The organism is Chelativorans sp. Marseille-P2723 (genome assembly GCF_902809845.1).
In the GTDB taxonomy this organism is placed as follows: Bacteria; Pseudomonadota; Alphaproteobacteria; order Rhizobiales; family Rhizobiaceae; genus Chelativorans.
Genome location: NZ_CADDWI010000007.1, coordinates 228,902 through 284,129 on the forward strand (window position 1 = coordinate 228,902; position 55,228 = coordinate 284,129).

The window sequence follows — 55,228 nt, forward strand, 5'->3', positions numbered from 1 at the left end:
TTCGTACATTGGGATGTTACCCGCTGACGGGCGCTATCGAGTCCAATGCATCCACTCTGGAAGAAATCGTAGCGGAAATGCTGATCTCGCGCACCTCGGAGCGGCAAGGCCGGCTCATCGACCGTGATGAGGCCGGTTCGATGGAGAAAAAGAAGCGCGAGGGATATTTCTAATGTTCAACGTGGATGATTCGGCGCTGGCTGAAACGGAGGCTCCGGGAATCCGCTCCTATCTGGCCGGGCAGGAGAACAAGACGCTCCTGCGGTTCCTGACATGCGGGTCGGTCGATGACGGCAAGTCGACCCTGATCGGCCGGCTCCTTTTCGACACTAAGCTGATTTTTGAGGATCAGCTCGCCGCCCTTGAGCAGGATTCCCGGCGACACGGCACCAATGGCGAGGATATCGACCTTGCATTGCTGGTGGACGGTCTGGAGGCAGAGCGCGAGCAGGGCATCACGATCGACGTCGCTTATCGATTCTTCGCCACCGCGAAGCGGAAATTCATCGTCGCCGATACGCCCGGCCATGAGCAATATACCCGTAACATGGCTACGGGAGCCTCTACGGCTGACCTTGCCGTCGTCCTGGTCGATGCCCGGCAGGGTATCCTGCCGCAGACCCGGCGTCATTCAATCATCGCCTCGTTGCTGGGCATCCGCCATATCGTGCTGGCGGTGAACAAGATCGATCTTGTGGACTTCGATGCGGATGTGTTCGAGCGCATAGCCGCCGAATACAGGTCCTTTGTCGCAGATCTCGGATTTCGCACGGTTGTGCCCATCCCCATGTCCGCGCGCCATGGGGACAATGTCACACGCGGTTCGGATAACACGCCATGGTACTCGGGACCGAGTCTTCTTGAACATCTGGAAGTGGTCGATAACGAAGCTGCGCCCGGGCCGCGGCCATTCCGTTTTCCCGTGCAATATGTGAACCGGCCGAACCATGAGTTCCGAGGCTTCGCCGGAACGGTCGCTTCCGGCGCCATCGGCATTGGGGATGAGGTGGTCGTTGCAAAGTCCGGCAGGCGCACGCGCGTGAAGCGCATCGTCACCTATGACGGCGATCTTGAAAGGGCATGCGAGGGGCAGGCGGTAACGCTCGTGCTCCAGGACGAAGTGGAAGTCTCACGCGGAAATATGCTGGTGGCAGCCGATGCCCGTCCCGCGGTGGCAGACCAGTTTGCGGCCAATGTCGTGTGGTTCGGCGAACAGGCCCTGCTGCCGGGCCGCATGTATCTCCTGCGCACCGAAACCGACGAGGTGAGCGCGACGGTCAGCCACCTGAAACACCGGGTCAATATCGGCAATTTTGCCCGCGAAGCCGCCAAGTCGCTTGAACTAAACGAGGTCGGCGTCTGCAATTTCTCCCTCCAGGCACCCATCGCCTTCGATCCGTTCGAGGAGAACCGCACCACCGGCTCCTTCATCCTGATCGACCGGCTGACCAACGCCACCGTCGGCGCTGGCATGATCCTGCATCCCCTGCGGCGAGCGGCCAACATTCACTGGCAGGCGCTGGATGTGTCCAAGGCATCGCGCGCCGCAATGAAGCACCAAAAGCCCGCGGTTCTCTGGTTCACAGGCCTTTCGGGGTCTGGAAAATCGACCATCGCCAATCTTCTTGAGAAGAAGCTACATGCGGCTGGCCGGCATACCTATATTCTCGATGGTGACAATGTGCGCCACGGCCTTAATCGTGATCTTGGCTTCACCGAGGAGGATCGGGTGGAGAATATCCGCCGCGTGGCCGAGGTCGCCCGCCTCATGGCCGATGCGGGTCTTATCGTGTTCGTTTCCTTCATCTCGCCATTCAGGGCAGAGCGGCGCATGGCGCGCGACCTAATGGAGGACGGCGAGTTTGTGGAAGTATTTGTCGATACGCCTTTTGAGGAATGTGCCAAACGCGATCCAAAGGGACTGTATGCGCGTGCCCTTAGGGGCGAGATCAAGAACTTCACCGGCGTGGATTCGCCGTACGAGCCGCCTGAGAAGGCCGATATTCATCTACGCACGCTTGGCCGCGCGCCTGAGGATATAGCCGACGAAGTTGAAGAATGGCTGAGGGAGCGAGGGTATTGCTGACGGCAAAGACGAAATCGAAGCTGGAGAACGAGGTTGCGCTCCTGTCATTGTTCGAGGAGCTTGCGCTCGCTGCCGGCCGCGAAATCATGCGGCACTATGAGGCCGGATTCACCGTGGAGGAAAAGGCCGATTCCTCGCCGGTTACGGCGGCCGACCGGGAGGCGGAGCGCGTGATCCTGAGCGGACTGCGTGGGGCCCTTGGCGCTATCCCTTGCGTCTCGGAGGAGGAAGCTTCGGGTGGTGTCCTGCCCGTCTGCGGTGACGAGTTCCTGCTCGTCGATCCGCTCGATGGCACGCGCGAGTTCATAAGCCGCCGTCCTGACTTCACCGTCAACATCGCCTTGATAAGAAATGGCGTTCCGGCAGCCGGTGTCGTTTATGCGCCGGCGCGGGGTCTTCTTTATTCCGGCGGCGCGGGCGCGGCCTTCGAGATGGAAACGAGCGACGGCGCGAGCGTGAAGAACCGCCGGCAGATCGCGGCGCGGCCCGTGTGCACGCCGCCGGTAATCGTCGCAAGCCGTTCCCACTCCACGCCGCAGACCGAAGCTTTCATCGCCCGCTATCCGGGTGCCGAGGCCGTATCCATCGGCTCATCTCTCAAATTCTGCATGATCGCGCGGGGCGATGCCGATTTATACCCGCGCTTTGGCCGTACCATGCAGTGGGACACGGCCGCGGGCGACGCCGTCTTGCGTGCAGCCGGCGGTCGCGCACTAACGTTGGAAGGAACGCCCCTTGTCTACGGTCCTGCAGGAGGGGAGGGACTGGAGGCTTTCACAAGCCCGTTCTTCGTTGCCGAGGGAAGGGCAGCCTGAACTTCATAACGCCTGCGTTGTAGGTCAGCTCAGGATTCGCGGAAACGCTGGAATAATCCTTTGTTCTTCGCAATTCCGGGGCGGTTTATGTTTTTCCTGGAATTGGTGTAACCGCATCAATGCGCAGCGTCGCGCCTGGGGCGCGGGAAAATTCTCATCCCTCAAGTTCCTCACGCCATGGCGGATTTGCGCCTGCGCGGGAAACCGTGGCGGCGGCCACGCGCGCTGCAAAGGACAAGGCAGCGGCCGCTTCGCTTTTCCGCAATCCAACCAGCCGCTCCTTTGAAAGGAGGCCCGCCTGGCGAAGGGCGGCAAGCAGGCCGGCATTGAAGGCGTCGCCCGCGCCTACAGTGTCGATAACCTTTACTCTGCGAGCCTCGACCCTGACGCTGCCACCTCTCCACCACGCCGTAGCGCCCTCGGCGCCATAGGTGACGACCACCAGCAGACTTCCCGCATCCAACATCTGCTGTGCGGCGTCGGCCGGGGTGGCATCGGTGAGCCAGTCAAGATCCTCTTGAGAAACCTTTACGATGTCCGACATCGCAGACATGCGGCCGATCCGGCACCTGTGTGCTTCCACATCACGGACAAGAGCCGGCCTGATATTGGGATCGAGCATGATGATGCGCGAGGAATGTTCACGCGCCATCAGTGTCTCATAGGTGCTTCCGCAGGGCTCGGCGGCAAGGCTGATCCCGCCGAAGAGCATGGCCTCGACGTCGGTTCCGATCTGCGGAGCATCAGCCTCGGTAAGCATGCGGCCTGGCGAACCTTCGTCGTAGAAGAGATAGCTGGTCTGGCCTTTCTCCAGCGTAACGAAGGCAAGGGTTGTGGGGCGAGATGAAATCACAACGTGGGAGAGATCGACATTGCTCCTTGAAAGCGTTTTTTGCAGCATCAGGCCGAAGGGATCGTTGGAGATGCCGGAGAAGAGGGAAACGGGCACACCAAGCCGTCCGAGCGCAACGGCGCTGTTGAATACGGAGCCGCCGGGATGAGGCACGAAAGCCGTGTCGCCCGAGGCTGTTTTGCCAGGCAGCATGTCGATCAGCGCCTCCCCGCAACACAGGATCATTGCCGTTGTTCTTTCTCGCCTAACGAATCTTCAATCAGCCTCCTGCTGCCTCGCCAGTTCAGTTGGGAGCGGAACAGCCGCCGCCATTCAAGCACCTGATCAAGCTTGCAAGGTCCTCTCCGGTCGGATTGGGCAGAAGCGTGCTGTTGCAATATTCGGTCTGCAATAGATATCGGCTTTCTTCCTTTCTGAGAAATACGACTGCCGGAAAGGCGACGGGGAGCATCCCGCACACTCCATTGAAACAGCTCCGTTCAACGGTAACAGGCAGCGTGAGCGGGAGGTCGAAGCCGGACCTGCGCGCGGCATAGCCGTCGAAGGTAGCGCGGAAGCGGCCCAGTGGCTCATGCTTCAGCGTCCGCCAGTTGAATTTTCGCAAGGAACCGGCCGGCGTCACTTTTCCCACCGCCATGACATACTCGGTAATGCGCTCCCGATGGAGGTTGAAGACGTTTTCGGGCGTCGGCGGCATGCATGACAGGGCGAAGGCATTGCTGCTCAACAGCGGCCAAAGGATGAGGGCAACGCCGAATAGCCTTATGCTGCTTCGCATGCGACCGGACGCTGGTGCGCCTGCAGTCATGAGCCGGGCAATACACATGTCACGTTTGCTGGGTCGAGCTCCACGAGCCGGTTGGATGCGATGTCGAAGCGCACCGCCCACACGGTTTCTTCGGTTTCGATCCATCCGCCCATATCTCTAAAGGTGACCAGGCCAACGACGGAAGAATCGCTCTGAGCGCCTATCTGGCATTCCTCGAATGCCCACAACTGTTCGCGTGATTGCTCCGGCGCTTCGTGTTCGTCGACGATTTCCCAGACAGGCTTGCCATCGTCGAGCCCGGCCAGTGGTTTCGCAAGCACTGCCACCACCGATCCATCCTCCCGGTTCAATGTCGCGATGGAGTAGGCGCAGATGTTGCCGTTCAACGGGATGCACGACGCGAGATCGCTGGTCATGCCGCGGGGGTAGGGCGGCACCGTCGCCCCCACCAGTTTGGAAGCGCCCGCCGGTATTGTCCAGATGCATGCAATTGCCAGGACCAAAAGCTTCATGGCAGGAGGGAAGCATAAACGGCGTGTGATGCCAAGCAGCAGCCACCGGATGAAGTTGCACCGATGGCTTCGGCGAAGCTCAGGCGGAGCAGCGACTATTTCCGGCCCTAGCTGTAATGCGAAGAATGCCGGCACGATGGGCGGCACTTAGGGGATGGCATCTGTAGACGAGGGGCCGCCTTCATCAACAAGGGTGCGCAGGCGATCGGTAACTGAACTGCTGAACTTCAGGCGGACGCCGGCACCATTGGCACCTTCTTCCGGAATGAAGACCGCGCCAAGATCCTCAAGATTTTCCTTCAGCGTCTTCAGTGTGGCATCGTCTGGTATGTCGAGACCACGCTCGAAATTCTGGATCGCCTGCTTCGGCACATCGGTTCTCTTGGCGAGCTTGCCTCGGCTCACTTGCACCAGGGCGCGTGCTGCCTTGCAAAGTGGTCCAGTCAGCATCAAGGTCTCCGTCGAATGTTCAGGCCGTGCATTGGCAGAGCGGAAGCTCCGCCTGAATTCGCCTGCAGGCTAGCGCAGCGAGCTATTGCCGACAAGCACGGTCTTGTGCGCCGGAAAGCGGGAGGCGACGCCGGCTGAGCCTTACTCGACCTGGATCGTCTTGAGATATGCTGCAATGCCTTGGTTCAAGGACGGCATGAATTTCCGGCATGTCTTCATGTTCGCCCAAAAGCTTACGGTAAATGCTTCCGCAAGGTGTTCGGCGGGATAGTTCACCCCGGCGGAAGAAATCGGGTGCCGGCTCTCCCAGGATGTTGAGATAGCGTGACACAGTTTTTCTCCCACGATCTGTCTGCCAAGTTCCGACCTCGTCATCGTCGTGGGCTTGGGGCAGAAGGTCGCCCCCTAAACTTGTTCTATCGCACTTCTGGAGGGAAAACCGGCTCCACTTCCGAGAATTGCTTAACTCCTGATGGCCCGTCCGATACCGATCAGGATGCAGGCACCGATAAGCCCGGCGACGAGGTAGCCGACCCATCCGGCAAAAGACACACCGAAAAAGCCGAACAGGAAACTGGCTATGGCAGCACCGATGATTCCCAGGATGATGTTGGCAAAAATGCCGGTATCGCTCTTCATGATCATGGAAGCGATCCAGCCTGCCAAACCGCCGATGATGATGGCGGCAATCCAACCAACGCCCTGACCTTCCATATGATCAGCCTCCTCTCCTCAAACGGTAGAAGAAAACCACACAAGGCGGTTGCGGGCAAGGCCGGGAAACCATCGCGACAATGATCCGATTGAGCCGGCTAGATGCGGGGCGTAGAAAGGCGTGCCACGCCGATGAGGAGGAAGATCAACGTCTCGACCGTGCTGGCCGGCGGCAGGTTCGGAAGCGCTGAGGTCGACGACAACATTGCTCGTCAGCTTCATGCACTATGATCTGGGATGGATCGACCTGAGCAGAGAACCTTGCAGATCAGCGACAGCCCGTCGGGCACGAGGTTGTCACCCATGTCATAGGTACGTTCCGCTACCTGTGTCTTCCGGGTGGGGCGCGGGGAGTTTCAGGTGGAAATCTAAATTCTGACCAGCGTATTCTACAAGTACCTGATTCTTCTGGTCGGAGTGGCAGGATTTGAACCTGCGACCCCCTCGTCCCGAACGAGGTGCGCTACCAGGCTGCGCTACACTCCGTGACCAGACGGCGGGCTTATAGCGGGATGACCGCGTTCCCGCAAGCCGAAACCGTTTCAATATGGGCTGTCCACGTTTCCGGTTTCCACATAGACCGATTTGATCTGGGTATAATGGTCCAAGGCGGCCAAAGCGTTCTCCCGCCCGATTCCGGAACTCTTCACTCCGCCGAAGGGCAGTTCCACCGGGGTGAGATTGTAGGTGTTGATCCAGCACGTGCCTGCCTGAACTTCCCCGACAACTCGATGCGCTCGGGCAAGATCGCGCGTGAAGACGCCCGCGGAAAGCCCGAATTCCGTGTCATTCGCCCGAGCAATCACCTCCTCCTCCGTTTCAAAGGTGAAGACGCACATAACGGGGCCGAATATCTCCTCGCGCGCAATCCGCATATGGTCCTCCACCTCGGTGAAGATGGTAGGCTCGACGAAGTAGCCTTCCTCAAAGCCTTGCAAGCGGGGGGCATCGCCGCCCAGATGCAGATGCGCACCTTCCTCGCGCCCCGCCGCGATATAGGACATTACGCGCTCGCGCTGGGCAGCGGAGACCAGGGGGCCGAGATGCGTTTCGGGGTCGAGCGGGTCTCCCAGCCTGATTGCGCGGGTCCGTTCCGTCAGGCGACCGAGGAAGCGGTCGTAAATGCCCTTTTGCAGGAAGACGCGCGTGCCGTTGGAGCAAATCTGCCCGCTCGAATAGAAATTGCCGAGCATCGCGCCGCCAACGGCGTTCTCCACATCCGCGTCGTCGAAGACGATGAGCGGCGACTTGCCTCCAAGCTCCATCGTGCCGTGCTTCATGTGGCTGCCGGCAAGCCCCATCACGCGCTTTCCCGTGGCAACGGAGCCGGTCAGCGAAACCTTTGCGATACCGGGATGGGAGATGAGGGCGGTCCCGGTCTCCCCGTCACCCTGAATGACGTTGAACAGCCCGTCCGGGAGGCCGGCTTCGGTGAGAATTTCAGCCAGCGTCAATGCAGAAAGCGGCGTGTTTTCCGATGGCTTGAAGATCATAGCATTGCCGGCGGCCAGCGCCGGCGCAGCCTTCCATGCCGCTATCTGGATCGGATAGTTCCAGGCGCCAATTCCGACGCAGACCCCTAGCGGCTCTCGGCGCGTGTAGCCGAAGGGACCGCCGAGTTCGATATGCTCGCCGTTATAAGCCGCGATGGCACAGCCGAAGAACTCCAGCGCGTCTGCTGCGGAAGCGGCGTCGGCAATCAGCGTCTCCTGGATCGACTTGCCCGTATCGAGGGTTTCAAGCCGCGAAAGCTCCTCGTTCCGCTCACGCAGAATCTCTGCCGCCCGCCTCAGAACGCGTCCGCGTTCCATGGGCTTCACCCGCGCCCAACCTTCCTGTGCGCCACGGGCCGATTCGACGGCAAGTTCCACGATATTCGGTGTAGCCAGATGAAGCCGCGCAATCACCTCGGCCGTTGCCGGATAGATCACCTCAAGCGGCTTTCCCTGGGCATCCTCGACAGAATCACCATTGATGTAGTGCGAGGCTTCTGGCTGAACTCGCATCATGGCCTCCGGATTAGAGTGGTATTCCCGTTCATTCGGCACATATGCGTCACCGGTCCGAAACCTTCCAGCGTGGATTGATCCAGGGTTTCTGGTTTGAGGGCGGCAGGAGCGGCTTGTCCAGAATATGATCCGCGGCCTTCTCTCCCACCATTATGGCGGGTGCATTCAGATTCCCGTTGGTTATGCGCGGAAAGACCGAGGAATCAGCGACTCTCAACCCTTCGACGCCGATGACCTTCAGTTCCGGGTCAACCACGCTCATAGGATTTTCGCGGCTGCCCATCCGGCAGGTGCCGCAAGGATGATAGGCGCTTTCCACATTCTCGCGGACGAAGTCATCCAGCGCGTTGTCCGAAATGACATGCGCGCCCGGCGATATCTCCCCGTCGCAATAGGGCGCGAATGCTTCCTGGGAAAAGATCTCCCGTGTCAGTCTTATGCAATGCCGGAAGTCAGCCCAATCATCATCATGCGACATGTAGTTGAAACGGATCCTCGGCGCCTCGCGGGGGTCGGGGGAGGCAAGAGCGACAACCCCGCGCGATTTCGAGCGCATCGGCCCGACATGGGCCTGAAAGCCGTGCACGGTGGCGGCTGCCTTCCCGTCATAGCGGATGGCTGCAGGAAGGAAATGGTACTGGATGTCCGGATAATCCACGCCGGGACGCGAACGCACGAAGGCGGCCGCTTCGAAATGGTTCGAGGCGCCGAGGCCGGTCCGGAAAAGAAGCCACTGCGCGCCGATCAATGCCTTGGAGATAAGGTTCAGGCTCGAATGTAGCGTGATAGGCTCGCGGCAAGCTTGCTGGATATAAAGTTCCAGATGGTCCTGCAGGTTCTGGCCAACGCCCTTCCGGTCGGCGACAACGGCAATGCCCATCCGCTGCAATTCCTCTGCGGGGCCTATGCCCGATAGCATCAGAATCTTTGGGGAATTGATCGGTGATGCGCAAATGATCACCTCACGTCGCGCCTTAACAACCTGAATCTTTCTGCGAGCTTCGATCTCCACTCCGGTTGCGCGTTGATTCTCGATGATAACGCGCCGAGCGAAGCCTCTGACGAGACGAACATTTTTCCGCTTGAGAGCAGGCTTCAGATAGGCGTTTGCCGCAGACCAGCGACGTCCGGTGAATATGGTCTGCTCCATCGGCCCGAAACCTTCCTGTTTGGAGCCGTTATAGTCCTCAGTAACCTCGAAGCCTGCCTGCCTGCCAGCCTCGATGAAGGCATGATAGAGCGGATTGGTGCGCGGCCCGCGCTGCACATTGAGCGGCCCATCCGTCCCGCGCCAGTCATCTTCGCCGCCTTGGGCATTCTCCATGCGTTTGAAGTAGGGCAGTACATCCGCGAAGGCCCAGCCGGTCGCGCCCATCTCGGCCCAATGGTCGAAGTCGTGCGCATGGCCGCGCACATAGACCATCCCGTTGATGGAGGACGAGCCGCCGATCACCTTGCCGCGCGGCGTCGCGAGGCTGCGGCCGCCCAGATGCGGCTCGGGCTCGGTGCGGAAGCCCCAGTCGTAGAGGGACATGTTCATGGGAAAGGACAATGCGGCGGGCATTTGAATAAAGGGGCCGAAATCGCTGCCGCCATATTCGATGACGATGACCGAATGTCTGCCATCCTCCGACAGGCGATAGGCAAGCGCGGAGCCGGCGGAACCCGACCCGATAATGACGTAATCTGCCTCAAGCATCACAGCGCCTCCCAAGACGGAGCGTGAGGTAATTCTCGACCAGCGACGTGGCGGACGCGGCGTCGGGCGGGCCATCCTTCAGCGCTCGGCGGATGTAGAGTCCGTCGATCAGGGCGGCGATTCCCTCGGCCGTCCTCTCCGCCTCTTTCGCCGGCAACAGGGGCCGCAGCGCGAAAACAAGGTTGGAATGGAGCCTGCGCGCATAGATGCTGAGCAGGCGGCGCAGGGAAGCGGTGCGCTGGGCCTCTACATAGAAGGCAAGCCAGGCGGCTATTATCTCCGGCCGGAACTGCTTTGGTGAAAAGTTGACGGCGATAATTGCCCTCACCCGCTCAAGACCGCTTTTCTCCTGAATCGCCTCACGCATATCGTCCCCGAGTTCTGTGAGGATGTGGCGCATGGTGGAGAAAAAGAGATCTTCCTTGGCGCCGAAATAGTGGTGGGCAAGGGCGGGCGAGACGCCGGCGCGCCTTGCAATCTCCGACATCGTTACATCGAGAGAGCCATGCGCGCCGATCGCGTCTATTGCCGCGTCGATGAGGGCGCGGCGGCGAAGGGGTTCCATTCCGATCCTGGGCATGAGGCGAATGTATAGTTGATTGACTGATCAATCAAGAACCGGGCGATTACAAGCTTTTTCAACCTAATGGCCGAAGAGCTTCACCTCTTAGAGGCGTAAGCGCTTTCGATGCTGAGGCCGGGACGGCCCGAAAGACAAACGTTTGCGAAGGAATTGATGAAGTCGCTCGTTAAACTGCCGCTTCTGGCTCTGATGACTACGGCCTCCCCGAGCGAAGAAGGCGCTCACTTGAGCGGGAGCGGAGATGCATCCACACAGGATCAGCTTCAAGCAATAGCAGATGCTTAGCGAACATGACGGAGGCCCGCCACGGTCCGAATTCGGCTACTTACTTCAAACGCCGGGACATAAGGGAAACCGATCCCTCAATGACAAGAGGCATCGGCTCTTGAATGCGCTAGCGCATGCGCGGAACACTTACAGCGAGGGAACGCGTATCCTCCGGCTTGATACCGGGGACGATGAAGCCTGTGAGATTTCTACGGTAGCCAGAGCGTTTCGAGTTGATGAGAGCTGACTTCAATCGTGCGCTGTGCTTCCGGCGATTGGCCGTCGATGCGACCGCCGACCTGGCTTAACTAAGAAGACAAGGAAACAACAATGCCTGAACGGCACTATCCGCCCATCCGCGTTATGCTATCATATTCCACCGTAGCGAAAGGATTATTGATGGCGCTCATCAGATGCCGCATCGGAGCTGAAGGACGGTGAACCGCTTCGCCATCGTTACCGGCGGCGTTTCCGGGATCGGACTTGCGGTCGTCGAGCGGCTCATTGACGACGGCTGGAGCATCGCGGTCGTCGATGCTGACCGCCCGGGCCTTGCGGAAGTTGAAGAGCGTTTCAGTGGCGAAGACGTGCTTTTTCTCGAAGCCGATGTGACGGATGAGGACGAGATTGCGGAAGCGTTCGACCGGGCGGTGGACACCTACGGCCCCATTTTTGCCCTGGTTAACTGCGCAGGCATTCGGCGGGAGCGGCATTTCGAGGAAACGAGCGCCGAGCTTTTCCGGCAAATTCTTGATATCAATCTCGTAGGTTCCTTCATTGCCGCGGAAGCGGCGCTCGAGCGGATGGGGGAGGGGCTTTCGATCATCAATCTGGCTTCGGTAACCGGTCTGCGTGCCAGTTCCGGCTGCACGGCGTACGGCGCCTCAAAAGCCGGTGTGAAGATGATGACGGAGGTAATGGCCCTGGAACTGGCCGCGCGCGGTGTGCGGGTCAACTGCGTGGCCCCGGGGCTTTTGGAAGCATCCGCGGCGACATTCGACGAGAATCCCAGCCGCCGCCGCACATGGCTTTTGAACACGCCCCAGCGCCGAGCGGTGGAGCCACAGGAGGTTGCCGCGGCGGTGGCTTATCTTCTTTCCAAGGAGGCCGAGGCAATCACCGGCCATACGCTGGTTCTGGATGGCGGCTTTTCGATTACCGGCGTGCCGCGCAACGATTGAGCGGAAGATAATGAGAAACGGCGTTTAAAGGGGCGCGTAGGCGGCTTTCTTGAGATAGTTCCAGCATCCGGTTTTCTTGAAGAGGTTGCAGATGTTTCCGGTGGCTCTCCAGAGGCCGTTGAAAGTTCTGGCTGCAGCGGCGCGCGGGTGTGTCTTGGGCTTGGAAAGGCGATTCTTTGGGTTGAGGTCGGGGTTTAGGGGCGGCAGGAACAGGAAACTAGGCACCGCGCTCCTTCATTCTTTTGTGGACGGCGAGGCTGTCGAGGATGCCGGCATCGCCCTCCGACAGGGACGGCGCGTTGGCGAGAAGCCTTGTGCGCAGCCGACGCCATCTTGGCGTTGACGGAGTTCTCGTCGACAAAGAGCAGGCGATTGGGGCCGAAGCCGAATTCTCGGCTGGCGCAGCGTGATCCTCACGCGCCGTCCAGCACGAACCGCCGCGCGTGCGCTTTCCGGCGCGGGCGGCGGGATAGAAACCGGGACAACTCGGCCGGATCGGCTTGCATATAAGCTTCCCCGCCATCAGCTTGACCGCAAAAACAAACCGGGCCCAAAGCGAATCCTTCCATTCAGGATTTTCAAGCCGATGCTCTACGAAACAAGACAAGTGCTTGAAACGCGCCTTCACCTGTCACCGCTGCAATCGAATGCGAACTGGTGGCTGGGCTGCGGCCGCCACCGGTGGCAGTCATGCAACTCACCCCTTGCCTCTAGCAAGTGTCACGCGCCTTAAGCTGCTGAATCTTGGAAGAACGGCGCGGTGCCAATCTCAAACCGTATCATTCATGCTCTCCAAGCCCCTCATCAAGGCGAGAAGCTGGCAGGGGGGTACAGGCAATGGCGCCATCAGGGGGCATGATCTGCCTTTCCGCCTCAAGCGTGGAGACCGCCGGTTCCTTGTCCTGCTTGTAGAGCGTGGTGCCGACGATGGTGCAAGCGCCCCTGCTAAGCGCGTCCAGCCGGTGGGTGCGGGCATCGGCAATCCGTGCTTGAACGTGCCCGGCGGCAAGGCTGCGCAGGATGCCCCCTTCCTCCTCGATCCTGGAGAACTCGTCCCATGCCTTTTCGCAAAGCGATGCTGTGAGCGCTTCGATGCCACCAGAGCCCGATGACGTGTCTGCGACAGAGTCGAGCCTGCTTTCACGGGCGAGGATGAGCTGCTCGTTTCGAGCGATTCTTCGAGCGAAAGAATTCGGAAGGCCGTGCGCGATGGTGTGCGGAAGTACGGAAAGCGAATCGGCTCCACCAGCGGCTGCCGCGAACGCTGCAATGGTCGTGCGGAGGATGTTTGCCTCAGGATCGCGCACCGTCATCATGCGATAGGATGTCTCGGCATGTATATTCGCAGGGGCGGGTGCGATGCCGCATGCCTCTTGCACCCGCGCCCAGAGCTTTCGAAGGGCCCTGATCTTTGCCATCGACAGGAACTGGTTCTGGTCCACGGCAAGCGCGAACCCGATATGCGGAGCAGCATAGATAAGAGGCTGGCGGGCCTCCTCGAACATCTTCAGATGGGCCACTGCGGAGGCCAGCATTATGCCGAGCTCCTGCGCTTCAGTCGCGCCAGCATTGTGAAAGACGCGCCCATCCGCCTCAAGAAGTATGCCGGGAAGCGACATGGCGAAGAAACCAGCCAGGGACGGAGGCATTGACGCTTCCAGAGCTTCTATCGACATGCGCAACCGCCCCGTTCCGGCGAACAGTGAGGCCGGGTCGATGCCGAAGGAGAGGGTCATTTCGGCCGGGTCGGCCCGTTTTTCCTGCAATATTTCGGCCAGCCAGTCTATTGAGGCACGGCTTTGCGGATGCACGTCGATTCGCAGGTGCACGTTCTTTAACGGAATGTTGTTAAGAACGGTCTCCAGCCCTTCGCGGCTAGCCGGGAGGCCGTAGCCGAATGCATTGGGCGCTCCTGCAAAAACGAAGGATAGCCCGGTGGCGCCGTTCTCCAGATCGTCTCTCGCCTGCTCGTTGGCGCGCCCGGGATCGGGGTCGTCGAGACGCTGGACGATCTTCCACGGCGTCTTCGTCTTCCCGCGAGAGATGGGCGATGGCCCTTCGGCCGGTTCATAAAGAGGCGCTATCGACGCGCCGTCATCCCTATGCCGGATCAATGATTCATAACCGGTTTCACTGCCAAGGGTCCTGGCTACAAGTTCGAGCCACTGCCTTCGGCCGATCGTCGCGAAATCCGCCTTTGTCAGGACCGAACGATCCATTTTTCCTCCTCGAACATCAGAGAGTGCGCAAGCAAGTCTAGGATGACAGTGCCCCCGCTGCAACGTGTCCCAGCAGAACAACGCCGTTTCGGGGAAAACGATCCCGCGGCGACAGAATGCGTTGTGACTTGCCAGCAGGCCAACTATACCTGCAAAAGCACCGTCCAGCGCGGAGAGGAGAGGCGATGAAGGCGGGAAACACCATCTTTCTTGGAGCCAGTCGGCATGTCGATGACAGCTACCAGAAAGCGGAGCATCTGCTGCTGGAATTCGCCAACCGGCACGGATTGATCACGGGGGCGACGGGCACTGGTAAAACCGTGACCTTGCAGGTGCTTGCAGAGGGTTTTTCCAACGCCGGCGTCCCGGTCTTCTGCGCTGACATCAAGGGCGATCTCTCCGGCATCGCCACGAAGGGGGAAGAAAAGGATTTCCTCGCCGAACGTGCAAAGACCATCAAGCTGGAACCCTATGAGTTCGATGAAGCGCCCGTCATATTCTGGGACCTGTTCGGTGAGAAGGGTCATCCCATCCGGGCCACGATCTCCGAGATGGGCCCGCTGCTTCTTTCGCGGCTGATGAACCTTTCGGAGGCGCAGGAGGGCGTGATCAACATCGCCTTCCGGATCGCTGACGAAGAGGGCCTTCTGCTGCTCGACCTAAAAGATCTGCAGGCGCTGCTTGCAAATCTTTCTGAGCGGGCGGATGAGATCAGCGCGCGCTACGGAAATGTGACGAGACAGTCTGTAGGCGCCATCCAGCGTGCACTCCTGGTGCTGGAACAGCAGGGCGCGGACCATTTCTTCGGCGAACCGGCGCTGCGCATTGCCGACCTGATGCGCACGACGCGCGATGGGCGCGGTTATGTCAACGTGCTGGCTGCGGACAAGCTGATGATGAATCCGCGCCTGTACGCCACGTTCCTGCTTTGGCTCCTTTCGGAACTGTTTGAGGAATTGCCCGAGATCGGCGATCCCGACAAGCCCAGGCTGGTCTTCTTCTTCGATGAAGCGCACCTGCTTTTTGACGAGGCTCCGAAGGTGCTCGTGGAACGGGTCGAGCAGGTAGTCCGGCTTATACGTTCCAAGGGTGTTGGCGTCTATTTCGTGACCCAGAACCCGCTTGACATTCCAGAGACGGTGCTAGCGCAGCTGGGCAACCGCGTTCAGCACGCGCTGCGCGCCTATACACCGCGCGAGCAGAGGGCGGTGAAGAGTGCGGCAGATACCTTTCGGCCAAATCCCGGTTTCGACTCTTTCGAAGCGATTACCAAGCTTGGGGTGGGCGAAGCGCTCGTCTCAACGCTGGAAGCAAAGGCGGTTCCATCGGTGGTCCAGCGCACGCTGATTCGACCGCCTTCCTCGCGCATCGGGCCGGCGACCGATCCGGAGCGACAGGCATTGATCAATCGGAGTCCGCTGGCAGGCCAGTACGATCAGGCAATCGACAGAGACTCCGCCTTCGAGATCCTGCAGAGGCGGGGAACCGAAGCTGCGCAGGCGGCAGAAAACCAGAAACAACAACAGCAAGCGCGGCAACAGAGCGAGGGCACGGCCGGATGGACCTTGCCGGATTTAGGCGAGGGCAATTCCAGCCCGCGGCGCGGTAGGACAGTCAGCCGCAGCACCTATCAGCGGCAGTCTGTCACGGAAGCAGCGATCAAATCCGTCGTCCGCGCCGTGGGAACGACCCTCGGACGCGAAATCATCCGCGGCATCCTGGGCAGCTTGCGGAGGCGATAAGCTCTGCAAGGCCGGAGCTTCCTATTGCTGGTTCTTCGAGTTGGTCGCCCTGCCGATCCAGCGAAGCCTCATACTGAGCGCAAGCCGTCAGTCACCAGGATGGGCGAGCCAACCGGGACGCGACCGTAGAGGTCTATAACGTCCTGATTGAGCATGCGCACGCAGCCAGAGGAAACCGACCTGCCGATGGTCCACCATTCCGGCGAGCCATGGATGCGGTAGAGCGTGTCCTTTCCATCCTGATAGATGTAAAGCGCGCGCGCTCCCAGCGGATTCATGATGCCGGGCTCCATGCCACCGCGCCATTCGCCCGTGGCCTTGTCGAATTTGGTGCGGTACTGCTCCAGCTCCGGTTGCCGCTCGATCATCTCTTCGGGGGGATGCCATTTGGGCCATTCGGCCTTGCGGGCGATCTCGGCCCGCCCAGACCATTCAAAACCAGCCCGCCCGAGGCCCACGCCATAGCGCATGGCGCGCCTGCCGGGCAGAACCAGATAGAGAAAGTGCGTCGAGGTATGAACGACGATCGTTCCCGGCCGTTCGCCCGTTGGGTCATCGACTTCCTGGCGGAGAAACTCGGGGCTGATCTTCTCGAACGGGACGGCCGGAATTGCGTGCCCATGATCTTCCATGGCGGCATAGATGAGCCGCCGGTCATTGGAGCTGGAAAGTGGGCCGCCAAAGGGCCGGGGCGGCATTGTCAGTGACAAGGGCTGCACGTTCGGCTCCCTCTGCGAGGAGGGCACGTTCACACAGCCGGTCAGAGAAGCCGCGCCGCTAAGGACGGCCGTTAGGAAGGCACGGCGGGAAAGGGGGGAGGGGGATTTGTCAGCGGGAAGCATTGGTCTCTTCGTTCTTGTGGGCGAATAACGAGGTAAACACGCCTCTGAAACTCGGTGCACGGATGAAAGGTCCCTGCGATGCATTCTGACCTCATCGTCAGCAATGCAAGCTAATCAAACCTAGTTGGCAGCCGATTGTTCTCGGCCTATGGTATTTCTGCAACGTCAAGGCGGCTGGCCCGGCTCAACGGCTCACTGCTCTAGATACGTCACGCCATGGTTGCCAATTTGTAAACCAACAGGCGTCCACGCCCATATGGTTTTGGTTTGCAGTAAAGCGACCGGCAGATATTCCACGTGCCGTTGGGCGGACGCGGAGAGGTTGACGGCGCTGGCCGAGGCGCTATGCCTTGGAGAGGACGGGCAGAAAGGAGTGCCTCAGGCCATGAACGCATTACCGCAAGCCCAATCCACCACCTGGACCTATGTCGACGGTGACTGGAGCGAAGGCAATGTCCCCATTGCCGGATCACGCACCCATGCCATGTGGCTGGGCTCGTCGGTTTTCGACGGTGCGCGGTGGTTTGAAGGTATCGCGCCGGATCTTGACCGCCATTGCGAGCGAGTGAATGCGTCGGCGCGAGCGCTCGGCCTTGAGGCGCTGATGCCGGCGGAGGAAATCGTCGGGCTGACCCTGGACGGGCTCAGAAAATTCGACGGGAAGACAGCCGTCTACATCCGGCCGATGTACTGGGCGGAACATGGCGGATATATGAGCGTGCCGGCCGATCCTTCCTCCACCCGATTCTGCCTGTGTCTTTATGAAGCGCCCATGATCCCATCGTCGGGGTTCTCCGTCGGCCTTTCCCGCTTCCGCCGCCCGACATTCGAGACCATGCCAACCAATGCCAAGACCGGCTGCCTTTATCCGAACAACGGCAGGGCAATCATGGAGGCCAAGGCGCGCGGTTTCGACAATGCCCTGGTCCTCGACATGCTGGGTAATGTCGCGGAAACGGGCACGTCCAACATCTTTATGGTCAAGGACGGACAGGTGCTGACGCCTCTGCCCAATGGAACATTCCTTGCTGGAATCACGCGCTCCCGGGTCATGGCTCTTCTTGCAGAGGCGGGCTATCGGGTGATCGAAAGGAGCCTGCAGGTCGAGGACTTCATGGATGCCGATGAAATCTTTTCCACCGGGAACCATTCGAAAGTGGTACCGATAACGCGAATCGAGGATCGCGAACTTCAGGCTGGACCGGTAGCCAAGAAGGCGCGGGCGCTTTATTGGGAATGGGCGCATTCCATGCCCATGCCCATTGGGTAAGGAACGAACGGTAGAGGGGCGCATTGTCTCGAAAGCAGCGCTCCATCTGCCGAACGTGGAAGTTCAACCACTGTTACGAGGGAGACCTAATATGGCCTTTGAACTGCCGGACCTGCCTTACGATTACGAGGCATTGCAGCCATACATGTCGCGGGAGACGCTGGAGTACCACCACGACAAGCACCACAAGGCCTATGTGGACACCGGGAACAAGCTGGCGGCCGAGGCCGGGATGGACAGTCTGTCCGTCGAGGAGGTTGTCAAGCAATCCTACGGAAAGAACCAGGCTCTCTTCAATAACGCCGGGCAGCACTACAACCACATCCATTTCTGGAACTGGATGAAGAAGGGCGGCGGTGGAAAGAACCTGCCCGGCGCCCTCCAGACCGCTATTGACAGCGATCTGGGAGGTTATGACAAGTTTCGCGCCGACTTCATCAACGCGGGCGTGACACAGTTCGGCTCCGGCTGGGCTTGGCTTGCCTTCAAGGACGGCAAGCTGGAGATCATGAAGACGCCCAATGGCGAGAACCCGCTCGTCCATGGCGGAATCCCGATTCTCGGCGTCGATGTGTGGGAACATTCCTATTACATCGATTACCGAAACGCCCGGCCGAAGTATCTGGAAGCTTTTGTCGACAACCTGATCAACTGGGACTATGTCCTGGAGTGCTATGAGAAGGCGCGCGGTTGACGGCGTCGCTTAAGTGACGGAACTTCGTTTCGATCCAGAAGACCCGGCTCCGGCCGGGTTTTTTATTGCCCGTTTCATAGCTGATAGGAACCGGGCTGATAGGAACCGGGCTGATAGGAACCGGGCTGATAGGAACCGGCCGGCCACGAAATAGTATTTCTACGCCTCGCTTCTTCACGCAACCGTGATTGGAGAGCTTCAGATTGTTAGAGGGGCTGCGATAAACGGAAGGTTATGGTGGGAAGGGGATGATTTCGGGAGGACGTCATATGAAAAGGCTTTTGATAACACTTTCCGTCGTCCTGCTGTCGTGTGCTGCTGCCTCGGCACAGGAGGACCCGGTAGCCGTGCGCAAGGCGTTGATGCAGGCAAATGCCGCTTCGGCAGGAGCGGCGTCCGCGATGATGCGGGGAGAGATGGACTACAATCCCGCCGTCGCATTGGCTGCGCTCGCCACATTCCGCGCGGTTTCCTTGTCCGTCGGCAGTTTTTTCCCGGAAGGTTCCGACTCCGGAGAGACAAGGGCATCTCCACGAATCTGGGAGGACATGGCGGGCTTCCAGCAGGAAATTGCTGATTTCCAGGCCGATGCGGCAGCGGCAAGAGAGGCCGCAGGCCGCGAGGGTCCAGCCGATCTCGCCGCCTTCCAATCGATGGTGGAGCCGGTTCTGGCTCATTGCAACAGTTGCCACGAGACCTACCGGACCGAGAATTAGAAGCGTCGGACCAGAATCGGAATCCGCTTCCCCGAATGGCGATCCTTGTGCCGGAAGCGGGTCGTCCGGGAGTCCGCTTAAACTGCGCAAGCGACCTGAAGAGCGCGCTTCGGCTCAGGTGGAAATGGAGCATTCTGCCCCTTGAAAGGCAGTCCGGCCAAAATAGACTTGGTAAATTTATGAATTGACTGGAGCCGCTTGCCGACTCCGGTCAAATTGTGTGCGGACTTCTGGAGAACTGCATGAGAAAAATCGTAATCTGCATTTCCACTCTGTTGTTTTCAGCTTCGGTCTTTTCCGTTTCGGCGGCAGCGGAGATTGAAGATCCGGTTGCCGTACGCAAGGCGCTGATGCAGGCTGTGGCCGCTTCAGCAGGCACATCGAGCGCCATGCTCAGGGGCAATCGTGAATACGACATGGCGGTGGCAAAAGCCGCCATCGCGACGTTCCACGCTAGCGCCAAGGCCCTCAGCAGCTTTTTTCCCGAAAACTCTCATACAGGCGGAACCACGGCGGCTCCCACCATCTGGAAGGACCCAGAAGCTTTCGGATCGGCTGTCGCCAAGTTCCGGGCCGCTGCCGCTACCGCCGTTGACCTTGCCGGGCACGACGGGCCGGCTGACCTGGAAGCTTTCCGACAAGCGGTGACGCCGGTGCTCGGCAACTGCAGCAGTTGCCATCAAAGCTTCCGTGTGCAGAACTGACGATCCATGTTGCGCAAGCTCCTGTTTCTTACCGCCGCGTTGGTCGCGGCGGCAGGCCTCGTGTTCTGGCTGCTCACCATGCCCAGACCACTGGACGAAAGTGTCCTGGCGGGCACGGAGCCGGGAGATCCTGTCCGCGGCGAGCGAATGTATTTTGCCGGCGGCTGCGCCTCCTGCCATGCGAGCCCTGAAGCCGAGGGCGTTGAGGGCGAGCTTGGAGGCGGGCTTGTGTTGACAACCGACTTCGGTGCCTTCGTGGCGCCGAACATTTCCCCTCATCCACAAGACGGGATAGGAGACTGGAGCGAGATGGATTTCGCGAATGCGATGCTCCGGGGGATTTCGCCGGAAGGCAATCATTACTATCCAGCCTATCCTTATACTTCCTATGCGCGGATGGAGGTGCAGGACGTGCGCGACATCTTCGCCTACCTGAAGTCTCTTCCTCCGGTCGAAGGGCGCGCGGACAGTCACAAGATCGCCTTCCCCTTTACTTTGCGGCGCGGAATAGGCCTTTGGAAACGCCTATATCTCAGTGCGGAACCGGTGGTGACGTTCCCGGAAGGAACGCCGGAAAACGTGCTGCGCGGGCGCTACCTTGTCGAGGGTCCCGGACATTGCGGCGAATGCCATACACCGCGCAACTTCATCGGCGGTCTTAAGCTAGGCCAATGGCTGGAAGGCGGCCCCGCAGCAGAGGGCGAAGGGCGAGTGCCCGGCATAACGCCGGATGAAGACGGTATCGGCTTCTGGTCGGAAGGCGACATCGCCTATTTTCTGGAGAGCGGCTTTACGCCGGATTTCGATTCGGTCGGGGGCGCCATGGTTGCCGTGCAAAAAAACATGGCTCGATTGCCGGCCGAGGACCGCGAGTCTATCGCCGCATATCTGAAGGCGATCGGGCAATAGCGGAATTCCAGGAAAGCAGATCCGGTTTTGGGCGTTCTGAGGAAAGCAGAATCCACCCCAGGATCAGGAAAACGGGAGCAGGCGAATGGCTGCTCCCGCATCGCTATTCCTGTTTTCCAGCTGCCTTAATCATGAAGGCATAGCTGAGGGCCGTTTCCTCCAGCCGCGAAAAGCGGCCGGATGCTCCCGCATGGCCCGCGTCTAGGTTTACCTTGAGCATGATAGGGCTTTCGCTCGTGTTGAAGTCACGCAGCCGCGCCACCCATTTGGCCGGCTCCCAATAGGTAACGCGCGGATCCGTGAGGCCTGCGAGCGCAAGGATGGCCGGATAAGCCTGCTCGCGCACATTGTCATAGGGCGAGTAGCTGGCGATAGTTTCGAAATCCTCCTTGCTGGTGATGGGGTTGCCCCATTCCGGCCATTCCGGCGGAGTGAGCGGCAACGTCTCATCCAGCATGGTGTTGAGAACATCCACGAAGGGAACCGCGGCGACGATGGCGCAAAAGTCCTGAGGGGCCATATTGGCGACGGCGCCCATCAACAGGCCGCCGGCCGATCCGCCTTCGGCGACCAGACGGTCGGGACTGGTGTAGCCTTCCGCCACCAGATGGCGCGCACAGGCAATGAAATCCATGAAGGTGTTGACCTTCTTCTCCCGCTTTCCGTCCTCATACCAGAGCTGCCCCTTGTCCTTGCCACCGCGGATGTGAGCGATGGCGTAGACGAAGCCACGGTCCACCAATGACAGCGGATTGGTGCGGAAAGAGGCCGGGATCGTGATGCCGTAAGCCCCGTAGCCATAAAGCAGACACGGGGCCGAGCCATCGAGCTTCATTCCCCGGCGGTGGACAAGGGAAATGGGCACAAGCTCGCCATCGGGCGCAGGAGCCATCAGACGGCGCGTGACGTAGTCTTCGGGATTATGGCCTGAAGGCACTTCCTGTGTCTTCAAAAGAACGCGTTCGCGCGTACGCATGTTGTAATCGAATTCGCGCGCCGGCGTCGTCATGGACGAATAGGTGAAACGGAAGACTTCCGTATCGTATTCATAGGCGCCGCCGAGGCCGAGGGAATAGGCCTCTTCCTCGAAGGCGATTATATGCTCCTGGCCGCTGTCGCGCTCGCGCACCACGATGCGCGGCAGGCCGTCCTTCCGTTCAAGGCGAACGAGGAAATCCCGGAAGGCCACGATGTCGAGAATAAGCCGACCCGGCTCGTGCGGCACGAGCTCGCGCCAGTGGTCGCGTGATGGTGCGGATACAGGCGCGGTCATGATCTTGTAGTCCTTAGCGCCGTCCGCGTTGGTGAGGATGAAGAACTCTTCTCCTGCCGGCTCCAGATCGTATTTGAGGCCGGCCTGCCTTGCGGCAACCAACCGTGGCTCGGCAAGCGGATCATTGGCAGGAAGGATCCGGTATTCGCTGGTTTCGTGGTCGTGGATGCTGATGAAGATCCAGTCGTCGAGGCGGCTGCCGAAAACATTCATAAAGAAGCCGGGATCGGCCTCTTCGTAGATAAGCCTGTCCTTTTCCTGTTCCTCACCCAGAACGTGAAAGAAGATCCTCGACGGCCGGTGATTTTCGTCCAAAAGGGCGTAGTAGAAGCCGCTGCGGTCGGCGTTGAAGGTTGCCGAGGCGCTGGCGCTTTGGACACGGTCCTGAAGATCGCGGCCGCTGGTCAGGTCACGCACGCGAAGCGTGTAGAGCTCCGACCCCTTGTCGTCAAAGCTCCACAGAAGAAGACCATGATCGCTGGAGTGCTGCGCAGTTCCTATGTGAAAGTAGCTTTTTCCCTCAGCTTCCCGGTCGCCATCGAGAAGCACCTCTTCCCCGCCGCCTTCCCGTGGCGTGCGGAAGAAGCGCGGATGCTCGCCGCCTTCGCGATAGGCGACGCCATAGGCGAAGGCGCCGTCCTTCATCGGCACGGAGCTATCGTCCTCCTTGATGCGGCCCTTCATCTCCGCAAAGAGCTGCTTCTGCAGTTGCTTGGTGTCTGCCATCAACTGTTCGTGATAAGCATTTTCCGCTTCCAGATGGCTGCGGATGTCCTCGGCAAGGAGGGAAGGGTCCCGCAGGACCTCCTGCCAATTCTCGGCGCGAAGCCAACCATATTCATCCACACGGGTAATGCCGTGATGCGTGCTGTACTGCGGCCTCTTCAGCGCCTCGGGCGCGGAAAGGGAAGGAAAGGGGGCGTTACCCATGAATACGTCGTCTCCTCAATGATGCTGATCAAAAGGGGAACGCCATGCCGCATCACAATGCGGCAGACGCTGCAAGCCGTATCAATACGAACTCGCCTTGGAAGTTTCAGCGCTCCTCGAACTTCAGCGCATGCCCGTTCATGCAGTAACGCAGTCCGGTGGGTTCCGGTCCGTCATTGAACAGGTGACCGAGATGCGAATCGCAATCGGCACAGCGCACCTCCGTGCGTGTCATGAGAAAGGAACGATCTTCGTGCAGTGTGATCGCTTCCTGGTCAACAGGGGCGTAGAAGCTCGGCCAGCCCGTGCCCGAGTCGTATTTCGTATCTGAAAGAAAGAGCGGCCGGCCGCAGGCCACACAACGATAAAGCCCTTCACGCTTACTGTCCCAGTGTGGGCCGGTAAATGCTCGTTCCGTACCGGCCTCCCTGGTGACATGGTATTGCTCCGGGGTGAGCTGGCTACGCCATTCCTCTTCGGATTTCCGTATCTTTGGCTCTTTGTGATTCGTCATAATTGTTCTCCGTATGCTGCATCACTTATTTAGGAATTTCTCCACGGGATTTGCAGCCTTCCTTCCGGTTCTACTTGCTCGCGCGGATATGAGCGTTTATGTCACGGCTTCATTCAAGGGGCCTTGGGACACAAACCTCAAACCTGGGGCGTTAATCTGACAGGTAATGCTGATGGCTGCTGACGGGCAATGGCTGACCTTTCTTGTGCTCATCCTGCCATTTCTCGCAGCCGTCGCTGCACCGGTCGCCACCCGGTCGCTGGGCCACAACGCGGCTTGGCCGCTTGCCGCTTTTCCCGCATTCGCCTTCTATCACTTCGCCGGATTTCTTCCGGCTGTTTCCGGGGGCGTCGCCGTCAGCGGCGGCTATTCCTGGATTCCATCGCTCGACGCTGACTTCTCCTGGTACATAGACGGCCTGTCACTCACCTTCGCTTTGCTGATCTCCGGCATCGGCACCCTGATCGTGCTTTATACGGGCGGCTATCTGAAGGGCCATCCGCAGCTTGGCCGCTTCTTCTCCTTCATATTTCTATTTATGGGAGCGATGCAGGGACTCGTGGTTGCGGATTCATTCCTAACGCTCTTTGTGTTTTGGGAACTGACCTCAATCGCCTCCTTCCTGCTGATCGGCTTCGATCACAAACGAGAGGCAGCCCGCCGTGCGGCCCTACAGGCACTAATTGTTACGGCCGCCGGGGGGCTTTCACTGCTGGCAGGCCTTATCGTCATCAGGCAGGCGACCGGACTGAACTCCCTGTCGGAGCTTCTAAGCGCGGGAGCAGTCCTGCGCGAATCGCCGCTCTATCTTGCCGCGCTTCTGCTCGTGCTCGGTGGAGCCTTCACCAAATCGGCGCAGTTTCCGTTCCACTCCTGGCTTCCCAACGCGATGGAGGCGCCAACACCGGTCTCCGCCTATCTTCATTCCGCCACTATGGTGAAGGCTGGTGTCTATCTTCTCATGCGGCTCAACCCGGTAATGGGAGATACGGGGCCGTGGGAAACGCTGCTGCCAATAGTCGGTGCTGCAACCCTGCTAACAGGAGCGCTTCTGGCGGTACGGCAAACTGATCTTAAGCTGATGCTGGCTTATAGCACCGTGGCTTCGCTTGGCCTTCTGGTGATGCTGACCGGTTTCGGATCGGAGATTGCGGTTGAGGCAGCGGTGCTCTACCTCGTCGCCCATTCCATGTTCAAGGGCGCGCTTTTCATGGTCACCGGCATCATTGATCAAGAAACGGGCGCCCGCGACGTTACAAGGCTCAGCGGCATCGGCCGAGCCATGCCGATCACCTTTGCAGCAGCCCTTCTGGCAGCCCTGTCGATGGGCGGCCTTCCGCCGCTTTTTGGCTTTCTCGCGAAGGAAGAGATCTATGCCGCTCTGACGATAGGGGGAGTCTGGCCGTTCGTCCTGCTGCTCGTCGCTATCGCTGGCAATGCACTGATGTTCGCGATTGGCTTTGCCGTAGGCTTGAGGCCGTTCATAGGTGCGGCTGCCGATACACCCAGGACGCCACATGAAGGGCATGTGCTTCTCTGGCTCGGGCCGGTGGTGCTTGCCGCCAGCGGATTGCTGACGGCGCTGTTCTCGGGCGTAAGCCATGCCCTTCTGTCGAGCCCCATGGCCACTGCCGTTGCGGGGGAGCCGCTTGACATTTCCATCTCGGTCATCCCCCATCCGGGACTGCCGCTTCTCCTTTCCATCGTCACCATCGCACTGGGCGTGGTCTTCTATCTTGGGTTGGACAGGGGGCGTGCGATGATGAAGGCGATGCTGGAGGCCATAGGCTGGGGGCCGGATCGCGGCTTCGACCAGCTTGTGCGCGGCACAATCCGCCTTTCGGCTGCCGTGACCGGGTTCGTGCAGAACGGCCGCCTTGAGGTTTATATGTCCGTGACCTTCATCGTCCTTGCGGCAGCCCTGCTCGTGCCGATGATCGGCTTCGCGGAACTGCCGCAGATGCCATCCTTCGAGGGAATGCGCATTTATGAGGCAGGCGTTCTTGCGGTCGCGCTGGTTGGCCTGGGGGCGGTGCTTTATGCACGCAGCCGGCTGGCCGCCATCGCTTCGCTCGGCATTCAAGGATTCGCCGTTGCGGTCCTGTTCATGCTTTTTGGCGCGGCCGATCTTTCCTTCACCCAGTTCATGGTGGAGACGTTGACGGTGGTCATACTCGCGCTGGTGATGACGCGGCTGAAACTTTCGCCTGCCGACCGCCGGCCATCACGCCGGAGGGTGTTTGATGTTTCCGTCGCCAGCCTGTGCGGTCTCGGACTAGCCCTTATCCTGCTGCGGGTTGTGCAGATGCCCTTCGATCCTGCCCTCAGCACCTTTTTTGCGGAGAACGCGCGGGTGATCGCGCATGGGCGCAACATCGTGAACGTCATCATCGTGGATTTCCGCGGCTTGGATACGCTCGGGGAGATCGCAGTCGTGATGATCGCCGGACTTGCCATCCTGGCGCTGATCCGGGTGCGCGCTGGCAAAATGGCAACGCGCAAGGCTGAGGAGGCGCTGACATGCAGACGCTGATCTTCCGCACGGTCGCACCTTATCTGACAAGCCTGATGGTGCTTTTCTCGGTTTTCGTGCTTCTACGTGGGCACAATGAACCGGGTGGCGGATTTATCGGCGGGCTGATCGCGGCCTCTGCCTTTGCGATATACGCGATTGCATGTGGCGTGGAGCCGGTGCGGCGGGCGCTTTATTTCCACCCGCTGGCCATTTCGGGCTCCGGCCTCATGATTTCCGCACTTTCCGGCCTCATCTCCCTGTTTTTCGGGGTGCCGTTCCTGACCGGCCAGTGGACGGTGATTCATGTCCTGGGAGTGCCGGTCGACATTTCAACAGTGCTTTTCTTCGATATCGGCGTGTATCTCGTCGTGGTCGGATCGATCACATCGATTGCGCTTGGACTCGAAGAAAGGGAGCATGATTGATGGAAGCGAACCTTGCGATAACGGTTGGCATATTCTACGCCGTCTCGATCTACCTGATGCTTTCAAAACACATCATCCGCATCCTGCTTGGCGTCGCGATTTTCTCAAACGGGGTGAACCTGACACTTTTCACCGCCGGCAGGATCACGAGGGAGGTGCCGCCGATCATTCCGGTTGGCCTCGATATGCCCGATGTGCTGACGGCCAACCCGCTGCCGCAGGCGCTCATCCTCACAGCTATCGTCATTTCCTTCTCGCTCTTTGCTTTCTTGCTCGTCCTTGCATTCCGCTCCTACCAGGAACTGGGCACCGACAACACGGAAGGAATGCGCATTGCCGAGCCGGAAGGGGAAGAACTCCCCCCGCTGGGATATTGAGGGCGAAGATGGCGGTTGGAACAGCAGAGACGGTCGATCTTTCCGGAGCAATGGTACTGGCGCCCGCCCCGCTGGCGGACTGGGTGGTCGTGGCGCCGGTAGCCATTCCGATCATCTTCGGCGCATTCCTGCTCATGATCCGACATGAAACGCGGCTTCATGCGACGATTGCCATTGTGGGACTTTTGACGACGCTTGCATTCAATGCGGCGCTTCTGGCGCGTGTGCTCGATCAGGGGCCAGTCGTGATGACGATGGGCGGCTGGCTGCCTCCATTCGGCATTTCCTTCGCAGCGGACGCGCTTGGGGCATCGTTTTCGTTCGCTGCAACGCTGGTCGCCGTGGTTGGCGCCGTCTATGCGATTACCGATATAGGATCAGTGGGCAGGCGCTACGGCTTCTACCCCTTCATGATGCTGATGATGGCGGGCGTAGGCGGCTCGTTCCTGACCGGCGACATCTTCAACCTTTATGTCTGGTTCGAGGTCTTCCTCATATCTTCCTTCGGGATGCTGGTTCTGGGGTCGGAACGTCCGCAACTCGACGGGACGATGAAATACGCCATCCTCAACCTGATCGGCACCACCTTTTTCCTCATTGCCACGGCGTTGCTCTATGGCGCATTCGGCACGCTCAACATGGCCGATATCGTGCGCAAGGCGGATGGTCTTCGAGGCACGGCGCCGCTCATGACGCTGGCAGTTTTCTACCTGCTCGCCTTCGGGATGAAGGCTGCGGCTTTTCCGGTCCATTTCTGGCTGCCGGCCTCCTACCACACCCCCCGCATCGTCACCGCGGCACTTTTCGGCGGTGTCCTGACGAAAGTTGGCGTCTACGCGCTGCTGCGCACGGAGGTGATGCTTTTCTCGCCGGAACGCGAAGTTCTTTCGGGGCTGATTGGCTGGGTCGCGGCAGCGACGATGATCGTCGGGATAATGGGTGCGCTTGCGCAAACGGATATCAGGCGCGTGCTTGGCTTTGTCGTCATCTCCGGTGTCGGTGTGATGCTCGCCGGGCTGGCTCTCGGCACCATGGAGGGAGTCGCCGGGACCGTCTTCTATGCCTTCCATTCGATGGTCGTGATGTCTGCGCTCTACCTTTTGGCAGGCGTCATGAACGGAATTGGGGGGACCTATACGCTGAGGACGCTTTCGGGCCTTTATGCAAGCCATCCGCTGGTCGCCGTCTTCGCGTTTCTGCTGATGCTATCTGTCGCGGGGTTGCCCCCCGCCTCCGGGCTATGGCCCAAGATCATGCTGGTTGAAGCGTCGATTGAGGCGGGTTCGCCCTGGCTTGCCTTCGCCATTCTTGCAACCGGCCTGCTCACCACTCTGGCGCTCGGCAGGGTCTTTCTCCTCGCCATCTGGCGACCAGCGATAGAAAAAGCGGTGCCTTCACCAACCTCTCCGACAATCGGGTATGTGGCTCTTGGCGCTCTTGCAGTGCCGACATTGCTTATGGGACTTTACCCCGAACCCTTCATCTCTGTTGCGGAACACGCAGCGGCGGGACTTCTTGATGCCTCCGTCTATATCGGGTCGGTGTTCCCGGAAGGGGTAGTGCCATGATGCTGATCAATATACTGCTGGCGCTTACTTGGGCTCTCGTCACCGCTTCGTTCACCGTTCCCAACCTCCTGCTGGGATTTCTACTCGGTGCCGGCGCACTTTATCTCATCCGGGGGCAGGTAGGCTCGCCCGGCTATTTCAGCCGCGGCAAGAAGATCGTCGCCCTTACCCTCCTGTTCCTTTACGAACTCGTGATGTCGGCGGTTCGCGTGGCTATCGTTGTGCTGTCGCCGCGCATGCAGATCAAGCCGGGAATCTTTGCCTATCCGCTCAAGGTCGAACGGGATTTCGAGATCACGCTTCTGGCCAACATGATCACGCTTACGCCGGGCACGCTCTCGGTGGATGTCTCGGAGGATAGGAAGATGCTCTATGTGCATGCCCTCGACTGCTCTGACCCGGATCAACTGCGGCAGGACATTGCAGAAGGTTTCGAGCGCCGCATCATGGAGGCCTTCGAATGACCGTTGCACAAGGTTTTCTCGCATTTTCCGGAAACGCGGCGCTTGCAATACTGAGCCTGTCCTTCCTTCTTTCGGTGGTGCGCGTCGTGCTTGGGCCCACTTTGCCGGATCGTGTGGTCGGCCTCGATATGCTTGTGATGATAGCAATCGGCTTTATTGCAGTTATCGGCATCCGCACCGGCTACACGCTTTATCTAGACATTGCGATCGCACTCGGCCTTGTGGGCTTTCTTGCCACCGTCGCATTTGCCCGCTTCATCATGAGCCGGCGTTACAAGGACGAATTCGTCTCCAGGGACCCGCTGGGGATCTACAAAGGAAAGCGTGATGATTGAGTTCCTGCAGGACGTCATCATAGGAGCGTTGATGCTCGTCGGCTCCCTGTTCGCCCTCGTTGCAGCCATGGGCGTTCTGCGCCTTCCTGATCTTTATACCCGGATGCATGCTGCATCGAAGGCAGGAACTCTTGGCTCAGGCGTGCTGCTGCTTGCGCTTGCACTGTTCGCTGAGGACCAGGCGATTATCATGCGGGCCATTGCCGCGATCGTATTCCTGCTTCTCACCGCGCCGATTTCGGCACATCTTCTTGCGAAGTCTGCCTACGGTGCCGGTTATAGGCTCTGGCCCGGTTCAGTTCATGACGAAATGGCGGATGAGACAATGCAAAAGAAGGCATAGCGCCGCGGAGATCCGGCCCGATGCGATCTGACGGTTCAAGGCTTCATCGAAGCAAGAGAATTTGATTCGCCGGGCTTCTAAAGCAGCCGCCTTCCATTCTTCTTAAGCAGCAGACATCTGACATGGCGTAGTTACTTCATCGAATGTGGAAGTAAATATAATGAATATATTAATTGCCGTTCTTAAAAAAAATTGTGTTGACTGAATGTATCGCGCGGTGAATATCCCCGCCCAATATGACAGTGACACGTAAGAAGACTATATGACGGTGTTGCGTGCTGAAGCTTCACCTAAATAAGGGGCAAGAATCAACCGCCGATATCGGGGCAAGGTAATGGAAATGGATGAACAACTAGGAAAAAACACCGAAACGCTTATCGAGCTGACGGCGGATGTTGTTGCTGCCTATGTAAGCAACAACCCGGTGCCGGCCACCGAGCTTCCAAATTTGATTGCTGATGTGCATGCAGCACTCGGCCGGGTGACACAGAGCGGCGAGCAAGTGCCTGTTGAAAAGCAGAAGCCAGCGGTCAACCCGAAGCGCTCGGTTCACGACGACTACATCATCTGTCTTGAAGACGGTAAGAAGTTCAAGTCGCTGAAGCGTCACCTCATGACTCACTATGGGCTGACGCCGGAACAGTATCGCGAGAAATGGGGTCTTGATCCCAGCTATCCGATGGTGGCGCCGAGCTACGCTGCTGCCCGCTCAGCGCTTGCCAAGAAGATGGGGCTCGGCCGAAAGCGCAAGACGGCTGGCACCAAGTGACGACCGTCACGCCCGGACAGTTCCTAAAAAGCGGCGCGCGAGTGCCGCTTTTTGCTATCCACGGCCGAATGCGCTCTGCTCCATTGATCAGTGCTTGATCGTCAGACCGCCTGCTCGCTTCGTTCTCGTGAGGACGAGCGGTTGCCTCTATTGACTGTCTGAGCGCCTCAAGCGGTCATAAGCCTGTTTGAGAGCGATGTGGCGGTTGATGTCGTAGCTCCAATGCCGGCGTATGCCCTTAAGCCGTTCACGTTCGATCAGGCGCGCGAGCCTCATGCAAATGGCGGCTCGTTCCGTGCCTGTGGTCTTTAAGGCAGTTGCAAGGTCGATACCGGATACAAGAAAGAAGGCGGCTTGCTGCCTTGCTTCGATGATCTCCCTGCCCTTTTTCGAGCGGAACGCCTCCGCTTCGGATCTGAACAACCCCATGTCGATCTCCAACTGTTTGGGTCGAGATTGACGCCGCGGTGCCGGGTGGGGACAGATTCGGGCCGGAAAAATGTTCATTGTAGCCAAAGAACTAACGATTTTAGATAGTTAGAACTCTTTCCCTGAATTTTTTGTTCGCGTTATGTTCACGTCCAGGAGATGGCAGGCTATAGAGAATATATTCCTCTAATCGGAAGGGATGTGTTCCGTGCAGTCGACCGCCGTAGCCAAGATTCAGAGTGAGGAAGGGGAGGAGATCATCCCTGCTTCCACGAGCGTGCGAAAGCTCAGTCCCGTAAATGATGAAAGGATCGCGGATATATGTGAATGCGTGATGGATATTGTGGCCGCCCTTTTTAACGTCAGTGGAAAGGAGTTGCGGCGGCCTGATCGCTCCTCCACGAGCGTTGCCCGGGTACGGCAGATCGGCATGTATGTGGCGCATGTGACGCTGGGGCTCAACATGACAGAGATAGGGCGCGGTTTCGGGCGAGACAGAACCACCGTTCAGCACGCCTGCCATCTAATCGAGGATCTGCGGGACGACGAGGATTTTGATCGTATCGTTCACATGACCGAGCAGGTCACTGCGGCTGCGTTTCGCCATAGGGGGATTGCACGTTGAAAAGGCAAGAAGCGGGCGCAATGCGTATGAAAAAGGAGAGTTTGCGTGTGTTACGCTTCCTTTCCAGAGGGACCGCGGAGGGGCAGACAGGTGGGAAGGAAGGCATGGTGCTGCTCGACGGGGCAGATCGGGGTACGATATCTGTGACCGCCGCAACCCTTTCCATGCTTTTGCGACAGCGCATTGTTCTTTGTCGCGGGAAACGGTTTCTCTTGTCAGAGGAAGGTTTTGCCCTGGCAAAGCGCAGCAGTGGAGGCGAGCATGCTTTCAGGTGCCAGCATCAGGAGCTTTCCCAGATAAGCATAAGTACGGAAGCTAGAGAGCAGACGGCCTGGGCGAATCTTGGCGAATCGCCCCTGGCGCTGCTTGCTCGAAGGCGCACGAAGAAAGGTGTACCGTTCCTTTCTGAAAGCGAGTTCCAAGCAGGTGAAAGGCTTCGGTCGGATTACACGCGCGCGCAGATTATTCCTCGGCTGGGCGTCAACTGGAGCAGCGCGATCTCGAACTCCCGCCGCAGGAGCGGTGAAAACGGAATTGCGGAACTCACGGATGCTGCACTGGCAGCGCGTGATCGGGTAGACCAAGCCTTGAAAGCGGTGGGACCGGAACTGGCCGGAATTCTTGTCGATGTATGCTGCTTTTTGAAAGGGTTGGAGCGGGTCGAACTGGAGCGCGGCTGGCCGGTTCGTTCGGCAAAGGTGGTGCTCAAAACGGCTTTGTCAGCCTTGAGCCGCCATTATGAGCCTCAGGCCTTGAGCCGCAGCCAGACCATCCTGCATTGGGGCGCGGAAGACTATCGGCCGAGGATGTAGCCGAGAAAAAACGGCACCAACCGATACCCCGTGGCGGTACAGGAAAGCAGTGCCTCATGACGCTACAGCGTCCCAAAGCGCCCGTCCCTGCGGCAGGCAAGGGCAAGCAGTTGGCCAGTTTTTCAGGGCAAGCTCTTGTTTTTGTAGTTCTGGCCGGAATGCAGCTAGGCAGCGCTGGCCGAACCGCTTGCCTCGTCCTTGATCCGCTGCACCATGGCACGCAGGCCGTTTGCACGTTGCGGCGTCAGATGCTCATCCAGGCCGAGCGAGTGCATCGTTTCCTCTGCGTCGATTGCGAGGATTGTGCTCGCCCGCTTGCCGCTGAACAAGGCCAGTATGATGGCGACGAGACCGCGCACGATATGGGCATCTGAATCGCCGCGGAAAACGAGTATCGGGTCAGCGCCTTCACCAAACTCGGTTAAGAGCCAAACCTGGCTGACGCAGCCGCGTACCTTGTGCCGCTCATTGCGCGCAGATTCGGGATACTCCGGAAGACTGTTTCCCAGCTCGATAATGTAACGATAACGATCCTCCCAATCGTCCAGGAAGGCGAAATCGTCGCGTATGGTCTCAATGTCGATCATGCCTCGCATATAGTCATTTGACCGCGGGACGTCACGGAAAATCACCCTCGGGGAACGCTCTCACGGACCGTTTTATCAAAACGGCGGATTTTGATCCATCTGGCGGCGTGCTTCAAACGCGCTGCCTTCCGATTGATCCATGACAGCGCGCATGCTGGCGAGCACCTGCGAGGCAATTGCGGTGAAGGTGGTCTTCGCAGCCTCGCACAGGTTGGCTTCTCCTTCGCAGACCTGCGCGAACGTATCCCGGTTCAGAGACAAGCCGGAATCTTGGCCCTGCGGCGTCGTCTCCACTTGGGGTGCGGTGAAGAATGCGAGGAGGGTTATGGCGAGTGTAAGCCCAATGGTGCTGCGAATTAGGAAGTCCATTATTCCTTCTCTGCCACGTCTGCCCCATGGATAAGGCTCCAGAAAGGTGCAGATTTCGCTAAGCTGAAACCCAAAGCGCCGAAAAGGTGATTATACGGCCGTTCGGTTGGATCGAAGACGTCTTGGCAGCTAGCTTTCGGCTGGCAGGTTGCCGGAACTGCCTTCTCTTCGACAGCCCTTGAAACCTGGAAAGAGGCTGCAGGCGACGTTCTGTTAACCATGGCAGCATTCCTCTTGAGCACAACATGCCGGTTAACACCTTTTGACTGTGCTGCGCGTGTCTCAGCAGCGCGCGCTTATCCATTCCTTAAAGGGTGGATGCGAATTTCGGGTCCAGACCAGAGCCCGCCACGCGGATACGGCAGAGCGCGTCGAGTGAGTAGAATAAAGCCCATATTGTTAGAATGCTCCGAGCGTATCAGCGCCACCTGCAAGCGTCTGATCCATCCATCCGTGCGTGACAATGGAGAGCGCGAGCGTCAGCTTCGGCTGATGGGCGTGCTTTTGGCCGGTTCGGTGTTCGCTGCGCTGGCGGTACTGCAACCAGGAATTCAGAATTTCGGCGGAGCAGGCACTGTCGTCGTCGTCGCCATGGCATTCGGGGTGGGGCTTCTGTCGCCGATCACATTGATGGGGACGGGGAAACGGGCTATCGCAGAAGCCATGTCACTGATCCTGGGGGCGGGAGCAGCCGCGCTGCTCATTGCTGCCGCTGGAGGACCAGCCTCGCCCATGGCGATCATGGCCGCAGCCCTCGCCCTGGAAGCAGGCTGGGTGGCGCGGACGCGCCGTGCCGCCGGCTGGAGTCTTTGTGCAATGGCGGCGGCGCTCCTTTCTGCTGCGATGCTGAAGGACATGGTCATTCCCAATGCCAAGGTCTCGGCATGGCACTGGCTGGTGCCGGCAGCCTATGCCGCCACGCTGGCTGCCCGCCTTTGGTCGGCACTGGGTGGGAGCGAACAAGACTCTGAAGAGCCTGCCACGGCGGTGGAGGATCTGATCGAGGCAGTGATCCTTCGTCTCTTGCCGACGGGCGAGGTCGTCAAAGTCTCCGCGAAGGCGGAGGCGCTGCTTGGTGTTGCACCGGAAATGCTGCTTGGCAACGGGCTGTTCGAACGCGTACAGGTGGCGGATCGGGTGGAATGGCTGTCCGCTCTGACGGATTTGCGAGAAGGTGCGAAGGCAAGGACCCTGCGTGTGCGGCTGCGCGTTCCCCTTGAATCCGGCCTTGGTGCGGGGTCCAACTACGCGCCCTTTATCTGCGAGCTTTTTTCGCCCGCGCACCCGGAAGGCTTCGTGGCGGTGCTGCGCGCGGATTTCGCTGCAGCCGACATTGAGGCCGCACTTGCGCAGGCGAGCGCCGCGGCCGCCGCTGCCGAGGAAGCTGTGCTTGCGCGAGACAAACTTCTTGCATCTGTAAGCCATGAACTGCGTACGCCGCTGAATGCCATTGTAGGTTTCTCTGAGGTGCTGGACAGCGAGATGTTCGGCTCTCTGGCGAACCAAAGGCAACGTGAATATGTCCGCCTCATATATGAGGCGGGCGGGCACCTGCTGTCGGTTGTGAATGCAGTGCTCGATGCCTCTAAGCTGCAATCCAATTACAAGCCGCAGACGGAAACGTTCCGTTTTGACGAAGCGGTTCGATTGTGCATAGCGATGACTGCCCAGCAAGCACAGGCAAAATCGTTGAGGCTTGAGGCAGACATTTCCGAAGAGATCGGCGATATAAGCTGCGACCGCCGGATCTTGCAGCAGGTCTTGATCAATCTCCTTTCGAACGCGGTGAAGTTCTCGCCTTCGGGAGAAGTGAAGGTAACGGCGCGGCGCGATGGAGACCGGCTTGACTTCACGGTGAGCGACACGGGAATAGGTATCTCCGCTGACGACCTGAAGGGGCTGGGCAAGCCGTTCCGGCAGGTGCAGGGGGATCATTCCCATGAGGGAATGGGATTGGGCCTGGCATTAGTGAAGGGGCTTGTGCGTCTTCACGGCGGGGGAGTGAGCATCGAAAGCACGCCGGGGGAAGGCACGCGGGTTCATGTGTCCCTGCCGGTGGGAGGACTTGAGCGGCAAGAAGAGGATGAAGGGAGGGCCGCGGCAATAACTGGAGCGAACTGGAATGGCGGGTGGAACCATGAAACGGAACGCAAGACGGCATGATCGCAGCAAGAGCCGCTGGAGGTTGTTGCACGCTGCGGCTTCCGTTATTGGCGATGCCATTGGGCGCAATCCCGTAGCTGTCGGTGGGACGACCGCTTTTTTGGTGTCGCTGGCCTTCGTCTCGGCGAACGCCTTATTCTATCAGCCGCAAACACATCCGAGCGCATTCGTCGTCACGCGCGGTTCCTTGACAAAAACGCAAGCCACTCCATCGGCGGCTTTACCTGACGACCACCCCCTGCCAAGCGCTGCACCCGAAAGGCAAAGCCATTGGACGGTAACGGATGAGCAGGCAATTCCTCTCCCGACAAACGAAGCCACGGGATCGGTTCCACCTGCCGCTCAGCTAGTACGCATTGACGAAGGCACGATCCGCGCCGTTCAGAAGACGCTTGCGGATCTGGGGCTATATCCTGGACCTATCGACGGAATGACTGGTCCGCAGACAGATGCCGCAATCCAGAGTTACCGGCGAATTGTCGGCCTTGAAGCAGGGAACAGGATCGATGGGGCGCTGTTGCGGCAACTCGGCCTGAACGAATTTCTCTCTCCTGCGGCGGATTCAACTGCGGAAAGAAGAAAAGACCGGGCAAACCGCTCCGATAGCGGAATGCAGATGGCTTCCAATCGCGGCGATGTAAGGATCCAGCGCGTTCAGGCAGGATTGAAGGCTTTTGGAAATGACGGCATCGATGTCGATGGCGTGATGGGCGAAAAGACGCGCAAAGCCATCCAGGAGTTCCAGTCTCTTTTCGGCCTGCCTGTCACTGGCCAGCCTGATGAGGCGCTATACTCCAAGATGCAGGAAATCGGGTTGATCAGATAGCGTTCGGCCGCAACGCCTATTAAATCGCGGAGCATCTTCGCTATGCGCGTTACAAGCGACCTGTGGGTCTCGGCGCTGATCAAGAGAATCTTCAGCGATGGCGGTTTTGCCGCCATCCGCCGCAGAGGCGCTCACTCTGCCGGCGCGATCTTCGTCATCCGCAGGACACGCCTTGGCGAGTTTGAACTCTACGGTCCGGCTCCACAGACCAGCTATGACGAAGAACGACCTTCGGAACGCCGGTTCGATCTTGTTCTTGCAACGATGGATGAGGCTGAGATCGAAAAACGTCTCACGGCTGAGTCAAGGTTTGACCCTGACCTGTGGGTGGTGGAAATCGAAACGTCGGGCGAAATTTCCGCCTATCTTTCCACCACAGACGGAAGCGCTGCGTGATTCAATGCAGGAAATTTTGCATTTTCCTCGCGCCATTCTGCTACCTTCCTCAAGGCCGTTGCCAGGTCAATCGACTCATAGCGGTCGAGGAAGTTCTTGATTGCGGAGCGGTGCGTCACCTGAGCTGGAAACTTCAAGGCGGTCAGCAGAAATGCCTCTTCAGGGGTCAGTTCCATCGCCCTAAGACCCACAAGCAATTGGGAATAGGTCGTACCGGATGCAAGATTGCGGGCACATTCGGGCGGAAGGCGAAGGGCGCTTGCAAGCGCCGCTGTAAAGCGTGAGCCTTCGCTTGCAAGCGCAGACTCCCGCAAGGCAATGAATTTGTCGCGGGTGGTGAGGCGGGCGGAGACCGTTGCCTCATTCACATCCGCGTCGCTTTTCTCATGCTCCTCCTGCATGAGCTTCCGCAAGCGGCGCCTGATCTCATCAAGCGAGCCATCTTCCTGTTGAACCGGCGCTTCGGCTCCCAAGGCCTCCTGCGCCGTCTCTGCTCGCGCTACGAGCGCCCGAATAAGCGTCGCAATAACCGGATTCAGCCCGTTGCGGCGTGCGATAATGCGGGCATGGCCAAGGCCATGCTTCGAAATAAGTGCAATCAGGTCCACATCGCTGAGGGCGCGCGAGCGAAGAAGAAGGGGAGCAGAAATCTCCACCGGCTCGTCGCAAAGGCGCCGCAGCAGGCGGGGCGGCGCAGGAGCCGCATCGCAAAGAACGGCAGCAGCAAAACGGCGCGCCTCGGAGGGAACGGCGTCGAAGAGGCCAATCGCGAGATCGTCTAGCTGTGCAGTCTCATAGCTGGTTGGGCGGTCCAGCGTGCAATAGGCAGACAGTGCCGCGCGAAAGACATGCTCGCAATTGCGCAGCCCCTGCCCAAACGAAATGTGCCTGAAGTCGGTGTCTGACACCTTGGCAATACCCGACGCTGAATCCCAAGGAGCCGGGCGAGGAGCCGGCCCGACGCTGCCTCAACTTAGAGGGAATGCGTTAGCGAGCTGTTAACCGCAAAATTAAGCATGGCGTTCACCATGATGGCGCAGTGCAACGACTGGATTAATCATGATCCTTCATGCGCAGCGATAAATTCCGGAGCAGCGACGCGCACTCGACGATGGAAATCAAGACTAGCCGGTGGCAGGGGCAAGAGGTTGCTTGGTACAGTTGAGACTGTCAAGAAAGGCATCTGCCTCACCTGACCATGTTTCATCAGGTACGAATACCCGCACGACCGCTATTGCCTGTTGGACCGCCGCCTCCACAAAGATCGATCGCTCCAATTGACTTGCAGGCTGCTGGCGCAATTGACGCATCTGTTCCGGGTTAACCACGACGAAATCCAGCACCCTGTTGTTTGCGGCGCGATCGCTGATGCTGAAGACGTTGAGACCGTTGCTGTCGAAAACGGACATGGACCAGAAGGGGACGGAACCTTCGCTGCGGATCCGCAAGCCCGAATCGGCCAGATCAAAACGGCAGGCTGCCTCCAGGATGAAAGGACCCGCGAGCGCCGACATGTTTCCGCCGAAGATCGAGCTGTCCAGGCGAGTGGTGACATATGGGGGGGTGATGGCGGAAAGGCGTGACCAGATATCTCGTTCCGAGAAGCCGGGCAACAGCAGGAGGATTACGATATGAACGATGCCTGCACTGACGATCCCGAGAGCCAATGCATAAAGGAGCCTAAGCATCGCAGCTAACTCGCGTAATGTCGGGCAGGGTGAGATGCCCGATAGGAAGATCAGCGGATACCGGTGTGTCGAACAGTGTAAGATGCAGCCTCATCTGGCCTTCGCCGTTGGTGGCCAGCCAGTTGCCGGGCGAGGGATGGGGCGAAACAGTGATGGTGTAAGCATTGCCGGGGCCTCGTATGGCCATGAGCGAATGGAGAGCCGGCTGCCGACGCGCGAAAGGTGGCAAGAGCATGCCCGAAGGATTTGCGGCATAAAGCGTCCAGAAGCGCGCTAACGGTACCTGGCCTTCAATCCGATAGGTGCACTTGCGGTTGAGCGGTGCGCCGGCAGAATCACGGGAGGCGCTGAAGGCAATGCCCTCTGCCCGGCCGAGTGGAACGCCACCTTCGCGGACAAAGCGCGCGCGCGTATAAGGGTCGGCATCAGGCGTTCCGGCCCTGGGTGTCGCCGACCAAGGGCCTTCGCCGAAGGTTCCCACTCCTGTCGTGCTCTCCATGAGAAGCAATACGCTGCCAGCGCCGCCACCGATTGCCAGGGAAAGAATGAGCAGGGTGAGCGAAATGGTCTTCAGCATGGTCCCGAGCGATTGCAGGTCGATATACTCGGTAGTCCACCCGGCATCAGCGGCGCAAGCACTCGTTCACTCCTGCTGGGGTTATTCAAAGCTTCAAAGTGCCGACAGGGCGGCAGCCTCACCCGGCTTGCGAAGGGACGGCGCGGCGCGGAAGCGCTCTGCCATGGCCTCCAACATGCGCCGGGTGGCAACAGGCATGGCCTGGACCCCGCGCCTGCCGCCCAGGGCTGGGCCAGCGGCGCTGTTCCCGCTCGATGCGGCCACCAGTTTGTTCCCGTCCGGTAATGGGTTCTCAATTCCGGGAATAGGCCGTAATTCGATGTTCTGATGGGCGTAGGTCATGAACCTTTGCCACACCATTGCCGGAAGGGAGCCGCCTGTCATACGGCGGCTTGGATGATAATCGTCGTTGCCGAGCCAGACGGCGGCCACATAGTTGCCGGTAAAGCCAACATACCAGGCGTCCCGATAGGCCTGGGTAGTGCCTGTCTTGCCGGCGGAGCGAATGCCCTGAAGTGCCGCGCGCCTGCCGGTGCCGCTCTCCGGCACTAGTACCAGCATGGAGTTCATTGCCGCGGCGGCTTTTTGTGACAGCACTCGCTTGGGTGGAGGCGCATCGCGGGAGTGGTCGTAGATGATGGTGCCGGAGTGGGTCTGCAAGTGAACGATACCGTGCCGCGTTCCGGCATAACCGCCATTGGCGAATACGCTATACCCCGTCGCCTGGTCCATTACTGTCATGCCCGAGGTACCCAGAACCATAGTCTTGTGGCCATTCAGCTCCGATTCCACGCCCATTTCGGCAACGAGTTCCTGGATGGCTTCGATGCCGATGTGATCGCGAGCCAGCCGAACGGGAATCGTGTTGTAGGACCTCGCAAGTGCTGTCGCAAGCGATACGGTGCCTGCATAGCTGCGCCCGTAATTCTTGGGCGACCAGCCACCCCAGTTGATCGGTGCGTCCGGAATACGCGACTGTGGCGTGAAGCCCGCTTCTACGGCGGCGGCGAAGACATAGGGCTTGAAGGAGGAGCCTGGCTGGCGCTGTGCGCGCGTGGCACGGTTGAACTGGCTCTGGCCATAGTCGCGACCGCCGACGATCGCGCGAACGGCTCCATTGGTTTCCAGCACCACGACGGCGCCTTCCTCCACATTATAGTCCTTGCCGTACTGCCTGAGGTGAAACTCCATCGACTCTTCCACCGCATCTTGAAGGTCCGGATCGAAGGTCGTGCGTGCAATCAGCGAATGTGAGGCGCCTTCTGGCACGATCTTCTTCACTTCCTCGAAGGCCCAGTCGAGGAAGTAATCGGGGCTTTCACGCTGGTCCCTGTCGACAACAGCGGCGGGATTGAGCCGGGCAGACAGTACCTGCCCTTCGGTCATGAAGCCAGACTGGACAAGGTTGGAGAGCACCTCGTTCGCACGTGCACGCGCCGCAGGCAGGTTGATGTGGGGCGCGTAGCGGGCCGGTGCCTTGAAGAGGCCGGCGATCATGGCGGCTTCGGCGAGAGTGAGATCCTTGACCTGCTTGTTGAAGTAGAAATCGGCGGCTGCCGCGATTCCGAATGTGCCGCCTCCCAGATAGGCGCGGTCGAGATAGAACTGCAGGATCTCACGCTTGGAAAGGTTCGCCTCCAGCCACAATGCGAGGAAGGCCTCTTTGATCTTGCGCTCCACTGTCCGCTCGTTCGACAGGAAGACGTTCTTTGCGAGTTGCTGCGTGATGGTCGAACCGCCCTGTACGATGGTGTTGGCGCGCATGTTCTCGGTAAGCGCCCGGAAGAGGCCGACAATGTCGATGCCGAAATGGTCGAAGAAGCGCCGGTCTTCCGTGGCCAGCACCGCCTCGATCACATGGTCAGGCATTTCCTCGACCGGGACGGAATCGCGCTGCCGGATGCCCCGTTGTCCGATCTCGTTGCCGTAGCGATCCAGAAAGGTGACAGCGTAATCATCCTGGGCGCGCCAGTCTCCCGCAGTTTCCACAAATGCAGGGGTGGCAAGTGCCAGCATGACCACAGAGCCGGCGGCCATCATCGTGGTAGCTTCGCCTGCCATCTCCACGATCGCTCTTTGCAGGCCGAAAACACGGAAGCGGCGAAAAAAGACGGTGAGGTTTTCCCAGAACTCGGAAGCCTTGAAGCCGGCTTCGTAGAGCGTGGAGTCAATCCAAGCGTCGATGTCGAGGAATCTTGTCGCCCTCGGGATTTTTTGTTTTCTCGGGCGGCGCTTTTGGATCATGTCAGAGCGTCCGGCATCCTCGTTTGGAGTTCCTGCTTTTCATCTGTCGCCTAAACGCAGCACGGCAAGATTCGCTCACATTATGTGAAGGAATTTAACATGTTTCTTCGCGCCCCGCTCGAACATTGTCACGCGATCCACTGCGAGGCAGAAGGTAGCAGCCAAAGCTTTTCCAATCCCTATCGAAAGCCGCTGCGCGAGTGATTGATGGGCAATGGATATCCGCCGGAAAAGTTGCAAACGCCGATCATTAGCCGATTTCATATAAGCTCGACGTGCGGAAAGAGGAAGGCGGCGGTCAGCCGGGGCATTGCAGGATGCTGGGCAAGAACCGCACGTTGATCTCAAAAGATAGGAATTTATTCCTTGACACCGTAACGGTGGTCAGGTAGGGTTGCGCCATCGTCGAAGAAGTGGGTCAACAGAAGGGTTTTTCCGAGCCCGATCTCCATTCCCGACCAGAAAGGCATAGTACCTGATTGGCGGATAGCGTGCATTGCGGGAGCCATTTTTGGTTCTGCGGGTGCTGGAGCAGATTGCCGGCCGGTCTTTTCTTCGATTTGAGAATTCGCAAGCGCTGTGCCTCCTGGCCGGCGCTTTTTTGTTCGCTGAACTTGGGAGAACGCGATGTCCCTCAGTTCTGCCGCGGCAAAGTTGCAGGCGGCGAGGGCGCTCCTGGAGGGCGCGCCGGTAAGCATCGATCTTCTTGCGCAGCTTATGGGGCGCAGCGAAAAGTACCTGAAGGAACGAGCATTGCGGGAGGGCTGGCGGGACGCGGGTAGTAGCGCTGCCGAGCCAGAGGCACTCGAAAAGCGCCTTGTGGTGCTGTCCGATCAACTCGTGGGAGATCTCGAAGCCGCTGGCGCTGAAGGACGCAGCACCGGCAGTTACGACAAGAGCCGTATCGATGCACTGTCCGTGATGCTGCGGATGGTGGAGAAACTCAGTGAAATGATTCGCGTGCCCGAGCGCGCGGCAGAGAAACAGAAAAGAAGCGATGCAGAACTGGCCGCCGCGCTCGCACTTATCGATGCCCGTATCGTGGAGATTGCCTGTGAACTCGCTGCCTCCCTGGGCAGTGAAGACCTTCAGACGACAGGAACTCGTCTACCGGCTGCTCGATGAATGGTGGATGCACGGCCGCCTGCCGCAATATCCGGTGGGCGCAAGGCTGAAGGATACATGGCTGGTACTGGGCGGACGCGGTTCCGGAAAGACGCGGCTTGGAGCCGAGTGGGTGAACGCGCTGGTGCGGGGCCTTTCGCCCTTTGCTGGGCGCAAATATGGCCGCATTGCTCTAGTGGGTGAAACGCTAGGGGACGTGCGTGAGGTGATGATCGAGGGGCCATCAGGAATCCTGTCGGTCTCGCGCACGAACCGCCCTCGTTATGAACCAAGCCGCCGTCGGCTCGTGTGGGACGACGGAGCTGTGGCGATGGTCTTTTCCTCGGAGGACCCCGACAGTTTGCGCGGGCCGCAATTCGAGGCGGCTTGGTGCGACGAGGTCGCGAAGTGGAAGAATGCAGAGGCAGTATTCGACATGTTGCAGTTCGGTCTGCGGCTGGGGGAGCGGCCGGTACAGCTTTTGACCACCACCCCCAAGCCCGTGCCCCTGATCCGCAAGCTTGTGGTGGCGGATGGGATTACGGTGACGCGGATGCGGACGGAAGAAAATGGAGCCCATCTGGCCCCCGCTTTCCTGCGAACTGTCGAACGCAATTATGCAGGGACAAGGCTGGGGCGGCAGGAACTCGACGGGGAACTGATCGATGATCGGGATGACGCGTTGTGGACGCGGGCCAGTCTGGAAGCAACCGTAGGGCAGGTGCTGCCGGATGAATTGAGACGGATTGTCGTTGCGGTCGACCCTCCTGCAACGAGCCGCCGGACCTCCGACGCATGCGGCATCGTCGTTGCGGGGTTGGCGGAGGATGGGACGGGCTGGGTCCTTCATGACGGCACCCTTAGTGGGGCGAAGCCGGAAAGATGGGCCGCATCGGTGACGGCGCTCTTCCGCCGCTTCGAAGCGGATACCATTGTGGCTGAAGTGAACCAGGGTGGAGAAATGGTGGCCAGCGTGATTGCAACCGTCGATCCGACAGCACCAGTAAAGCCGGTGCGGGCCAGCCGGGGCAAGTGGGTGCGTGCCGAACCGGTGGCCGCGCTTTACGCGCAGGGAAGGGTGCGCCATGCCGCCCGCTTTCCAGAACTGGAGGACGAGATGTGCGACTTCGGCACCGACGGTCTTTCGGGCGGGAGATCACCCGACCGCGTTGACGCGCTGGTCTGGGCCCTCACGGAGCTTATGCTCGGCTCCGCAGGTGAACCGCGCATCCGCGATTTCTCCTAGTTAGCTCGCAACCTGCGCGTGCTGCGCGCAGATCATGAAGGTAGCGCGTTCATCGTGCGCCCAGCGGACGCACCGCGCTTTATTCGCAGGAATGACAAATGGCTTGGACTTGGCCTTGGGCTCGAACCCCGGGACGGCAGAACGCGCCCCGCGAAGAGAAACACGCCGGCGGATACGGGTTCATTGCTCTGCACGGGCAGGGCGACGCGTTCTGGACGCGGCGCGACTACGCGGCCCTGGCGCGCGAAGGCTTCATGCGCAACCCTGTGGCACATCGGGCAGTGCGCATGATTGCGGAGGCGGCCGGGGCAATACCGTGGCTGGCCTATGAGGGCGACGCAGAGCTCGACACTCACCCGCTTCTCGATCTGCTTGCCCGTCCGAACGAACGGCAGGCCGGACCGACTTTCATGGAAACGCTTTACGGCCATCTGCTTCTGTCTGGCAATGCCTATGTCGAATTGATCGAAACCGGTACGGGCGCGCGGGAGATGCATCTTCTGCGGCCGGACCGCGTAAGGGTGGTGGCGGATGCAAGCGGGTGGCCTCTGGCGCTTGAGCATCAGGCAGGAAACGCGAAGCGCAGCATATCTCTCGACGAGGAAGGCAGCGGGCTTCATCTCACGCTGTATCACCCGCTTGACGATCATTACGGCTTTGCACCTCTCGTCGCCGCGTTGCAGGCGCTCGACATCCATAATGCGGCTGCGCGCTGGAACAAGGCCCTGCTCGATAATTCCGCCCGGCCTTCGGGGGCGCTGGTCTATGCGCCCAAGGAAGGAGGAAACCTTACCGACGAGCAGTTTGAACGGCTGAAACGCGAACTTGAGGAAGGCTATGCCGGCGCAAGGCGAGCCGGAAGACCGCTTCTTCTGGAGGGCGGGCTCGACTGGAAGGCAATGAGCCTTTCGCCCCGAGACATGGATTTCATGGAAGCAAAGAACGGGGCAGCACGCGATATCGCCCTGACGCTCGGCGTGCCGCCAATGCTGCTTGGCATCCCCGGTGACAACACCTATGCCAATTATCAGGAGGCCAACAGAGCATTCTACCGCTTGACGGTTCTTCCGCTGGTGGGGCGCATCACCCAGGAACTCGACAGGTTTCTCGCTCGCCGTTTTGGCGGGCAAGTGCGCTTGTCTTTCGATCTCGACCAGGTGGAAGGGCTTGCCGCTGAGCGCGACGCGCTCTGGAAACGCGTCAATGAGGCCACCTTTCTCAGCGATGACGAGAAGCGCGAGGCCGTCGGCTACGGCGTTGCGGAGGCAACTGCTGACTTCACGCGGTAAGGGCCGCATGCCCCCGCACAAGAGGAAACATCCATGTTCGGATTTAGCGAGGCTACCTGGCTATGGCTCGCAAAGGCGGCTGGCGCGGTGGTCGGCTCGGCGATCTCGCTTGCCTATCTCCTGCCCTCCGGGCGCCGCGATGCTGCTATCCGCTTTGCCGTCGGGGTCGCCTGCGGCGTCGTCTTTGGCGGAACGGCGGGGCGGAAGATTGCAATTGAACTCGGCATCGCCGGACATCTGGCACCGGGAGAACTGGTGCTGATGGGGTCGGCGGCTGCGAGCCTGTGCGCCTGGAGCGCCATCGGCTTCATCATGCGGTTCCTTGGCGCCGGCGGAACGAACGAACCGCGCCATGAAACAAAGGACTGAACGTACAATGAAGACAAGGATCGCCCTCCGCGGTGAGGAGCGAAAATATGCCGGGCTCGATATTGAACAGGTCGAGAGCAACGGCACCTTTTCCGGTTATGCAAGCCTCTTCGGCCGCGTAGATCTGGGACGCGACATTGTGGAGCCGGGCGCCTTCGCCGCCTCGATCAGGAAGCGTGGGGCGGCTGGCATCCGTATGCTCTTTCAGCATGATCCCAACCAGCCAATCGGGACCTGGCGCGAGATCCGTGAGGATTCGCATGGCCTTTTCGTGCGGGGCAAGCTGGCTACGGGCGCAGCCAAGGCACGTGAGGTGCTGGAATTGATGCGAGACGGTGCGCTCGACGGGCTCTCCATCGGCTTTCGAGCGGTCCGCGCGGTGCATGAACCGCGAACTGGGATAAGGCGGATCAGGGAGGCTGATCTGTGGGAGATTTCGGTCGTGACATTTCCGATGCTGCCGGAAGCACGTGTGGAAAAGGTGAAAAGCGCATCGGCTGGCCGCGAATTGCCGACGCACCGAGAATTTGAGCGTTGGCTCACGCGGGATGCGGGGCTGACGCGCAGCGAAGCCAAGACCGTAATCGCACGCGGCTTCGCACACTTGCTGCGCGAGCGGGACGCCGCGCCGGCAGCGCCGGAGAGTCTGGCGGCGATGCTCCGCCGGGCGACAACCCTTCTTGAACAATAGGAACACTGAATGACTGAGACGATGAATATGGGCGTCCTGGAATCGAAATCCGTTGCCGGAGACAGCGATTTTACAAGCGCCTTTTACGAGTTCATGAACACGTTCGAGGCGTTTAAGCAGGAAAACGACCGGCGGATGAGGGATATCGAACGACGTTCGGCCGATCCGCTGACACTCGAAAAAGTCGACCGGCTTTCCGACGCGCTCGACGAGCAGAAGCGTCTCATCGACCGGCTGGTACTGAAAAAGGCCCGGCCAGCGCTGGGGCGGGATGGAGGCGCACCGCTCGTGAGCCTTGAGCACAAGCAAGCCTTCGAAAATTATATCCGCACGGGCGACGACCGCCTACTGCGCGGGCTGGAAGAGAAGGCAATGTCCTTCGGCTCAGGAAAGGATGGCGGTTACGTCGTGCCGGAGGAGTTGGAAGCGGAGATCGGCAAGAGGCTCGCCGCCATCTCTCCGATCCGCTCCATTGCCGCCGTTCGCCAGGTTTCCTCGGCCGTTCTGAAGAAACCGTTTGCAGTTTCCGGCCCGGCTACCGGCTGGGTGGGCGAAGCGGCCAGCCGGTTGGAGACGGATTCGAGTACGCTGGACGAACTCTCCTTTCCAACGGCAGAACTTTACGCAATGCCGGCGGCGACGGCCAACCTGCTGGAGGACAGCGTTATCGATCTCGATGCGTGGATCGCCTCGGAGATCGAAACCGCCTTCGCCGAGCAGGAGGGGACAGCCTTCGTGCATGGCGACGGCGCCAACAAGCCGCGCGGCTTCCTCAACTATCCTCAGGTGGAGGAGGGCAACTGGAGCTGGGGCAAGGTAAGCTACATGGCCACGGGTGTGGATGGGGCGCTGCCTAACGGCAATCCGGCGGACGTGCTGATCGATCTCGTCTATGGGCTCAAGGCCGGGTACCGTCAGAATGCAAGCTGGGTAATGAACCGCCGAACCCAGGCCATGCTGCGGAAGCTGAAGGACGGGGACGGCAATTACCTTTGGCAGCCTCCGGCCACGCCAGGTGGACGCGCCATGCTGATGGGCTTCCCGGTAGTGGAGGCGGAGGACATGCCGAATGTGGCAACGGATGCGACACCAATCGCTTTCGGCGATTTCGGCCGCGGCTATCTGGTGGTGGATCGTATGGGCGTGCGCGTGCTACGCGACCCTTACTCCGCCAAGCCCTACGTACTCTTCTATACCACGAAGCGCGTGGGAGGCGGTATCCAGAACTTCGAGGCTATAAAGCTCCTGAAGTTTTCCGCCAGCTAAGCCTGTTGGCGATCCTTTCCTGGCCGTCGAGAGCGGCATCTCCTCCCACCCCTTCCGCTTTCCGGCCAGGCAGCGACGGCCCCGGCGATAACGCCGGGGCCGTCTTTCATTGAATCACTTCTTGAAGAGAGGCGTGCATGACGCTGTTTCGTACGGTCGATCCCACTGTCGAGCCGGTCTCGCTTGCCGAAGCAAAGGCACATCTGCGCGTGGCGCATGATAGCGAGGATGCATTGATTTCAGACCTTGTTCGAACGGCCCGCCAAGAGGTCGAACAGATGACGGCGACCGCGCTGATCCATCAATGCTGGCGGCTGGTGTTGGATGACTGGCCGCAGGAGGAGGTGGTGCTGCTGAAGCGGAAGCCGGTGCGGGAAATCCTCTCGGTGACGGTTTTCGACGCTGACGGGGCCGGCTCCGTGATGGCCCCCGATGCCTATCAACTCGATGCCGCCTCGACGCCGGCACGGCTTCACCTCGCCGACCGGCCGACGCCAGGACTGGCACTCAATGGGATCGAGATCGATTTTTCCGCCGGTTTCGGTGAGGCGGGAACGGACGTGCCGGACCTGCTGAAGCGGGCAATGCTACTTCTTGTCGCCCATTGGTACGAGTTCCGCGGTGCGTTTGGCCCTGACAGCCAACCCGTTTCCGTTCCTGATGAATACCGGCGGTTGCTTGCAGCCTGGCAAGGTCCGAGGCTGTGATGCAAATGCTTTTCATAGATCCGGGACGGTTCCGCACGGAACTGAAGCTGCAGAAGGCCAAGACCGTCCAGGACGGTCTTGGCGGACACAGCGTGGAATGGCGAGAGATCGGAGTGGTTCTGGCGCATGTGGAGCCGGTAAGTGCCCAAAGCCGCTTTCGGGCGGGGCAGTTCCACGAGACCGTCTCGCATCGGATCACTCTGCGCTTTCGCCAGGACGTGCGGAGCGGGATGCGTTTCGTAAAGCAGGGAAGGGCGCTGGAGATCGTCGGTGTCCAGGATGCCGATGAAACAGGTCGGTATCTGATCTGTCTGACACGTGAGGAAGGTCGATGAAGGTGACGATGCGATTGACGCTCGATGGCCTTGTGCGCGCCATGCGCGCCAAAGCACATGCTGAGGCCGGTGCCGTCGAAAGCGGAACCTATCGGGAGGCCCTTGAGCGCTTCGAAATGCGCCGGAGGGCGAACATGCGCAGCAAGGCACGCAGGGGCAGTGACAATGACCGCAGCGGCGATTGAGTTGCAGCGGGCGGTCGCAAAGAGGCTAGGTGAGGAAGCCGACCTGGTCGCCGAGATGCGCGGAGCCAAGTTCCACGACGTCGCGCCCGCCAATCTGACCTTTCCCTATATCACCTTCGGCCGCGCCAGCACGTATGACTGGAGCACCGCGACAGAGGAAGGAAGCGAGCATCTTTTCGCGCTGCATATCTGGTCGACCTACAAGGGGCGGAAGGAGGCGCTGAGGCTCATGGACATGGTGCGAGCGGCGCTACATGAGGGGGAGCTCAAGTTTGACGACCATCACCTAGTCAGCTTGCGACTGATTTCTACCGAAATGCGCTTTGACGAGGCTATTTCCGCCTATGAGGGAGTGATGCGGTTCCGCGCGCTCGTGGAATAGCGCGACACCGAGAGATCAAGCGCGAACGAGCGGCATCCGCCCGCTTCCGCACGCCACAATTTCACACATTTAAGGAGACCTTCAATGGCCGCACAAAGGGGCAAGGACCTGCTTTTGAAGCTCGACGAAACCGGGTTTGGCAACTTCATCACAGTGGCGGGACTGCGCACAAAGCGTTTGGCCTTTAACAGCGAGACGGTGGACATCACCGACGCCGATTCGAACGGCCGCTGGCGGGAGTTGCTGGCGGGAAGCGGCGTTCAGAGGGCTTCCCTCAGCGGGTCCGGAATTTTCAAGGACGCACACTCGGATGCAGCGATCCGTTCGCGCTTCTTTGCAGGTGAGAACACAGTATGGCAGCTCGCAATTCCGGACTTCGGAACAGTTTCTGGAAGCTTCCAGATCACCGCGCTCGAATATGCCGGTAATCATGATGGGGAAGTGACTTTCGAGATCGCACTGGAATCAGCGGGGCCTGTGAGCTTTGCGGAGGTTGAGGGATGAGCGTTAACCGCAGGCGCGGCGAAATTGCCGCAAGGCTCGACGGGCGTGATTACCGGCTCTGCCTGACGCTTGGAGCGCTGGCCGAACTGGAGGAGGCGTTCGCCGCGGAGGATCTTAACCAGCTTGTTCAACGGTTCGGCACGGGACGCCTCTCGGCGCGGGATCTTGCCGCCATCATCGCTGCGGGGTTGAGAGGCGGGGGAACGCAGGTAAACGAGGAGGATGTGCGCGCGATGCAGTGCGAGGGCGGGGCGGCCGGCTTTGCGCAGATCGTAGCGGAACTCCTGGCTGTCACTTTTGGAATGGCGGAGGAAAACAACCGCGAAAACCCTCCAATGCCGCAGCCGGGCGAGGAGCACCCTTCCCTTGGGACAAGGTGATGGGCGTTGCTTTCGGCGTGCTGCGGCTTTCTCCCGACACGTTCTGGTCGATGACCCCGATCGAATTGAACGCTGCACTTGGGGCCGCCGGACTGTCACGCCCAAAGGCGCCCGGGCGAGACGAGCTTGCTCGGCTTATGCGGCTTTTCCCCGACCGCAAAACTGGAGACTTGAATGGCGGATGAACTGAGAGTGCCAATCGTTGCCGAAACGGCGCCTTTCGAGGAGGCGCTGAACAACCTCACAGCACTGTCGTCCACTTTCGGCGCACAACTGACCGGAGCTTTTAAGAGTGCGGCGGTCAGCGGAAAATCACTGGATGATATCTTGCGCAAGATTGGCCTCAACCTGGCATCGATGGCGCTGGATCAGGGACTGCGTCCGCTGCAAAGCCTGGGCAATGCACTGATAAGCGGGCTTCTTGGGGGGCTTGGTGGAATCATGCCTTTTGCAAGGGGAGGCGTGGTCCCCTTCGCCGACGGAGGGATTGTATCGACGCCGACCTATTTTCCCGCCGGCCGCAATATCGGGCTGATGGGGGAGGCAGGCGCGGAAGCGATTCTACCCTTGCAGCGAACTGCAGACGGACGGCTGGGCGTGGCAGCGAGCGGTGGGCAAAGGCCGACACAGGTCATCTTCAACGTGACGACGCAAGATGCAGCCTCCTTCCGCAAATCGGAGGCGCAGATTACCGGAATGTTGGCACGCGCGGTCTCACGCGGAGCGCGCACCCTTTAGGCTCGGAGGTAGAATGGACAGTTTCCATGACGTGCGTTTCCCGCTCGGAATTTCCTTCGGAGCAACGGGAGGCCCCGAACGTGCCAACGAAATCGTCGAACTCACGTCGGGGCGCGAGAAGCGCAACGCACGCACGGCCGGATCGCGCCGGCGCTACGACGCCGGCACCGGCGTTCGTTCGCTGGAGGATCTTTACGAGGTGATTGGGTTTTTCGAGGCGCGACGCGGATCGCTTCATGCCTTCCGTTTTCGCGACCCTTTCGACATGAAATCTTGCGCACCACATCTGACACCATCTGCTTTGGACCAGCCGATTGGCATCGGCGACGGAAGCCAGAACCGCTTCGCGCTCATCAAGACTTACGGTGAAGGGCCGGATGCCTATCAGCGGCGCATAGTGCTGCCGGTCCCGGGAACGGTGCGCGTTGCAGTCGCCGGAGTGATGAAAGCGGAAGGTCCCGACTTCACCGTCGATAATGGAACAGGCGAGATCGTCTTTGGGCCCGGCTCCCTTCCCGGTCGGGAAGAGGCAGTGACTGCGGGATACGAGTTTGACGTTTCCGTGCGCTTCGACACCGAGCGACTGACAGCGAGCATAACCGCTTTCAAGGCCGGGCAAATCCCCTCTATTCCGCTTGTGGAGGTACTTTGATGGCAAACATTTCTCCAGCCTTCGCCGCACATCTGGAAGGGGAGGTGACATCGGTTTGCCATTGCTGGCGGCTGGTGCGCAAAGATGGAAAGGTGATGGGGTTCACAGACCATGACCGCATCATTCTTTGCGATGGCACGGAGTTCAAGCCGGATAGCGGATTTGCTGCAAGTGAAGCCAGAAAGTCACTGGGACTTGCGGTCGACACGGTGGATGTGGAAGGCGCATTATCGTCGGCGGATATCCAGGAGGCGGACATTCTGGCCGGCCTCTATGATGGTGCCACCGTCGAGACCTTCCTAGTCAACTGGCAGGACCCGGTCCAATTCGCGCGCCTTCGCCGCGCCGTTATCGGGCAACTCACCCGGCGTGACGGGCGTTTCCTGGCAGAGCTTGAAAGCCCTGAGCGGGCGCTCGATCAGACCAGCGGGCGCACCGTGCGGCGTAACTGCGACGCCGAACTTGGGGACAGGCGCTGCGGCCTCATTCTCGATGCACCGAAATATAAAGGGGAGGCCGTGGTCGTTAAGGTTGAAGGAAGCAGCATCACGGTTTCGGGCCTTGATGCATTCCAGAGCGGCTGGTTCAGCCATGGCGTTGCAACCTGGATCTCCGGCAAAAGCGCGGGACGCCGAGAGCGGATATCCGCTCACCGCAATAGCTTGGAAGGCACGGTTCTCGACCTTTGGCGAGAACAGGCAGCCGGGGTCGAGGTGGGAGATACGATTACCGTTATTGCCGGGTGTGACAAGCGGTTTGCAACCTGCAAGGCGAAGTTCTCCAACTCGGAGCGCTTCCGCGGCTTTCCGCATTTGCCTGGAGATGACGCGGCCTATGGATATGTCGTGGAAGGCGATCGTTTCGATGGCGGGCCGCTGGTCGAATGAGCACGTCTGATATTGCCGCAGCGGCAAGGCCGGAGCAGGTTATTGCCGAGGCACTGAGTTGGGTCGGCACACCCTACCGGCATCAGGCAAGCCGTAAAGGGGTCGCCTGCGACTGCGTTGGCCTACTGCTCGGCATCTGCCGGGGGCTCTATGGCAGGCAGCCGGTGTCACCCGGCCCTTATACGCAGGACTGGTTGGAGGCGGGAGGCGAGGAACGCCTGCTGGATGGAATGCGTCAGCATTTCATTCCCTGCGGTGATGCGCTCCTGCCGGGCAGAATTATCGTGTTTCGGTGGCGACCGCACTTGCCGGCCAAACATCTTGGCATTCTGACAGGGCCGACTGCTTTCGCGCATGCCTACGAAGGACGAGGCGTGCTCATATCGCGGCTGGTCCCGCAATGGCGCCGGAGGATCGCCGGTGTCTTCGAGTTTCCAGCGTCTTTGAAGAGATAGGTTCATGGCAACCATCGTTCTGCAGGCCGCCGGCGCCTTTCTAGGCGGGGCGTTCGGTGCTTTTGGCACGGCTATCGGCTCGGCGGCCGGTGCAGTCGCCGGCTATGTTGTCGACCGGGCCCTTCTAGAAAGCACACGCCGCTATGAGGGACCGCGGCTTGCTGCGGCGCGCCCGTTCACCGCCGAGGATGGAGCGAGCTTGCCGCGCCTTTACGGGACGGTGCGCGTTGGCGGTACGCTCATCTGGGCGACACGCTTTGAAGAAAGGCGCACGACAGAGCGGCAGGGCGGCAAGCTCGGACCAAAGGTGACCACTTACTCGTATTACGCCAATGTTGCTTTCGCGATCTGCGAAGGAGAAATAGCCGGGGTGCGCCGCATCTGGGCTGATGGGCGGGAAATAGACCGAGACCGGTTTGAGATCCGCATCTATCGCGGTACCGAGGACCAGCTACCCGACCCTCTTATCGAAGCAAAGCAGGGGAAGGGAAACGCGCCTGCATATCGAGGCACAGCCTATGCGGTGATCGAGCGTTTTCCCATCGACGACTATGGCCGGCGAATCCCGCAGTTCCATTTCGAGGTCATGCGTCCGGCTCGGGAACTCAACGAACGCATCCGGGCGGTCACGCTCATACCAGGCTCCACCGAATATGGGCTTTCGCCAACGCTCGTGACGCAGAGGGTGGGGCCGGGCGAGACTGCTGCGGTGAACCGTCATAACCGCTACGCCAGGACGGATTTCGAGGCGTCGCTAGACGAGCTGCAGGCACTCTGCCCGAACCTGAAAACGGTGTCGCTCGTGGTTACCTGGTTCGGCACAGACCTGCGTGCGGGCGAATGCAAAATACGTCCCATGGTGACGCGGAACGATCCCAAGGGGTTTTCTGCACCCTGGCTCGTTTCAGGTGTCAGCCGACAGCAGGCCCACGTCGTTTCCACCGCCCTCGGGCATCCCGCATATGGCGGAACGCCAACAGACAGATCAGTGCGTGAGGCTATAGCGGCCATTCGCGCGAGAGGTCTGAAGGTGGGGCTTTATCCCTTCGTCATGATGGATGTGCCGGCGGAAAGCGAACTGCCGAGCCCCTATGGCGAGCCTTCACAGCCGGCCTATCCCTGGCGCGGGCGTATCACTTGCCACCCCGCGCCAGGCAGGCAGGGCACACCCGACAAGACGGCGGCGGTACGTGCGCAGATCGCAGCGCTGGCAGGGACAGCGGCGCCGGGGCAGTTTTCCCGGCAGAAGGATACGATCTCATTCAATGGCACTGCGGATGAATGGAGCTACCGCCGATTTGTGCTTCACTATGCGCATCTGGCTATGGCAGCAGGAGGTGTGGACTCCTTCCTGATCGGCTCGGAACTGCGAGGGTTGACGACCCTGCGTGACGGCTACAACCGCTTTCCCTTTGTGGAACTGCTGGAGAACCTTGCCTCGGAGGTCCGGGGCATTCTCGGTGAGAAGGCCGCCATTACCTATGCAGCCGATTGGAGCGAATATTTCGGCTATCACCCGCAGGACGGTTCGGGCGACGTCTTCTTCCATCTAGACAGCCTGTGGGCTCATCCTGACATCGATGCCGTCGGAATCGACAACTACATGCCACTATCTGACTGGCGGGACGCGGACACCGATGGCAGCAATCCCGACGGGATGACGACACCCTATGACCTTCCGGCTCTGCGTGCCGGGATCGTATCTGGCGAGGGCTATGACTGGTTCTATGCGTCCATTGCAGACAGGGTCGAGCGAAAGCGGACACCGATTATCGACGGCGCCTATGGAAAGCACTGGGTCTTCCGCAACAAGGATCTGGTGAGCTGGTGGTCGAACCATCATTACAACCGCATTGCAGGTGTTGAAGAAGCTGCCCCGACCGCATGGGTGCCCAAATCAAAACCTTTTCACTTCACCGAACTGGGCTGCGGCGCGGTGGACAAGGGGCCAAACCAGCCAAATGTCTTTCCCGATGCGAAATCATCGGAGAGCTTCTCACCATATTTTTCCAATGGTGGCCGTTCCGATCTCGCGCAATACCGCTTCCTCCAGGCGCATTATCTGCACTGGCTAGAGGGTGGTCAGGAGGCCAATCCGGTTTCCCCAATCTATGGCAGCCGGATGGTGGATGTGGACGCGATCAGCCTCTGGGCCTGGGACGCACGTCCCTATCCGGCCTTTCCCGTCTATGCCGACATTTGGAGCGACGGGGCCAACTGGTCGCGCGGGCATTGGCTTAACGGAAGGTTAAGCGGCATATCTGTCGGCGCGCTGATCGACATGATCCTCGCCGATCACGGTCAGCCGCCGGCGGATACAAGCCGGGCCGACGGGATGGTCACCGGCTACATCGTTGCAGATCCGACAACGGCGCGTGCCGCCATCGAGCCCATCGCTAGACTATTCGGCCTTGGCGTGCTCAACGGCGATGACGGGCTTGTATTCGCCAGCGAGGGAGCGGGGGTCGGAAAGGCGCTGGTCCTGAACGATTTGGTAAGGGCGCAAAGCAGCGGGACGGTGGAACGGCAGCGCGAGCCGGACCATGCACTACCCGCCTCGGCCCAACTGGACTTCCGCAATCCGCTGAACGACCACCAGTCGGCAACCGCAAGCATTGCATATCTTAACGCAGGAGGTACCGGTACAAGTTTCATCAGTTTTCCCGGTGTCCTGCCGACGGGCGAGGCGGAAAGGCTTGTGCGCGACCTGCTGCGGCGGACGTGGGATGGACGCGAGCGCGTCCGCTTTGCAGTGCCTGCAACGGAGCGGCGAGT

61 protein-coding genes and 1 tRNA gene (2 of these 62 cut by a window edge) are annotated in these 55,228 nt (G+C 59.8%); 42 read left to right on the plus strand and 20 right to left on the minus strand.

Annotated elements, in window-relative coordinates; genetic code table 11:
* The 3 genes in view from cysD to cysQ are tightly spaced (each overlapping or abutting the next) and all read left to right on the plus strand, a layout consistent with a single transcriptional unit that may run on beyond the window.
* Positions 1-173 carry the end of a sulfate adenylyltransferase subunit CysD gene (cysD, locus tag HUS57_RS01120; RefSeq protein WP_173931087.1) on the plus strand. Its footprint begins 733 nt before the window's first position, so only the last 173 of its 906 coding nucleotides appear in the window; its start codon lies off the left edge, out of view; it ends in the stop codon at positions 171-173.
* Positions 173-2,086, plus strand: a complete 1,914-nt coding sequence (gene cysN / locus HUS57_RS01125; protein ID WP_173931088.1) for a sulfate adenylyltransferase subunit CysN — start codon at positions 173-175, stop codon at positions 2,084-2,086. The genes cysD and cysN overlap by 1 nt, the downstream gene beginning before the upstream one ends.
* Positions 2,059-2,901 (plus strand): 3'(2'),5'-bisphosphate nucleotidase CysQ, encoded by an 843-nt coding sequence (gene cysQ, locus HUS57_RS01130; RefSeq protein ID WP_173931089.1) that lies wholly within the window; start codon positions 2,059-2,061, stop codon positions 2,899-2,901. The genes cysN and cysQ overlap by 28 nt, the downstream gene beginning before the upstream one ends.
* Before the next feature lie 154 nt (positions 2,902-3,055).
* Here the strand turns inward: cysQ and HUS57_RS01135 are convergent, their stop codons facing one another.
* The 9 genes from HUS57_RS01135 to betI form a co-directional block, all read right to left on the minus strand.
* Positions 3,056-3,979 carry a carbohydrate kinase gene (locus HUS57_RS01135; protein ID WP_173931090.1) on the minus strand — a complete coding sequence of 308 codons (924 nt, stop codon included), beginning with the start codon at positions 3,977-3,979 and terminating at the stop codon, positions 3,056-3,058.
* Positions 3,980-4,037: 58 nt separating this feature from the next.
* A complete protein-coding gene (locus HUS57_RS01140) occupies positions 4,038-4,532 on the minus strand; it encodes a hypothetical protein (RefSeq protein ID WP_173931091.1) in 495 nt (164 codons plus the stop codon).
* 26 nt (positions 4,533-4,558) lie between these two features.
* On the minus strand, positions 4,559-5,035 hold the full coding sequence (locus tag HUS57_RS01145) for a hypothetical protein (RefSeq protein WP_173931092.1): 477 nt from the start codon (positions 5,033-5,035) through the stop codon (positions 4,559-4,561).
* 147 nt (positions 5,036-5,182) lie between these two features.
* On the minus strand, positions 5,183-5,485 hold the full coding sequence (locus HUS57_RS01150) for a helix-turn-helix transcriptional regulator (protein ID WP_173931093.1): 303 nt from the start codon (positions 5,483-5,485) through the stop codon (positions 5,183-5,185).
* Positions 5,486-5,947: 462 nt separating this feature from the next.
* The gene (locus HUS57_RS01155; RefSeq protein WP_173931094.1) at positions 5,948-6,199 is read right to left on the minus strand and encodes a GlsB/YeaQ/YmgE family stress response membrane protein; all 252 of its coding nucleotides are present in this window, start codon (positions 6,197-6,199) and stop codon (positions 5,948-5,950) included.
* A gap of 409 nt (positions 6,200-6,608) precedes the next feature.
* Positions 6,609-6,685 (minus strand) — tRNA-Pro (locus HUS57_RS01165).
* A gap of 56 nt (positions 6,686-6,741) precedes the next feature.
* Positions 6,742-8,205, minus strand: coding sequence for a betaine-aldehyde dehydrogenase (betB, locus tag HUS57_RS01170; RefSeq protein ID WP_173931216.1), 1,464 nt, complete (start codon positions 8,203-8,205; stop codon positions 6,742-6,744).
* 49 nt (positions 8,206-8,254) lie between these two features.
* Positions 8,255-9,907 carry a choline dehydrogenase gene (gene betA / locus HUS57_RS01175; RefSeq protein WP_173931095.1) on the minus strand — a complete coding sequence of 551 codons (1,653 nt, stop codon included), beginning with the start codon at positions 9,905-9,907 and terminating at the stop codon, positions 8,255-8,257.
* The gene (betI, locus tag HUS57_RS01180) at positions 9,900-10,487 is read right to left on the minus strand and encodes a transcriptional regulator BetI (RefSeq protein ID WP_173931096.1); all 588 of its coding nucleotides are present in this window, start codon (positions 10,485-10,487) and stop codon (positions 9,900-9,902) included. The genes betA and betI overlap by 8 nt, the downstream gene beginning before the upstream one ends.
* Before the next feature lie 707 nt (positions 10,488-11,194).
* Here betI and HUS57_RS01185 point away from each other — a divergent pair.
* Positions 11,195-11,938 carry an SDR family oxidoreductase gene (locus tag HUS57_RS01185; RefSeq protein WP_173931097.1) on the plus strand — a complete coding sequence of 248 codons (744 nt, stop codon included), beginning with the start codon at positions 11,195-11,197 and terminating at the stop codon, positions 11,936-11,938.
* Between the two features lie 266 nt (positions 11,939-12,204).
* Positions 12,205-12,348, plus strand: coding sequence for a hypothetical protein (locus tag HUS57_RS01190; protein ID WP_173931098.1), 144 nt, complete (start codon positions 12,205-12,207; stop codon positions 12,346-12,348).
* A 369-nt stretch (positions 12,349-12,717) separates the two neighbouring features.
* On the opposite strand, the gene HUS57_RS01195 is transcribed toward HUS57_RS01190, so the two are convergent.
* Positions 12,718-14,157 carry a methylmalonyl-CoA mutase family protein gene (locus HUS57_RS01195; protein WP_173931099.1) on the minus strand — a complete coding sequence of 480 codons (1,440 nt, stop codon included), beginning with the start codon at positions 14,155-14,157 and terminating at the stop codon, positions 12,718-12,720.
* 185 nt (positions 14,158-14,342) lie between these two features.
* Here HUS57_RS01195 and HUS57_RS01200 point away from each other — a divergent pair, with 185 nt between their 5' ends.
* Positions 14,343-15,899 (plus strand): helicase HerA-like C-terminal domain-containing protein, encoded by a 1,557-nt coding sequence (locus HUS57_RS01200; protein WP_173931100.1) that lies wholly within the window; start codon positions 14,343-14,345, stop codon positions 15,897-15,899.
* Positions 15,900-15,967: 68 nt separating this feature from the next.
* Here the strand turns inward: HUS57_RS01200 and HUS57_RS01205 are convergent, their stop codons facing one another.
* Complete coding sequence (locus HUS57_RS01205; protein WP_173931101.1) at positions 15,968-16,741, minus strand: L,D-transpeptidase; 774 nt, start codon at positions 16,739-16,741, stop codon at positions 15,968-15,970.
* A 385-nt stretch (positions 16,742-17,126) separates the two neighbouring features.
* Between HUS57_RS01205 and HUS57_RS01210 the strand changes: the two genes are divergently transcribed.
* From HUS57_RS01210 to HUS57_RS01230, 5 genes are all read left to right on the plus strand, one after another.
* Positions 17,127-18,011, plus strand: coding sequence for a branched-chain amino acid aminotransferase (locus HUS57_RS01210; RefSeq protein ID WP_173931102.1), 885 nt, complete (start codon positions 17,127-17,129; stop codon positions 18,009-18,011).
* 91 nt (positions 18,012-18,102) lie between these two features.
* Complete coding sequence (locus tag HUS57_RS01215; RefSeq protein WP_173931103.1) at positions 18,103-18,705, plus strand: superoxide dismutase; 603 nt, start codon at positions 18,103-18,105, stop codon at positions 18,703-18,705.
* 269 nt (positions 18,706-18,974) lie between these two features.
* Positions 18,975-19,421: a cytochrome c gene (locus HUS57_RS01220; RefSeq protein ID WP_173931104.1), complete on the plus strand. Its 447-nt coding sequence runs from the start codon at positions 18,975-18,977 to the stop codon at positions 19,419-19,421.
* 242 nt (positions 19,422-19,663) lie between these two features.
* Positions 19,664-20,125, plus strand: coding sequence for a cytochrome c (locus HUS57_RS01225; RefSeq protein ID WP_173931105.1), 462 nt, complete (start codon positions 19,664-19,666; stop codon positions 20,123-20,125).
* A 6-nt stretch (positions 20,126-20,131) separates the two neighbouring features.
* Complete coding sequence (locus tag HUS57_RS01230; protein WP_173931106.1) at positions 20,132-21,034, plus strand: cytochrome c; 903 nt, start codon at positions 20,132-20,134, stop codon at positions 21,032-21,034.
* 103 nt (positions 21,035-21,137) lie between these two features.
* On the opposite strand, the gene HUS57_RS01235 is transcribed toward HUS57_RS01230, so the two are convergent.
* Both HUS57_RS01235 and msrB read right to left on the minus strand, forming a co-directional pair.
* Positions 21,138-23,237 (minus strand): S9 family peptidase, encoded by a 2,100-nt coding sequence (locus tag HUS57_RS01235; RefSeq protein WP_173931107.1) that lies wholly within the window; start codon positions 23,235-23,237, stop codon positions 21,138-21,140.
* Positions 23,238-23,343: 106 nt separating this feature from the next.
* A complete protein-coding gene (msrB, locus tag HUS57_RS01240) occupies positions 23,344-23,751 on the minus strand; it encodes a peptide-methionine (R)-S-oxide reductase MsrB (RefSeq protein ID WP_173931108.1) in 408 nt (135 codons plus the stop codon).
* Positions 23,752-23,923: 172 nt separating this feature from the next.
* Here msrB and HUS57_RS01245 point away from each other — a divergent pair, with 172 nt between their 5' ends.
* The 8 genes from HUS57_RS01245 (at position 23,924) to HUS57_RS01280 (ending at position 30,547) form a co-directional block, all read left to right on the plus strand.
* On the plus strand, positions 23,924-26,284 hold the full coding sequence (locus HUS57_RS01245) for a putative monovalent cation/H+ antiporter subunit A (RefSeq protein ID WP_173931109.1): 2,361 nt from the start codon (positions 23,924-23,926) through the stop codon (positions 26,282-26,284).
* A complete protein-coding gene (locus tag HUS57_RS01250; RefSeq protein ID WP_173931110.1) occupies positions 26,272-26,691 on the plus strand; it encodes a Na+/H+ antiporter subunit B in 420 nt (139 codons plus the stop codon). Before HUS57_RS01245 ends, HUS57_RS01250 begins: the two co-directional genes overlap by 13 nt.
* Positions 26,691-27,068, plus strand: a complete 378-nt coding sequence (locus tag HUS57_RS01255; protein ID WP_173931111.1) for a Na+/H+ antiporter subunit C — start codon at positions 26,691-26,693, stop codon at positions 27,066-27,068. Before HUS57_RS01250 ends, HUS57_RS01255 begins: the two co-directional genes overlap by 1 nt.
* Before the next feature lie 8 nt (positions 27,069-27,076).
* Positions 27,077-28,636: a Na+/H+ antiporter subunit D gene (locus HUS57_RS01260; RefSeq protein ID WP_173931112.1), complete on the plus strand. Its 1,560-nt coding sequence runs from the start codon at positions 27,077-27,079 to the stop codon at positions 28,634-28,636.
* Entirely contained in the window at positions 28,633-29,100 is a 468-nt protein-coding gene (locus HUS57_RS01265; protein WP_173931113.1) for a Na+/H+ antiporter subunit E, read from the plus strand. The genes HUS57_RS01260 and HUS57_RS01265 overlap by 4 nt, the downstream gene beginning before the upstream one ends.
* Positions 29,097-29,435, plus strand: a complete 339-nt coding sequence (locus HUS57_RS01270) for a cation:proton antiporter (protein ID WP_173931114.1) — start codon at positions 29,097-29,099, stop codon at positions 29,433-29,435. The genes HUS57_RS01265 and HUS57_RS01270 overlap by 4 nt, the downstream gene beginning before the upstream one ends.
* A complete protein-coding gene (gene mnhG / locus HUS57_RS01275; protein WP_173931115.1) occupies positions 29,428-29,778 on the plus strand; it encodes a monovalent cation/H(+) antiporter subunit G in 351 nt (116 codons plus the stop codon). The genes HUS57_RS01270 and mnhG overlap by 8 nt, the downstream gene beginning before the upstream one ends.
* A 334-nt stretch (positions 29,779-30,112) precedes the next feature.
* A complete protein-coding gene (locus tag HUS57_RS01280) occupies positions 30,113-30,547 on the plus strand; it encodes a MucR family transcriptional regulator (protein WP_173931116.1) in 435 nt (144 codons plus the stop codon).
* A 147-nt stretch (positions 30,548-30,694) separates the two neighbouring features.
* Here the strand turns inward: HUS57_RS01280 and HUS57_RS01285 are convergent, their stop codons facing one another.
* Positions 30,695-30,976, minus strand: a complete 282-nt coding sequence (locus HUS57_RS01285; RefSeq protein WP_173931117.1) for a cytoplasmic protein — start codon at positions 30,974-30,976, stop codon at positions 30,695-30,697.
* Between the two features lie 208 nt (positions 30,977-31,184).
* Here HUS57_RS01285 and HUS57_RS01290 point away from each other — a divergent pair, with 208 nt between their 5' ends.
* The gene (locus HUS57_RS01290) at positions 31,185-31,601 is read left to right on the plus strand and encodes a helix-turn-helix domain-containing protein (RefSeq protein ID WP_246727682.1); all 417 of its coding nucleotides are present in this window, start codon (positions 31,185-31,187) and stop codon (positions 31,599-31,601) included.
* 47 nt (positions 31,602-31,648) lie between these two features.
* A complete protein-coding gene (locus HUS57_RS01295; RefSeq protein WP_246727683.1) occupies positions 31,649-32,413 on the plus strand; it encodes a DUF6456 domain-containing protein in 765 nt (254 codons plus the stop codon).
* A 164-nt stretch (positions 32,414-32,577) separates the two neighbouring features.
* Here the strand turns inward: HUS57_RS01295 and HUS57_RS01300 are convergent, their stop codons facing one another.
* Entirely contained in the window at positions 32,578-33,000 is a 423-nt protein-coding gene (locus HUS57_RS01300) for a SufE family protein (protein WP_173931120.1), read from the minus strand.
* Between the two features lie 75 nt (positions 33,001-33,075).
* A complete protein-coding gene (locus HUS57_RS01305) occupies positions 33,076-33,369 on the minus strand; it encodes a hypothetical protein (protein ID WP_173931121.1) in 294 nt (97 codons plus the stop codon).
* A gap of 375 nt (positions 33,370-33,744) precedes the next feature.
* Between HUS57_RS01305 and HUS57_RS01310 the strand changes: the two genes are divergently transcribed.
* The 3 genes from HUS57_RS01310 to HUS57_RS01320 are packed head-to-tail and all read left to right on the plus strand — an operon-like array spanning position 33,745 to position 36,754.
* Positions 33,745-35,532, plus strand: coding sequence for a PAS domain-containing sensor histidine kinase (locus tag HUS57_RS01310; RefSeq protein WP_173931122.1), 1,788 nt, complete (start codon positions 33,745-33,747; stop codon positions 35,530-35,532).
* A complete protein-coding gene (locus tag HUS57_RS01315) occupies positions 35,507-36,358 on the plus strand; it encodes a peptidoglycan-binding protein (RefSeq protein ID WP_173931123.1) in 852 nt (283 codons plus the stop codon). Before HUS57_RS01310 ends, HUS57_RS01315 begins: the two co-directional genes overlap by 26 nt.
* Positions 36,359-36,400: 42 nt before the next feature.
* Entirely contained in the window at positions 36,401-36,754 is a 354-nt protein-coding gene (locus HUS57_RS01320) for a DUF1491 family protein (RefSeq protein ID WP_173931124.1), read from the plus strand.
* Here the strand turns inward: HUS57_RS01320 and HUS57_RS01325 are convergent.
* The 4 genes from HUS57_RS01325 to HUS57_RS01340 form a co-directional block, all read right to left on the minus strand.
* A complete protein-coding gene (locus tag HUS57_RS01325) occupies positions 36,721-37,662 on the minus strand; it encodes a hypothetical protein (RefSeq protein ID WP_173931125.1) in 942 nt (313 codons plus the stop codon). The genes HUS57_RS01320 and HUS57_RS01325 overlap by 34 nt on opposite strands.
* A 216-nt stretch (positions 37,663-37,878) precedes the next feature.
* A complete protein-coding gene (locus HUS57_RS01330) occupies positions 37,879-38,442 on the minus strand; it encodes a DUF1254 domain-containing protein (RefSeq protein WP_173931126.1) in 564 nt (187 codons plus the stop codon).
* Positions 38,435-39,019: a DUF1214 domain-containing protein gene (locus HUS57_RS01335; protein WP_173931127.1), complete on the minus strand. Its 585-nt coding sequence runs from the start codon at positions 39,017-39,019 to the stop codon at positions 38,435-38,437. Before HUS57_RS01335 ends, HUS57_RS01330 begins: the two co-directional genes overlap by 8 nt.
* 93 nt (positions 39,020-39,112) lie before the next feature.
* Entirely contained in the window at positions 39,113-41,263 is a 2,151-nt protein-coding gene (locus HUS57_RS01340) for a penicillin-binding protein 1A (protein WP_173931128.1), read from the minus strand.
* A gap of 627 nt (positions 41,264-41,890) precedes the next feature.
* On the opposite strand from HUS57_RS01340, the gene HUS57_RS01345 reads away from it, so the two are divergent.
* From HUS57_RS01345 to HUS57_RS01430, 18 genes are all read left to right on the plus strand, one after another.
* The gene (locus tag HUS57_RS01345; RefSeq protein ID WP_173931129.1) at positions 41,891-42,388 is read left to right on the plus strand and encodes a hypothetical protein; all 498 of its coding nucleotides are present in this window, start codon (positions 41,891-41,893) and stop codon (positions 42,386-42,388) included.
* Positions 42,389-42,395: 7 nt separating this feature from the next.
* Positions 42,396-43,613, plus strand: a complete 1,218-nt coding sequence (locus tag HUS57_RS01350; RefSeq protein ID WP_246727697.1) for a terminase family protein — start codon at positions 42,396-42,398, stop codon at positions 43,611-43,613.
* 98 nt (positions 43,614-43,711) lie between these two features.
* Entirely contained in the window at positions 43,712-44,902 is a 1,191-nt protein-coding gene (locus HUS57_RS01355; protein WP_173931131.1) for a phage portal protein, read from the plus strand.
* Positions 44,903-44,935: 33 nt separating this feature from the next.
* Positions 44,936-45,271, plus strand: coding sequence for a DUF6107 family protein (locus HUS57_RS01360; RefSeq protein ID WP_173931132.1), 336 nt, complete (start codon positions 44,936-44,938; stop codon positions 45,269-45,271).
* A gap of 7 nt (positions 45,272-45,278) precedes the next feature.
* Complete coding sequence (locus HUS57_RS01365; protein ID WP_246727684.1) at positions 45,279-45,962, plus strand: HK97 family phage prohead protease; 684 nt, start codon at positions 45,279-45,281, stop codon at positions 45,960-45,962.
* A 21-nt stretch (positions 45,963-45,983) separates the two neighbouring features.
* Positions 45,984-47,228, plus strand: coding sequence for a phage major capsid protein (locus tag HUS57_RS01370; protein ID WP_246727698.1), 1,245 nt, complete (start codon positions 45,984-45,986; stop codon positions 47,226-47,228).
* A gap of 137 nt (positions 47,229-47,365) precedes the next feature.
* On the plus strand, positions 47,366-47,935 hold the full coding sequence (locus tag HUS57_RS01375; RefSeq protein WP_173931135.1) for a head-tail connector protein: 570 nt from the start codon (positions 47,366-47,368) through the stop codon (positions 47,933-47,935).
* 5 nt (positions 47,936-47,940) lie between these two features.
* Positions 47,941-48,270 carry a phage head closure protein gene (locus HUS57_RS01380; protein ID WP_246727685.1) on the plus strand — a complete coding sequence of 110 codons (330 nt, stop codon included), beginning with the start codon at positions 47,941-47,943 and terminating at the stop codon, positions 48,268-48,270.
* Positions 48,267-48,455 (plus strand): hypothetical protein, encoded by a 189-nt coding sequence (locus HUS57_RS01385; protein ID WP_173931137.1) that lies wholly within the window; start codon positions 48,267-48,269, stop codon positions 48,453-48,455. Before HUS57_RS01380 ends, HUS57_RS01385 begins: the two co-directional genes overlap by 4 nt.
* Positions 48,436-48,837 (plus strand): DUF3168 domain-containing protein, encoded by a 402-nt coding sequence (locus HUS57_RS01390; RefSeq protein WP_173931138.1) that lies wholly within the window; start codon positions 48,436-48,438, stop codon positions 48,835-48,837. Before HUS57_RS01385 ends, HUS57_RS01390 begins: the two co-directional genes overlap by 20 nt.
* A gap of 84 nt (positions 48,838-48,921) precedes the next feature.
* The gene (locus HUS57_RS01395) at positions 48,922-49,341 is read left to right on the plus strand and encodes a phage major tail protein, TP901-1 family (RefSeq protein ID WP_173931139.1); all 420 of its coding nucleotides are present in this window, start codon (positions 48,922-48,924) and stop codon (positions 49,339-49,341) included.
* A complete protein-coding gene (locus HUS57_RS01400) occupies positions 49,338-49,721 on the plus strand; it encodes a gene transfer agent family protein (RefSeq protein WP_173931140.1) in 384 nt (127 codons plus the stop codon). Before HUS57_RS01395 ends, HUS57_RS01400 begins: the two co-directional genes overlap by 4 nt.
* Entirely contained in the window at positions 49,721-49,906 is a 186-nt protein-coding gene (locus tag HUS57_RS01405; RefSeq protein WP_173931141.1) for a phage tail assembly chaperone, read from the plus strand. The genes HUS57_RS01400 and HUS57_RS01405 overlap by 1 nt, the downstream gene beginning before the upstream one ends.
* Positions 49,896-50,459, plus strand: coding sequence for a phage tail tape measure protein (locus HUS57_RS01410; RefSeq protein ID WP_173931142.1), 564 nt, complete (start codon positions 49,896-49,898; stop codon positions 50,457-50,459). Before HUS57_RS01405 ends, HUS57_RS01410 begins: the two co-directional genes overlap by 11 nt.
* 13 nt (positions 50,460-50,472) lie before the next feature.
* Positions 50,473-51,111 (plus strand): DUF2460 domain-containing protein, encoded by a 639-nt coding sequence (locus HUS57_RS01415; protein ID WP_173931143.1) that lies wholly within the window; start codon positions 50,473-50,475, stop codon positions 51,109-51,111.
* Positions 51,111-51,998 (plus strand): DUF2163 domain-containing protein, encoded by an 888-nt coding sequence (locus HUS57_RS01420; protein WP_173931144.1) that lies wholly within the window; start codon positions 51,111-51,113, stop codon positions 51,996-51,998. Before HUS57_RS01415 ends, HUS57_RS01420 begins: the two co-directional genes overlap by 1 nt.
* Complete coding sequence (locus tag HUS57_RS01425; RefSeq protein WP_173931145.1) at positions 51,995-52,453, plus strand: peptidase P60; 459 nt, start codon at positions 51,995-51,997, stop codon at positions 52,451-52,453. Before HUS57_RS01420 ends, HUS57_RS01425 begins: the two co-directional genes overlap by 4 nt.
* 4 nt (positions 52,454-52,457) lie before the next feature.
* On the plus strand, positions 52,458-55,228 hold the 5' portion of the coding sequence (locus HUS57_RS01430; protein ID WP_173931146.1) for a glycoside hydrolase TIM-barrel-like domain-containing protein. The gene runs 1,126 nt beyond the window's last position; only the first 2,771 of its 3,897 coding nucleotides appear in the window; its start codon is at positions 52,458-52,460; the stop codon falls past the right edge of the window.

Coding starts and splice junctions, on each gene's coding strand:
- cysN (WP_173931088.1), top strand. CDS start 173: ATGTTCAACGTGGATGATTCGGCGCTGGCTGAAACGGAGGCTCCGGGA.
- cysQ (WP_173931089.1), top strand. CDS start 2,059: ATGGCTGAGGGAGCGAGGGTATTGCTGACGGCAAAGACGAAATCGAAG.
- HUS57_RS01135 (WP_173931090.1), bottom strand. CDS start 3,979: ATGATCCTGTGTTGCGGGGAGGCGCTGATCGACATGCTGCCTGGCAAA.
- HUS57_RS01140 (WP_173931091.1), bottom strand. CDS start 4,532: ATGCGAAGCAGCATAAGGCTATTCGGCGTTGCCCTCATCCTTTGGCCG.
- HUS57_RS01145 (WP_173931092.1), bottom strand. CDS start 5,035: ATGAAGCTTTTGGTCCTGGCAATTGCATGCATCTGGACAATACCGGCG.
- HUS57_RS01150 (WP_173931093.1), bottom strand. CDS start 5,485: ATGCTGACTGGACCACTTTGCAAGGCAGCACGCGCCCTGGTGCAAGTG.
- HUS57_RS01155 (WP_173931094.1), bottom strand. CDS start 6,199: ATGGAAGGTCAGGGCGTTGGTTGGATTGCCGCCATCATCATCGGCGGT.
- betB (WP_173931216.1), bottom strand. CDS start 8,205: ATGCGAGTTCAGCCAGAAGCCTCGCACTACATCAATGGTGATTCTGTC.
- betA (WP_173931095.1), bottom strand. CDS start 9,907: ATGCTTGAGGCAGATTACGTCATTATCGGGTCGGGTTCCGCCGGCTCC.
- betI (WP_173931096.1), bottom strand. CDS start 10,487: ATGCCCAGGATCGGAATGGAACCCCTTCGCCGCCGCGCCCTCATCGAC.
- HUS57_RS01190 (WP_173931098.1), top strand. CDS start 12,205: ATGCCGGCATCGCCCTCCGACAGGGACGGCGCGTTGGCGAGAAGCCTT.
- HUS57_RS01195 (WP_173931099.1), bottom strand. CDS start 14,157: ATGGATCGTTCGGTCCTGACAAAGGCGGATTTCGCGACGATCGGCCGA.
- HUS57_RS01200 (WP_173931100.1), top strand. CDS start 14,343: ATGAAGGCGGGAAACACCATCTTTCTTGGAGCCAGTCGGCATGTCGAT.
- HUS57_RS01205 (WP_173931101.1), bottom strand. CDS start 16,741: ATGCTTCCCGCTGACAAATCCCCCTCCCCCCTTTCCCGCCGTGCCTTC.
- HUS57_RS01210 (WP_173931102.1), top strand. CDS start 17,127: ATGAACGCATTACCGCAAGCCCAATCCACCACCTGGACCTATGTCGAC.
- HUS57_RS01215 (WP_173931103.1), top strand. CDS start 18,103: ATGGCCTTTGAACTGCCGGACCTGCCTTACGATTACGAGGCATTGCAG.
- HUS57_RS01220 (WP_173931104.1), top strand. CDS start 18,975: ATGAAAAGGCTTTTGATAACACTTTCCGTCGTCCTGCTGTCGTGTGCT.
- HUS57_RS01225 (WP_173931105.1), top strand. CDS start 19,664: ATGAGAAAAATCGTAATCTGCATTTCCACTCTGTTGTTTTCAGCTTCG.
- HUS57_RS01230 (WP_173931106.1), top strand. CDS start 20,132: ATGTTGCGCAAGCTCCTGTTTCTTACCGCCGCGTTGGTCGCGGCGGCA.
- HUS57_RS01235 (WP_173931107.1), bottom strand. CDS start 23,237: ATGGGTAACGCCCCCTTTCCTTCCCTTTCCGCGCCCGAGGCGCTGAAG.
- msrB (WP_173931108.1), bottom strand. CDS start 23,751: ATGACGAATCACAAAGAGCCAAAGATACGGAAATCCGAAGAGGAATGG.
- HUS57_RS01245 (WP_173931109.1), top strand. CDS start 23,924: ATGGCTGCTGACGGGCAATGGCTGACCTTTCTTGTGCTCATCCTGCCA.
- HUS57_RS01250 (WP_173931110.1), top strand. CDS start 26,272: ATGCAGACGCTGATCTTCCGCACGGTCGCACCTTATCTGACAAGCCTG.
- HUS57_RS01255 (WP_173931111.1), top strand. CDS start 26,691: ATGGAAGCGAACCTTGCGATAACGGTTGGCATATTCTACGCCGTCTCG.
- HUS57_RS01260 (WP_173931112.1), top strand. CDS start 27,077: ATGGCGGTTGGAACAGCAGAGACGGTCGATCTTTCCGGAGCAATGGTA.
- HUS57_RS01265 (WP_173931113.1), top strand. CDS start 28,633: ATGATGCTGATCAATATACTGCTGGCGCTTACTTGGGCTCTCGTCACC.
- HUS57_RS01270 (WP_173931114.1), top strand. CDS start 29,097: ATGACCGTTGCACAAGGTTTTCTCGCATTTTCCGGAAACGCGGCGCTT.
- mnhG (WP_173931115.1), top strand. CDS start 29,428: ATGATTGAGTTCCTGCAGGACGTCATCATAGGAGCGTTGATGCTCGTC.
- HUS57_RS01280 (WP_173931116.1), top strand. CDS start 30,113: ATGGAAATGGATGAACAACTAGGAAAAAACACCGAAACGCTTATCGAG.
- HUS57_RS01285 (WP_173931117.1), bottom strand. CDS start 30,976: ATGGGGTTGTTCAGATCCGAAGCGGAGGCGTTCCGCTCGAAAAAGGGC.
- HUS57_RS01300 (WP_173931120.1), bottom strand. CDS start 33,000: ATGATCGACATTGAGACCATACGCGACGATTTCGCCTTCCTGGACGAT.
- HUS57_RS01305 (WP_173931121.1), bottom strand. CDS start 33,369: ATGGACTTCCTAATTCGCAGCACCATTGGGCTTACACTCGCCATAACC.
- HUS57_RS01315 (WP_173931123.1), top strand. CDS start 35,507: ATGAAACGGAACGCAAGACGGCATGATCGCAGCAAGAGCCGCTGGAGG.
- HUS57_RS01320 (WP_173931124.1), top strand. CDS start 36,401: ATGCGCGTTACAAGCGACCTGTGGGTCTCGGCGCTGATCAAGAGAATC.
- HUS57_RS01330 (WP_173931126.1), bottom strand. CDS start 38,442: ATGCTTAGGCTCCTTTATGCATTGGCTCTCGGGATCGTCAGTGCAGGC.
- HUS57_RS01335 (WP_173931127.1), bottom strand. CDS start 39,019: ATGCTGAAGACCATTTCGCTCACCCTGCTCATTCTTTCCCTGGCAATC.
- HUS57_RS01340 (WP_173931128.1), bottom strand. CDS start 41,263: ATGATCCAAAAGCGCCGCCCGAGAAAACAAAAAATCCCGAGGGCGACA.
- HUS57_RS01345 (WP_173931129.1), top strand. CDS start 41,891: ATGTCCCTCAGTTCTGCCGCGGCAAAGTTGCAGGCGGCGAGGGCGCTC.
- HUS57_RS01350 (WP_246727697.1), top strand. CDS start 42,396: ATGCACGGCCGCCTGCCGCAATATCCGGTGGGCGCAAGGCTGAAGGAT.
- HUS57_RS01355 (WP_173931131.1), top strand. CDS start 43,712: ATGGCTTGGACTTGGCCTTGGGCTCGAACCCCGGGACGGCAGAACGCG.
- HUS57_RS01360 (WP_173931132.1), top strand. CDS start 44,936: ATGTTCGGATTTAGCGAGGCTACCTGGCTATGGCTCGCAAAGGCGGCT.
- HUS57_RS01365 (WP_246727684.1), top strand. CDS start 45,279: ATGAAGACAAGGATCGCCCTCCGCGGTGAGGAGCGAAAATATGCCGGG.
- HUS57_RS01370 (WP_246727698.1), top strand. CDS start 45,984: ATGAATATGGGCGTCCTGGAATCGAAATCCGTTGCCGGAGACAGCGAT.
- HUS57_RS01375 (WP_173931135.1), top strand. CDS start 47,366: ATGACGCTGTTTCGTACGGTCGATCCCACTGTCGAGCCGGTCTCGCTT.
- HUS57_RS01380 (WP_246727685.1), top strand. CDS start 47,941: ATGCTTTTCATAGATCCGGGACGGTTCCGCACGGAACTGAAGCTGCAG.
- HUS57_RS01385 (WP_173931137.1), top strand. CDS start 48,267: ATGAAGGTGACGATGCGATTGACGCTCGATGGCCTTGTGCGCGCCATG.
- HUS57_RS01390 (WP_173931138.1), top strand. CDS start 48,436: ATGACCGCAGCGGCGATTGAGTTGCAGCGGGCGGTCGCAAAGAGGCTA.
- HUS57_RS01395 (WP_173931139.1), top strand. CDS start 48,922: ATGGCCGCACAAAGGGGCAAGGACCTGCTTTTGAAGCTCGACGAAACC.
- HUS57_RS01400 (WP_173931140.1), top strand. CDS start 49,338: ATGAGCGTTAACCGCAGGCGCGGCGAAATTGCCGCAAGGCTCGACGGG.
- HUS57_RS01405 (WP_173931141.1), top strand. CDS start 49,721: ATGGGCGTTGCTTTCGGCGTGCTGCGGCTTTCTCCCGACACGTTCTGG.
- HUS57_RS01410 (WP_173931142.1), top strand. CDS start 49,896: ATGGCGGATGAACTGAGAGTGCCAATCGTTGCCGAAACGGCGCCTTTC.
- HUS57_RS01415 (WP_173931143.1), top strand. CDS start 50,473: ATGGACAGTTTCCATGACGTGCGTTTCCCGCTCGGAATTTCCTTCGGA.
- HUS57_RS01420 (WP_173931144.1), top strand. CDS start 51,111: ATGGCAAACATTTCTCCAGCCTTCGCCGCACATCTGGAAGGGGAGGTG.
- HUS57_RS01425 (WP_173931145.1), top strand. CDS start 51,995: ATGAGCACGTCTGATATTGCCGCAGCGGCAAGGCCGGAGCAGGTTATT.